Below are 57,427 nucleotides of genomic sequence, written 5' to 3'. Positions count from 1 at the left end.
TATTCGAGCTTCACGCCGTTCCGGCTGACGCGCCCCGAGAGCCTGTTCAACTTCATCGGCTTCCGCAATTATCAGCGCATCCTCACCGACTGGGTGTTCTGGGCTGCGTTCATCCGCACGGTGGTCTTCCTCACCATTGCGCTCAATCTGGAAATGCTGCTCGGCCTCGGCCTTGCCATGCTCGTCAACAAGGCGACGCACGGCCAGCGCGTGTTGCGCACGCTGATGATGTTCCCGATGATGTTCTCGCCGGTGCTTGTCGGCTTCCAGTTCAAGTTCATGTTCAATGACAATATCGGTCTGGTCAACAATGCGCTGCAGTCGCTGGGCCTGACCAATACCGCCATTCCGTGGCTCATCGACGGCAATCTGGCGCTGATCGCCATCCTGCTGGCGGAAGTGTGGATGTCCACCTCGGTCTTCGCGATCCTCATTCTGGGCGGTCTTCTGTCCATGCCGCAGGACCCGGTGGAAGCCGCGCGCGTCGATGGCTGCACACCGTGGCAGACCTTCCGCTATGTCATCTGGCCTTATCTGATGCCTTTCGCCTATATCGCGATGACCATCCGTTCGCTGGATGTGGCCCGCGCCTATGACATTGTGAAGATCATGACCGATGGCGGCCCGGCGCGCCGCACCGAACTGATCTGGACGCTGGTGGGTCGCACGGCCTATGCGGATGCGCAGATGGGCATGGCCAATGCCATGGCCTATGTCGCAATCCTGCTCTCGATCCTCTTCACCGTCCTGTTCTTCCGCAAACTTGCGTCCGCACGCACGCAGATTGGAGCGGAGTGGTAATCATGGCTACAACAACACTCAGCAACAGCCAGCATCGTCTGCTGCGCCGTTTCAAGAAAATCGCTTATCTGGTCGGTCTGTTTCTGGCGATGACCGTCATTTGCCTGCCCGGCCTGTGGATCGTGCTTTCGTCGCTGCGCCCGCCGGTCGAGATCATGGCAAAGCCGCCGGTCTGGATTCCGCAGGAAATCACGCTGGAAGCCTATCGCGCCATGTTCTCGGGCGCAGGTGCGGGCGGCATTCCGGTCTGGGATTATTTCCGCAATTCGCTCATCATCTCGATCACCTCGACCGTGATTGCGCTGATCATCGGCGTATCTGGCGGCTATGCCTTTGCCCGCTTCCGCTTCTGGGGCAAGTCGGCAACCTTCCTCGGCTTCATGCTGACGCGCTCGGTGCCGGGCATTGCGCTCTCGCTACCGCTCTTCATGGTGTTTTCCCGCGTCGGCATCATCGACACCCATTTCGGCCTCATCCTGACCTATGTGGCGCTGAATGTGCCATTCACGATCTGGCTGATCGACGGCTTCTTCCGTCAGGTGCCGAAGGACCTCGCCGAGGCGGCCCAGATCGACGGCTGCACGCGCTGGCAGGCCTTCTGGCAGGTGGAGTTTCCGCTGGCCGGTCCCGGCATCGCGACGGCAGGCATTTTTGCCTTCCTCACCTCGTGGAACGAATATGCGCTGGCTTCCCAGCTCACCCGTTCCGTCAATTCCAAGACCCTTCCTGTCGGTCTTCTCGATTACACCGCTGAATTCACCATCGACTGGCGCGGCATGTGCGCGCTGGCGGTCGTGATGATTATTCCGGCGCTGACCCTCACATTCATCGTTCAGAAGCACCTTGTTGCTGGTCTGACGTTCGGCGCGGTTAAAGGTTGATAGAACAATGGCTCAGCTTTCCATCAAAAATCTCGTCAAGCGTTACGGCAATGTCGGCGTGGTGCATGGCATCAATCTCGAAATCGCGGACAAGGAATTTGTTGCACTTGTCGGTCCGTCCGGCTGCGGCAAGTCCACGACGCTGCGCATGATCGCGGGTCTGGAATCCATTTCCGACGGCACACTGGAAATCGGCGGCAGGCAAGTCAACGATCTGCCGCCGCGTGACCGCAACATCTCGATGGTGTTCCAGTCCTACGCGCTTTATCCGCATATGTCGGTGCGCGAGAACATGGGCTTCTCGCTGAAGATCGCCAAGCAGCCGCAGGCGGAAATCGACCGTCGCGTCAATGAAGCCTCGGCCATTCTCGGCCTCGAAGCACTGATGGAGCGTCGCCCGGCGCAGCTTTCGGGCGGCCAGCGCCAGCGCGTCGCCATGGGCCGCGCCATCGTGCGTAATCCCGAAGTGTTCCTGTTCGACGAACCATTGTCGAACCTTGACGCCAAGCTGCGCACCCAGATGCGCACCGAAATCAAAAAGCTGCACGCCAAGGTGCAGTCCACGGTCGTCTATGTGACGCACGATCAGGTCGAAGCCATGACGCTTGCTGACCGTATCGTCATCATGCGCGATGGTCATATTGAACAGGCCGGAACCCCGGATGAAGTCTTCAAGCGCCCGGCCACGCAGTTCGTCGCCGGTTTCATCGGCTCCCCGCCGATGAATATGGGCGAGGCGACGGTGACGGGCGGCGATCTGGTCTTCGCCAATGGCGACCGCCTGCCGCTGCCTGCACAGTTCCATGGCAAGGCCAAGGATGGCACCAAGGTGACATTCGGTCTGCGCCCGGATGATGTCTTCCCGAAAGGTCACGGCATTTCCACGAGCGACGCTGTGCATGAAAAAGACATGCGCGTTTCGATCACCGAGCCGCTCGGCAATGAAACGCTGGTCTTCGTGGAATTCGCAGGCAAGGAGTGGGTGGCGCGCATGTTGAACCCGCGTCACCTGCAACCGGGCGAAACCATTACCATGCAACTCGATCTGTCGCAGGCGCATCTTTTCGATGCCGTAAGCGGCAAGACTTTGGCTATCTGACCATGGCACGTATTGAAAAAGTTGAACTGCGCATGGTTGACCTTCCGCCGAAGGTCAAGCGCACCGACGCGATCCAGAGCTTCGTCAGCCAGGAAACGCCGATTGTCACCATCACCGACAGCGACGGCGCGGTCGGCACCGGCTACAGCTATACGATCGGCACCGGCGGTTCGTCGGTCATGCGCCTGTTGAGCGACCATCTCGTGCCGCTCATCATCGGCGAGGATGCTGATTGCATCGAAGCCATCTGGCGCAAGCTGGAATTCGCAACCCATGCCACGACCATCGGCGCGATCACCGCGCTGGCGCTGGCTGCGGTCGATACCGCACTCTGGGATCTGCGCGCCAAGAAGCAGGGTCTGCCGCTGTGGAAGCTTGCGGGCGGGGCCAAGGAAAGCTGCCCGCTCTACACGACCGAAGGCGGCTGGCTGCATATCGAGAAGGAAGCGCTGGTCGAGGACGCGTTGCAGGCCAAGGCCAAGGGCTTCACCGGCTCCAAGGTCAAGATCGGCAAGCCGCACGGTTCTGAAGATTATGCGCGCCTGTCCGCCGTGCGTGCGGCGCTGGGCGACGGCTTCGAGATCATGACCGATTGCAATCAGGGTTTTACGGTTGATGAAGCCATTCGCCGTGCCGAGCGCCTGAAGGAGCTTGATCTGGCTTGGATCGAGGAACCGCTTCCGGCGGACGATCTCGACGGTCATATCCGCCTGACGCGCTCCACCCCGACGCCGATTGCGGTGGGCGAGTCCATCTATTCGATCCGCCATTTCCGCGAATATATGCAGAAGGGTGCTTGCTCCATCGTTCAGGTGGATGTGGCGCGCATTGGCGGCATCACGCCCTGGCTGAAAGTCGCCCATGCGGCGGAAACATTCGACATTCCAGTCTGTCCGCACTTCCTGATGGAACTGCATGTCAGCCTCGTTTGCGCGGTGCAGAACGGTCGCTATGTCGAATATATTCCGCAGCTCGACGACCTCACCACCAAGGGCATGGAAATTCGCGACGGTCGCGCCATTGCCCCGTCCGAGCCGGGTATCGGCATCGAATGGGATTGGGATGCAGTGCGTAGCCGTTCGATTTCTGAGTTTACCCGCGAGATCGTGAGGTCGTAATGGCACAAAGAATGGGCATGGTGATCGGGCTCAATGCGGAAAAGATCGCAGAATACAAGAAGCTGCACGCCGCCGTGTGGCCGGAAATTCTGGCTCTCATTACCGAGTGCAACATCACCAACTATACGATCTTTCTGAAAGAGCCGGAAAATCTCCTGTTCGGCACATGGGAATATGTCGGCACCGACTTTGAGGCCGACATGAAGAAGATGGCCGATAATCCGAAAAATCAGGAATGGTGGTCCTTCTGTATGCCATGCCAGAAGCCGCTCGAAACCCGCAAAGAGGGCGAGTGGTGGGCCATGATGGAAGAGGTGTTCCATCATGACTGAGGCTTTCGATCCGACGCAGTTGCGCCAGTGGTGGGCAAAGCCCACCAAGCCAAAACCCATCGTGATCTTTGGCGCGGGCAGCATTGTCGGCGACGCGCACCTGCCCGCCTACAAGAAGGGCGGCTTTCCGGTTGCCGGTATTTTCGATCCCAATCTGGACAAGGCGCGGGAGCTTGCCGACCAGTGGGGCGTCAAGGCTTTTGCCAGCGCCGAGGAAGCGATTGCCGTCGAAGGCGCGATCTTCGATCTGGCGACGCCGCCATCAGCCCATGCGAAAATCCTGTCGCAATTGCCGGAAGGTGCCGCTGTTCTAATCCAGAAGCCGATGGGCAGCGACCTCGCCGCCGCGACAGAAATTCTCAAAGTCTGCCGCGCGCGTAATCTGAAGGCGGCGGTGAATTTCCAGCTGCGTTTCGCTCCGATGATGCTCGCGCTTTATGACGCCGTCGATAAGGGCTTGCTGGGCGAAGTGGTGGATTTTGACGCCTGGCTGGCGCTTGCCACGCCATGGGGTCTGTGGCCTTTCCTGAAAGGTCTGCCACGCATCGAAATCGCCATGCACTCGATCCATTATCTGGATTTCGTCCGCGGTCTGCTGGGCGATCCTCTCGGCGTTCACGCCAAGACCATCGGCCATCCGAACCACGACGTAGCCCAGACGCGCACGGCTGCAATTCTGGATTATGGCGACCGCGTTCGCTGCGCGCTGTCGGTCAATCACGATCATGATTTCGGGCGCAAGTTTCAGGCCTGCGAGTTCCGTATCTGCGGGACCGAGGGCGCGGCCTATGTGAAACTGGGCGTCAATCTCGACTATCCGCGCGGCGAGCCGGACGAACTCTGGATCAAGCCCAAGGGCGGTGATGACTGGGTTTCCGTACCGCTTGAAGGGGCCTGGTTCCCGGACGCTTTCCTCAATCGCATGGCGCAGTTGCAGCGTTTCGCTTGCGGCGAGGATGCCGAACTCCTCGGCTCGGTCGAAGATGCCTGGCACACCATGGCGCTTGTCGAGGCCGCCTATCAATCGAGCGCCGCGCCCGCCACGCCGCTTGCTGCAAAACCGGAGGTCTGACCATGGCCGAGCAGAAAATATATTACGAAGATTATGAAATGAACCATGTGCGCCTCACCACGGGCCGCACGATTACAGAGACGGATTTCGTGGTCCATGCCGGGCATACGGGCGATTTCTTCCCGCATCACATGGATGCGGAATTCGCCAAGACCTTGCCCGGCGGCCAGCGCATCGCGCATGGCACCATGATTTTTGCCATTGGCGTCGGCCTCACGGCGACGTTGATCAACCCGGTTGCTTTTTCCTATGGTTATGATCGCTTGCGGTTTATTCGTCCGGTGCATATCGGAGATACGATCCGCACGCGGGTTACGATCAGTGCGAAGGAAGACGATCCGAAACGCGCCACTATGGGACGCGTGACGGAACGTTGCGAAGTGCTTAATCAGCGGGACGAAGTGGTGCTCGCTTGTGACCACATCCTGCTTGTCGAACGGAAGGCTTGAAAATGACGATACGCTTTGATGGAAAAACCGCGCTGGTGACAGCCGCAGCACAAGGCATTGGCCGCGCCAGCGCGCTGGCCTTCGCGGAAGCGGGTGCCAAGGTCTATGCGACCGACATCAACACCGATGCCCTCAAGGAAATCGAAGGCGTCAACGGTATCATCACCCGCAAGCTCAATGTGCTTGACGAGGCGGAAGTGAACGCACTTGTAGCCGAAATCGGTCAGGTGGACATCCTGTTCAACTGCGCAGGCGTCGTTCATGGCGGTTCCATCCTCGAAATGAAGGACGAAGACCTCGACTTCGCCGTCAATCTCAACGTCAAGGCAATGATCCGCACCATCCGCGCCGTGCTGCCGGGCATGCTGGAGCGCAAGGACGGCGCCATCGTCAACATGGCTTCCGTCGCATCGAGCGTGAAGGGCGTGCCGAACCGTTTCGCCTATGGCGTCACCAAGGCCGCCGTTATCGGTCTCACCAAGGCAGTCGCTGCCGATTATGTTGCCAAGGGCATCCGCTGCAACGCGATCTGCCCCGGCACGGTCGAAAGCCCGTCCTTGCAGGACCGTCTGCGTTCGCAGGGCGATTACGAAGAGCAGCGCGCGGCGTTCATCGCCCGCCAGCCGATTGGCCGCATCGGCCAGCCGGAAGAAATCGCTGATCTCGCCGTTTATCTCGCTGGTGCGACCTACACGACCGGACAAGCTTATAACATTGATGGCGGCTGGACTATCTAAGTTCGCCCCAGCTACCCCCAAAGGAGTAAACTCATGAAATTTCTTCGTTACGGTGAAGCCGGTCAGGAAAAGCCCGGCATTCTCGATGCCGATGGTGCGATCCGCGATCTTTCCGCCCATGTAAGCGACCTTTCCGGTGCGGCTCTTGCCCCCGACGCGCTGGCCAAGCTTGGCGCAGTCGACGTCAATTCGCTGCCGAAGGTTGAAGGCAATCCGCGCCTCGGCCCCTGCGTTGCAGGCACCGGCAAGTTCATCTGCATCGGCCTCAACTATGCCGACCACGCAGCCGAATCCGGCATGGCCGTGCCGCCTGAGCCGGTCATCTTCATGAAGGCCACCTCGGCCATCGTCGGCCCGAATGATGACGTTCTCATCCCGCGCGGCTCGGAAAAGACCGATTGGGAAGTCGAGCTCGGCATCGTCATCGGCAAGACCGCGAAATACGTTTCGGAAGAGGATGCGCTGGATTATGTCGCTGGCTACTGCACGCTGCATGACGTTTCCGAACGCGCATTCCAGATCGAACGCGCTGGTCAGTGGACCAAGGGCAAGTCCTGCGACACATTCGGCCCGACCGGCCCGTGGCTGGTGACGAAGGACGAAGTCGCTGACCCGCAGAACCTGAAAATGTGGCTCACCCTCAACGGTGAAACCATGCAGGACGGCTCGACCAAGACCATGGTTTACGGCGTTCGCTACCTCGTTTCCTATCTCTCGCAGTTCATGTCCCTGCAGCCGGGCGACATCATCTCCACCGGCACGCCTCCCGGCGTCGGCATGGGCATGAAGCCGCCGCGTTACCTCAAGGCTGGCGATGTCGTCGAACTCGGCATCGAAGGCCTCGGCACGCAGAAGCAGAACGTGCGCGCTGACATCTAGGCATTGTTTACGCATGGTCCCGAAACCGTTCCCATGTTTTGGGATCATGCCCTGATCACGGATATATCATGACGAAAATCACTGACCTGCGCGTCTTCGATCTGCGTTTCCCGACTTCGCAAAGTCTGGACGGCTCGGATGCCATGAACCCGGACCCGGATTATTCGGCGGCCTATGTCATCCTCGATACGGATGATGCCTCGCTGAAGGGCCACGGCCTTACCTTCACCATCGGACGCGGCAACGACATTTGCTGTCAGGCCATTCTCGCCATGCGTCATCTGGTCGTGGGTTCCTCGATGGATGATTTCCTCGCAGCCCCCGGCAAGTTCTGGCGTTACCTGACCGGCGACAGCCAGCTGCGCTGGATCGGCCCGGACAAGGGCGCGATGCATCTTGCCACCGGCGCTGTCGTCAACGCCTTCTGGGACCTGGCTGCAAAGCAGGCAGGCAAGCCGGTATGGCGGTTGGTCGCCGACATGTCGCCGGAAGAAATCGCCGACATCGTCGATTATCGCTATCTCACCGATGCGCTGACGCGTGACGAAGCCGTCGCGATCCTGCGCAAGGCGGAAGCTGGCAAGGCTGAGCGTATCGCCACGCTCGAGGCGGAAGGTTATGCCTGCTACACGACCTCTGCCGGCTGGCTCGGCTATGACGACGACAAACTGCGCCGTCTTTGCCAGGAAGCTATCGACGAGGGTTTCCACCACGTCAAGATGAAGGTCGGCCGCGATCTCGAAGACGATATCCGCCGCTTGACGATTGCGCGCGAAGTGATCGGTCCGGACCGCTATCTGATGATCGACGCCAATCAGGTCTGGGAAGTCGATCAGGCCATCGAATGGGTCAACAAGCTCGCTTTCTCCAAGCCGTTCTTCATTGAAGAACCGACCAGCCCGGACGATGTGGCAGGCCATCGCAAGATTCGTGAAGCCATTGGCGACGTGAAAGTCGCGACCGGCGAAATGTGCCAGAACCGCATCATGTTCAAGCAGTTCATCGCGGAAGGCGCCATCGACATCGTGCAGATCGATTCGTGCCGCATGGGCGGTCTGAACGAGGTACTGGCCGTGCTGCTGATGGCCGCCAAGTTTGGCAAGCCGGTCTGGCCGCATGCGGGCGGCGTTGGCCTGTGCGAATATGTGCAGCATCTGTCGATGATCGACTATGTGGCCGTTTCGGGCACCAAGGAAGGCCGTGTGATCGAATATGTCGATCATCTGCACGAGCATTTCATCGACCCGTGCGTGATCAAGAACGCGGCCTATATGCCGCCGTCGCTGCCGGGCTTCTCCATCGAGATGAAGCCGCAGTCGATTGCGGACTATACTTTCAAGGGTTGAGCCGGTTTCAATGCCTTAACGAACACGAAAACGCCGCGCTTTGAAGCGCGGCGTTTTCTTTTACAGAAAGCGGATCATCAGGGCGCCGGTAAGCAGGAGCACGGCGCCTGCGACACGTCCGGCGGTGATCTCTCGCACGGCGACGCCCATGAAGCCGATGCGGTCAGCAAGTAGACCGGCCATCAACTGCCCGGCCACGGCAAGGCCCATCACGGCTGCTGCGCCGATGCGCGGCGTCAGCAGGATCGATGCGGTGACATAGATACAGCCCAGCGCGCCGCCCGCGACGAACAGCCAGCCTGCGGGTACATTGAATGTGGGAAGGTTGCCGGTCGCCTTTGCGGTTATGGTCGAGACGATGGCGAGAATGACTGCACCTGCCAGAAATGAAATCGCAGCGGCAGTCGGTGGGGAGCCAAGTCCGCGCGCAAGAGCTGCATTGATCGGCGCCTGAATGGCGATGCAGGCACCCGAAAGAATGCCGAACAAGGTCCACAGCATGAAATATCCTCTCCTGAGTTTCCCATTTCTTCAAAGGCTGGACGCCAATGTTTCACCGGCGATCTCCGACCATCCGATGAAAAAACAACGGGTAAGAATGCGCTAAAATGCTATCGCACAAAGCCGTGACATTCGTGATCAATTTTCAGGGAAAATTTGCCAAATCAAAGAGATGAATGGTGCTGCGAGAGAGGATTGAACTCTCGACCTCTCCATTACCAATGGAGTGCTCTACCACTGAGCTACCGCAGCATTCTCTTGAGTGCGGCGGACTTCTGACACATCATTGCGCAAATCGCAAGCGACCAAATGCATTTCTTTTCACATAATGTGGAAATCTGCGTATAGCTGCGCTTCAAGCCGCTTTTCCGGCGCTTTTTCTCGTAGTAAACACGGCTCATGAGCGAAAAACCGATCAATCAGGAACGACAAAACCAGCTGGACCGCCAAAAAAAGCGGCTGGCCGATCAGCTGCGCGCGAATCTGATGCGCCGCAAGGAACAGTCACGCTCGCGACGCTCCGGCGAAGCGGATGAGCGCACCGACGGCATTGCCAGCGCCGGGAAAGAAGCGGGGCAAGAAAAGGAATAGGGCATCATCCGACCAAATAAGAGTTCGCTTTAGCTTGGAAAGCCTTTCTTGAAGAGAAACGTCGGCTAAGGTAAAAGCGCTTTTCTGTTCTCGGTTGCCATTGTCGTTCGAAAGCGATTCGCCTTCGAACGTAATTCCGCCGCAAGACTCGTCATTTGTCATGTACCGCCGCCGCGCCGTTCAGGCAGCAGCAACAGCACATCCCGAAAAGGGTGAACCGGTTTTCGGACAAGATGTGCTTGAAAACAAACAGTTGGAGTGTCGATCCGATTATCCCGATCGAAACGCGTTCCAACGGCTTCAAATCGATTACCGGGGAGAAGCCCCGGCCCAGAAGGGGAAACAGCATGGATCGCATCAAAATCGTCGGCGGTAATAAGCTGAATGGAATCATTCCGATCTCGGGCGCAAAAAATGCCGCTTTGCCCCTGATGATCGCTTCGCTCCTGACCGACGATACGCTGACGCTCGAAAACGTGCCGCATCTGGCCGATGTCGAGCAGCTGATCCGCATTCTGAGCAATCATGGCGTTGATTATTCGGTCAATGGCCGCCGCGAACACCAGAACGGCGCTTATTCCCGCACCATCCATTTCACAGCCCGCAATATCGTCGATACCACTGCGCCTTATGAGCTGGTCTCGAAAATGCGTGCAAGCTTCTGGGTGATCGGCCCGCTTCTGGCGCGTATGGGCGAAGCAACCGTATCGCTGCCGGGCGGTTGCGCTATTGGTACGCGCCCCGTCGATCTGCTGCTCGATTGCCTTCAGGCGCTGGGTGCCGAAATCGACATCGAAAACGGCTATGCCAAGGCGCGTGCGCCGAAGGGCGGTCTTGTCGGCGGGCGCTATCACTTCCCGAAAGTTTCGGTCGGCGCAACGCATGTCATGCTGATGGCCGCTGTTCTCGCCAAGGGCGAAACGATCATCGAAAACCCGGCACGTGAGCCTGAAGTCGTCAATCTTGCCGACTGCCTCAATGCAATGGGCGCGAAGATCACGGGTGCAGGCACCGGCACGATCCACGTGCAGGGCGTCACCAGCCTTTCCGGCGCGCGCGTTCGCGTCATTCCCGACCGTATCGAAACCGGCACCTATGCCATGGCTGTCGCCATGACCGGCGGTGACGTGCTGCTCGAAGGCGCACAGGAAAGCCTGCTCTCGTCGGCGCTCGATACGCTGCGTCAGGCCGGTGCGGAAATCACCGAGACCAATAGCGGCCTGCGCGTGGTGCGCAACGGCCACGGCATCCATCCGGTCGATGTCACCACCGATCCGTTCCCGGGTTTCCCGACCGACCTTCAGGCGCAGTTCATGGGCCTGATGACCAAGGCCAAGGGCACGTCGCACATCACCGAAACGATCTTTGAAAACCGCTTCATGCATGTGCAGGAACTGGCGCGTCTCGGCGCGAAGATTTCGCTGTCCGGCCAGACCGCGACCGTTGAAGGCGTGGAACGCCTCAAGGGCGCTCAGGTCATGGCGACCGATCTGCGCGCATCGGTATCGCTGGTTATTGCGGGCCTTGCCGCTGAAGGCGAAACCGTCGTCAACCGCGTCTATCATTTGGATCGCGGGTTCGAGCGTCTCGAAGAAAAGCTTTCGCGTTGCGGCGCGAATGTCGAACGCATCAGCGGATAATCGGCAAGTGGCCGGAGCTTAATCAAGCTCCGGCTTTTTCATTCTGGCACGCTGATTGATCACAGGCTTGAAAAGCCTGTCGATTTTTTTCTGCCGACATGCAAAGTTATTTGGCAAGGTTACTTCGTAAACCATCCATGTCGCCTATTTATATGCGATGTTGGGCGGTTGTTTTGAACATGACAGGAAATCGGTGCGGACCATGGATATGTTGAAGCTTGTGGCGTTGGATGAAGAGGATTTACAGGTCCTGTCCGCCCATCTTCAGGACGCGGTTCTCAAAGTTTCCGACCTCCAATATATTGCTAAGGAACAACGCTTCGTTCTGACGGCGAACCGCTTCGTCTGGGAAGAGGCGCGCCCGAAATTCCTGCGCAAGCCGCAATATCAGCGCCGCCGCGCCGCTCTGCATTTCAACCGCGTCACTGCGGCCAAGGCCACCGGTATCGACCGCCAGAAGCAGGATGATGTCCTGTCGCTGCTGACGATCGGTTTTGTCCCCGGCGAGGCGCCTGCGGGCACAATAGAACTGACATTCTCGGCAAATGCCGCTATCCGTCTTTCGGTGGAATGCATCGAAGCGCAGCTGACGGATCTGGGCGCGGCCTGGGAAACGGAATCGCTCCCGCGTCACGGCGTATGACAATGTAACTTCGATGCATCGCGTCTGCTGCCATGCGGGCGGTTGCTCTTATCTGGACTATTTAAAGGAATAAAAGCGTGGTCACGACGCTCAGACAAACCGATCCGAACTTCGAACAGCAATTCGCAGCCTTTCTGTCCGGCAAGCGCGAAGTTTCGGAAGACGTGGACCGCGCAGCCCGCGAAATCGTCGAGCGCGTGCGACGCGAAGGTGATGCGGCGCTGATCGACTATTCGCGCCGCTTCGACCGTATCGATCTGGAAAAGACCGGCATTGCGATCACGGAAGCTGAAATCGACGCGGCTTTTGAAGTTGCGCCGGCATCCACCGTCGAAGCGCTGAAACTGGCGCATGAGCGCATTGAAAGCCACCATGCGCGGCAACTGCCCAAGGATGACCGTTACACGGATGCGCTCGGCGTTGAGCTTGGTTCGCGCTGGACGGCAATCGAGGCGGTTGGCCTCTATGTGCCAGGCGGCACGGCCAGTTATCCAAGCTCGGTTCTGATGAATGCCGTGCCCGCCAAGGTGGCGGGCGTCGAGCGCATCGTCATGGTTGTTCCAGCACCCGACGGTATTCTCAATCCGCTGGTGCTGGTTGCAGCGCGTCTCGCAGGCGTCTCGGAAATCTACCGCGTCGGCGGGGCACAGGCCGTTGCCGCGCTTGCCTATGGCACGGAAACCATCAAGCCGGTTGCCAAGATCGTCGGCCCCGGTAATGCCTATGTCGCGGCTGCCAAGCGTATTGTTTTCGGTACGGTCGGCATCGACATGATCGCTGGTCCGTCGGAAGTTCTGGTGATTGCCGACAAGGACAACAATCCGGACTGGATCGCTGCCGATCTGCTTGCGCAGGCAGAGCATGACACTGCCGCACAATCCATCCTCGTGACCAATGACGAAGCGCTGGCCAAGGATGTGGAAGCGGCGGTTGAGCGTCAGTTGTTGACGCTACCGCGTGCTGAAACTGCCACGGCAAGCTGGCGCGATTTCGGCGCGGTCATTCTCGTGGAGGATTTCGAGGCGGCAATTCCGCTCGCCAACCGTATCGCTGCCGAACATCTGGAAATCGCCGTCGCCGACCCGGAAGCGCTGCTGCCGAAAATCCGCAATGCCGGTTCCATTTTTATCGGCGCGCACACGCCGGAAGTGATCGGCGATTATGTGGGCGGCTGCAATCACGTGCTGCCGACGGCGCGCTCGGCCCGCTTCTCGTCGGGCCTGAATGTGCTTGATTATATGAAGCGCACCTCGCTTTTGAAGCTTGGCCCGGACCAGTTGCGGGTTCTCGGCCCTGCTGCCATCGAAATCGCGCGCGCCGAAGGTCTTGACGCGCACGCCAAGTCAGTCGCCATCCGGCTCAATCTATGAGGCATCATGACCGCTGGCGTTCCCAATGCCCGTCTTGTTGATGTCGAGCTCGATGAATCCATCGGGCGGTCGACGCCTGACGTCGAGCATGAACGCGCGGTCGCGATTTTCGATCTGATCGAGGAGAATTCCTTTCACCCGATTGGCGACGAGACCGGCGGTCCCTACAGGCTGAAGCTGTCGCTGATGGAAACGCGGCTGATCTTTGCCATCAGCCGCGAAAGCGGGGACGATGTGGCGACGCATATATTGTCGCTGACCCCGCTGCGCCGTGTGGTGCGCGATTATTTCATGATTTGCGAAAGCTATTATCAGGCGATCCGCTCGGCCACACCAAGCAAGATCGAAGCCATCGATATGGGCAGGCGCGGACTGCATAATGAAGGGTCGCAAACCTTGCAGGCGCGGCTGAAGGGCAAGATCGAAGTCGATTTTGACACGGCGCGGCGGCTGTTCACGCTTGTCTGCGTGCTGCATTGGCGAGGTTGAGCCTGCATGGTCGCCGTTAATGTCGAAAGCGCGCAGGATGATGGAGAGGGCGATGTGGGCCCGAAACAGAAACTGCCGTCATCCCTGCTTTTCGTCTGCGGCAAGAACGCGATCCGCTCGCCGATAGCCGAACTTCTTGCAAGAAAGCTGCTGCCGCCCAATATATATGTGGCTTCCGCAGGTGTGAAACGGGGCGAACGCGATCCATTCGTGGATGCGGTGCTTTCGGAAGAGGGGCTTTCGCTCGACGACCGCCAGCCGCGGGGCATTGAAGAACTGGCCGACGGCTATTTCGATCTCATCGTAACGCTGACACCGCTTGCCCACCATACGGTGCTGGAACGCATGCGTGGCTTCTCCGTGGATGTGGAATATTGGCCGACACCAGACCCCACGCTGGTCACCGGCAGCCGCGAGCAGATCATGAATGCTTATCGCGATGTGCGGGATCGGTTGAAGACGCAGATTTTGCAGCGTTTCAGCCCGAAATAAGTTCACGGAATTCCGTTGTTCACAAATGCCGCCTAATCATATAGGTTCCGGCCAAATTTAGGATCAGAGTCCATTTTCGGACGCTTTTATCGAAGAAAGAAACAGGTATCGCATGGCGAAAGAAGAAGTCCTCGAATTTCCGGGTGTTGTTACGGAACTGCTGCCGAATGCAATGTTCCGCGTGAAGCTCGAAAACGAACATGAAATCATCGCTCATACGGCTGGCCGTATGCGCAAGAACCGCATCCGCGTTCTGGCTGGTGACAAGGTTCTGGTCGAAATGACCCCTTACGATCTGACCAAGGGTCGCATCACCTACCGCTTCAAGTAAGCTTATCACGCACGGGCAGCCGTTTCGGGGGTGTTCTTGACGACAGTTGCGCAACACAAGCTGGTTCTGGCTTCCGGGTCTCCTCGCAGGATCGAACTGCTGGGGCAGGCGGGTATCGAGCCGGATCATATCCAGCCTGCGGACATAGACGAGACGCCGCAGCGTGGCGAGCATCCCCGCTCGCTGGCGCGTCGTCTGTCGCGTGAAAAGGCTGAAGCGGCGCTGGCGCAGCTGAAAAGCGACGCCAATTTCGTCAAGCCCTTCCTGCTCGCGGCCGATACGGTCGTCGCGGTCGGGCGGCGCATTTTGCCCAAGGCGGAAACCGCCGATGAGGCGCGAGAATGTCTGCGTCTTCTGTCGGGCCGTACCCATAAGGTCTTTACGGGTGTCTGTCTCGTTTTGCCGAACGGCAATCTGCGCCAGACCCTGGTGGAAACACGCCTGCGCTTTGAGCGCCTGTCGCGCCAGCAGATCGACGCCTATCTCTCTTCCGGGGAATGGCGCGGCAAGGCTGGCGGCTACGCCATACAGGGCCTTGCAGGCAGTTTTGTCGTCAAGCTGGTCGGCTCCTACAGCAATGTGGTCGGCCTGCCGCTTCAGGAAACCGTAAGCCTGCTGGCTGACGGTGATTATCCGGTCTATGCCAACTGGAGCACCGGAAAAGTTTAAGGTTCAGCCATGAACGGCAAGAAGGACATATCCGCAGCAGCAGGCGCACGCGTGACGCCGCTGCGCCCGACACGACCTTGCCCGGAATGCGGCAAGCCTTCGGCGCGTGACAGCTATCCGTTCTGTTCGTCGCGCTGCAAAAGCATCGATCTCAATCGTTGGCTTTCGGGAAGCTATGTCATCCCCGGCAAGCCTCTGGGCGACGAGGATGAGGGCGAGAATTAGGGTTTTTGGCGCTTTTTCTGATGTGAAATCAAAACATTAGAGAAACTGTGAGAAAAGCGCATAAAAAATGCGATACGGTGCTGGACAGCGCGAAATTTAATGCTATAACCCACCCACTTCCGGCGGACACCAACACCGCCACAAGCAAGACCAAGTGCTTGCTACAGGATGCCCGGATAGCTCAGTTGGTAGAGCAGCGGATTGAAAATCCGCGTGTCGGTGGTTCGAATCCGCCTCCGGGCACCACTTCTTCTCCAAGAAAGAATGCTGCATTTTAAGCGACAATGTTTGCGTGTTGCCGCTTTTCACAGCGGTTGATTGCATGATCTCTTGCGCGGATTGCCGACAATTCGTTATGTGGGAGTGTCGTGCAGCCGATTGGGACGGCGTTTCATTCGGATGCACCTAAAGGAAGCCGTCAACGCCTGTCTGCTTCATTCCGACAGAAGCGCGTTGCGGGTCTCAGGAGGGGTTTGTCCATGCGTTGGCTGTTCGGTGCTGTTTTGATCCTGATGCCGTCTCTGGCCCATGCTGAAGCCGATCAGGACCGCATCTCCTATGTATGCGACCACGACAATGTCATCGATGTCTTCACCTCGACCGACGACCCCAACCATATCCGGTTGAGCGCTTTCAGCCGCGACCGTCTTCTTGAGAAGGTGCCCTCCAGCTCCGGCAGCAAATTTGCGGGCGAGGGCTATGAAATTGCATTCGAGACCTTGTCCAAAATCGCCATCACGTCGCAGGGTGTCACATATCAATGCGTTATGGATTCGGTGGAATAGGCGACGCCGCTTCACCGTCGCTGCATTTTGCAGAGACGACGCCGGCAATCCGTTTTGCAATGGAATAAGCAAAAAAGCGAAGTCAGACCTGTCGATCAGTCTGTCGTAAAATCTTCGCTAAATGCTTGAAAAGAAATGGCGCACCCGAAAGGATTCGAACCTCTGACCCCCAGATTCGTAGTCTGGTGCTCTATCCAGCTGAGCTACGGGTGCTTGCCTTGGTGCCGCTCGCTGCGGCGATGGGCGGTTGATAATCGGACCCATTGCTAAATGCAAGCGTCTTGTGAGAAAAAAATGCCGTTCTGTGAAGATTTCTTGTCAAAGCCCGGATTTCTGGGCTTTTTCACCGTTGTTTTCCCTGGGGTTTTTCCCCAGTCACACGGTTTCTTCGCGCCGCGCTTGTTCTCTTTCGCGCTGCGCAGGCAAATCAGGCAGGCGAATCTCGAAATGCGCGCCGATCGGGCGGTCTTCGCGAAGCTCGATACTGCCGCCATGGGCGCGGATAAGCTCCTGCGCGATGGCAAGGCCCAGTCCGGTGCCATCGCTGCGTGTTGAGCCCTTGAACGCTGTGAAGAGATTGTCGCGCGCCTTTTGCGGCAGGCCCGGCCCCGTATCCTCAACGCCGATGATCGCCGTGGTGCCGATTCGTCCAGATGAGAGCGTCAGGCGCTTCACTGCGGCGGCACCGCCGGTAGCGTCGCGCTCCATGGCCTGCACGGAATTGCGGCAAAGATTGCTCAGCACGCGGAACAGCTGCTCCGAATCGACATTCAGTTCGAAGTCGTCAGGAATGCGATTGTCGAACTCGATGCCGCTTTCGCTTTCCAGATTGAGGCTCTCCTGCACATCCGTGACGATGGCGTGCAGGTTGACACGGCGCGGCGTTGGCGGCGCTTCCTGCGAGCGCCCATAGGCGATGACGCTTTCCGAATAGCTGATGGCGCGGCTGAGTGTGCGGATCAGCTTCGGCGCGAAGCGCTTCACCATCGGGTCCTTGGCGTCAGACAGATGGTCCGACATCAATTGCGCGGAAGCCAGAATATTGCGCATGTCGTGATTGATCTTCGATACGGCGAGGCCGAGATCGGCCAGATGCTTCTGTTCCTTCAGCGTGCGTTGCAGATCGCTTTGGATGTGGGCAATCTGTCGTTGGGCAATGCCGAACTCGTCCTTGCGGTTTTCCGGCACGAGAATGAGCGCTGGATTGTCGGGTGTCGTTGCGAAATCGATCATGTTGCGATGCATGATGCGCACCGGGCGCAGCAGCATTTCATGGATGATGAGATAGATCAGGCTGGCGGCGATCACCGAAATAATCAGCGAAATGACGGCCACGTTACGGGCATAGAGCAACATGGCGCGGCGCATGGGCGCATCGGAGGTGACGATTTCAATCACGCGCCCCGGCGACGTGGTGGGCGAAACGGAACCGTAGATGCGCAATGTCCGGTCGCCACCGTGAAAAAGCGTGCTAAAGGCGTCCCAGATGGACGCCGCTTCGCTGACATTGTCGAGGTCGATGACCTGATCGATCTTGCCAGGCACTTCCGACATGGCGAGAAGGCGTGACGCGCCAGCTTCGCGCAGCGCAATCGCCTTGGTGCCGGTAACGAGCAGCACCTTGTCCTGAATGGCGCGCGGCACGTCCATATTGGCGCTTGCCGCCAGCACTTCGCTGACTGCGCCCACCGTATCGAGGCGCGATGTCAGCCAGCGCAGGCGCATATTGGCGATGGACGGCACGAAAATCAGAACTTCCGCTACCAGAACGGCGAGAACGATAAGCAGAAGCAATTTGCTGGAAAGGCGGTTCTGCCAGCGCAGCCGCGTAAATTGCGCCGGCGAGGTGCGATCCTCGGCGCTTCCGTCCGGCGCAGCGGTCTCTATCGGAGCAACGCCCGGAACTATGGTCTTTTCAACAACCGCCATAACCTGATTCCAAATAGACGGCGACTGGGGCTGTTGGCCGGTTCAGCGCGTCCGATATGTCTATGAGTCTCGATACTGCAATAAATATAGCTTCCTATATATGGTGGCGGGGGAGATTTCCAACAGGCTTTATTGTATCGATTTAAATGTGGTCGTCACTTGTTGGGTGCAAGGATTACCGAAATTTAATTCGACCTTCTTGGGAGGCGATGCAAAAAAGCAATATGGGGATGTGTTAGCTATTTCTCCATCGAATCCCTGTCATGGGCAGGCGGTAACCATCTTGCCGATAGGTTGTCGCGAATGGTCGGGCATTCGACGTGTCGTGCAAAAAAGTATATTTTTGAAAAGACAGGCCCGTCGGGCAGCGACGGGACGGGGCCTGCCGGAGAGCTGAATGAAATCGTGGAAGCAGATTGCACTCTGCCTGCTTATTGTTCTGGCCGCTGCGGGCGGCTGGTACGCCTACAAACAGAAGAACGCTGCGCCGGAAAACGCCGCCGCAGGCACTGACACGCCCCGCACTCAGCAATCCGCTGCCCGATCCGGCGCGAGGGCGCCGCTGGTCGTCGTCGAACCGGCCAGCGAGGAAACGATCAACAATCGCCTGACCGCCATTGGTTCTGCGCGTGCGCTCAGCACGGTTTCGATCACGCCTTATTCCAGCGGTTATATGAACAAGCTTTTCGTCAAGGCGGGCGACAGCGTCAAGGTTGGCGACCCGATTGCAGAACTCGATTCGGATACCGAGACAATTGCTGTCGCCAAGGCTCAAACGGCCCTGAAAGATGCCGAGACGACCCGGCAGCGTATTGAGCGGCTGCGCGCCACCAACACCGCAACCGGTGTTCAGGCGGTCGAAGCCGAGCTGGCTGTCGCCAATGCGCAGCTTGCGCTGAAGGACGCGCAGCTTGCCTTGAGCCGCCGCACGGTGCGCTCGCCGATTTCCGGCGTGGTCGGCATTCTGCCCGTCAATGCTGGCAACTATGTCACCGCGCAGACCTCCATTGCGCGCATTGACGACCGCTCGAAGATGCTGGTCGACATCTGGGTGCCCGAGCGTTTTGCGCCGCAGATCAAGGTTGGCCAGCCGCTGACGGCGGAAACGACGGCCTTTCCGGGGGAAACCCACAAGGGCGAAATCAACGCCGTGGACAATATGATCGATGAGGCGAGCCGCACGATGCATGTACGGGCCGAGGTCGATAATTCCGAAGATCGCCTGCGCGCCGGCATGTCGTTCTACGTCACCGTGCTTTTCCCCGGCAGCCGGTTTCCGTCGGTCGATCCGCTGGCGATCCAGTGGGGCGCGGACGGCTCTTATATCTGGCGCATCGAGCAGGGTTTGGCAAAAAAGGTCGCCGTGCGTGTCGTGCAGCGCAATGCGACGAGCATTCTTCTGGACGGTCCGGTCAAGCAGGGCGACATGATCGTCACGCAAGGGGTGCAGACCGTGCGCGATGAAGCGCCCGTGCGCGTGATGGACGAGCAGGGCACCGCCCGCGCCGAGCCTGCGCCCATAAAGCGCGTTGCCGGTTGAGGGCGCGCCGGTGAGCAACCATAAATCATCATCCGTCGAGCGGGGCGGTTCGACGGCGCTTTTCATTCGTCGTCCGGTCTTCGCCTTTGTCGTCAATGTTCTGATCGTTGTTGCGGGCCTTGCCGCTTTCACCGGCGTCGATATTCGTGAATTGCCCGATGTGGATCGTCCGGTGGTTACGATCAGCACGGATTTCAGCGGCGCGTCCGCCGAAACCATCGACCGCCAGCTGACGCAGGTTCTGGAAAACGCCGTTGCGCGTGTTTCCGGCGTCAAGTCGATTTCCTCCACCTCGTCTTTCGAGCGCAGCCGCGTGACGGTTGAGTTCAATGACGGTGTCGATCTCAACGTTGCCGCTGCCGATATGCGCGATGCGATTTCACGCGTCGCCAACACGGTGCCGGAAGAGGCCGATCCATCCCGCATCATCAAGGCGGATTCGAACGCCGATCCCGTGATGCGGCTGGCCGTGACGTCCGACACCATGTCGGTCGACGACATGACCGTGCTGATCGAAGATCAGATTCAGGATGTGCTGTCGGCAGTGCCGGGCGTGGCCGATGTGCAGATCAATGGCGACCGCGCCAAGATTTTTCGCATCGATATCAATCAGGCGCGCCTTGCAAGCTACGGCCTGACGCTGGCCGATGTCGCGACCGCGCTCAATTCCATGGGGCTGGACGCGCCAGCCGGATCGCTGCGCAGCTCCGATCAGGCCATCGTGGTGCGCGCGACGGCCAATCTGGAAAAGCCCGAAGATTTCGAGAATGTCTATATCAAGGGCCGTACACAGGTCCGAGATATCGCCACTGTCACGCTCGGCCCCGATGTGGAAAGTTCTGCCGTGCGTTCCAACGGCAAAATGGCAATCGGCCTTGGCATCGTGCGTCAGGCGCAGTCCAACACGCTCGATATTTCGCAAGGCGTGCGCGCCGCCGTTGCCAATCTTCAAACGACATTGCCGCCGGGCGTGAACATCGCCGTCACCAGCGATGATGCAAGCTTCATCAATGGCGCCATCCACGAAGTCGAGATTGCGCTGATCGCTTCGGTGATCATCGTGGTAGCGATCATCTTCATGTTTTTGTGGGATATTCGCGCCACGCTCATTCCGGCGCTCTCCATGCCGGTGGCGCTGATCGGCACCGTCGCAGCGATTTATCTTGCGGGCTTTTCCATCAACATCCTGACATTGCTGGCGCTGGTGCTTGCCACCGGCCTTGTGGTCGATGACGCCATCGTGGTGCTGGAAAATGTCGTGCGTCGACGCAATCAGGGCATGGGGCCGCGTGCTGCTGCCGTGTTGGGCACGCAGGAAGTGTTCTTTGCCGTCATCGCGACCACCCTGACACTTGCCGCCGTGTTTGTGCCGATTTCGTTTTTGCCGGGGCAGGCGGGCGGCCTGTTTCGTGAGTTCGGCTTCGTGCTGGCCATCGCTGTTTTGCTGTCGTCTGTCGTCGCGCTGACGCTGTGTCCGATGCTGGCCTCGCGCTTTCTGAAAGAGGGAAGCGGCGAGACTGAAGGCGCGCATGGACCGCTGTTCCTGCGCCGGATTGGCGGCGCGCTCGCCGGTTTCTATCGCAAGACGCTCCATGCCTGTCTGGCCGCGCCATGGGTGGTCGTGCTGGTGGCGCTGCTTTTCGGTGGCGCGTCGGTCGTGGTCTTTGGCACGATCCGTCAGGAACTGACGCCGTCGGAAGACCGCGCGGTGGCGCTGCTGCGCATCAATGGCCCGCAAGGCATCAGTGTTGATTTCCTGCAATCGCAGCTCAACAAGATCGAGGAAGCCATCCAGCCACTGCGCGACGATGGCGAGATTGTCACCACCTATGCCATTGCCGGTTCCGGCGGCTCCTCCAACAATGGTTTCATGGTGCTGACGCTCGCGCCATGGAAGGAGCGTCACCGCAGCCAGCAGGAGATCATGGCGGATATCACCAAGCGGGTGCAGAACATCACCGCCGTGCGCATTTTCTCGACGCAGCCGAACAGTCTTGGCATTCGCGGCGCGGGTAACGGACTGCAATTCGCCATTGTCGGCAGCGACTACGCCAAGCTTCAGCCTGCCGCGCAGGCCGTGGTTGCGGCGCTGGAAAAAGATCCGCGCTTCGTGCAGCCGCGCCTGTCGGTGGAGCCGACGCAGCCGCAGCTTTCCGTCGAGATCAACCGTGAGCGCGCCTCCGATCTTGGCATCGACATTACCGGCCTTGCCAATGCCGTGCAGTCGGTGCTGGACGGGCGCAAGATCGGCTCTGTCTATGTCGGCGACCGCAGCTTCGATGTGAAATTCGTGGCGACCACCAATCCGATCAACGATCCGACGGATTTGGAAAACATCTTCATGAAAGCGGCGGACGGTCGCTATGTGCCGATGTCGTCCATCGCAACCGTCGTTGAAAAGGCGGTGCCGCCGCAGCTCGACCGTGAAACGCGCCAGCGTTCGGTGGCCATCACCACAGGCCTGCGTGCGGATTTCGCGCTCGGCAATGCCTTCACGGCAGCGCAGGAAATCGCCGCACCGCTGCTGCCGCCGGGCAGCCATATCATTCCGCTGGCCGAAGCCTCGACGCTCAGCGAAACCTCCACCGGCCTTGCCATGGTATTCGGCTTTGCCATCATCATCATTCTGCTGGTGCTGGCCGCGCAGTTCGAAAGCTTTGTCAGCGCGCTGATCGTCATGGCGACGGTGCCGCTCGGTCTGGGCTGTGCGGTTGTCGCGATGATGCTGACCGGCACCAGCCTGAATGTCTATAGCCAAATCGGCCTTGTGCTGCTGGTCGGCATCATGGCCAAGAACGGCATTCTGATCGTCGAATTCGCCGATCAGCTGCGCGACAAGGGGCTGAGCGTGCGCGAGGCGGTCGAGGAAGCATCCAATATCCGCTTGCGTCCGGTCTGCATGACCATGATTTGCGCCGTGTTGGGTGGCGTGCCGCTGGTGCTGGCAAGCGGAGCGGGCGCGGAAGCCCGCGTGGCGCTCGGCTGGGTGATCGTCGGGGGTCTTGGCCTTGCAACCATTGCGACGCTTTATGTGACGCCGGTGGCCTATCTGCTGCTCGGACGCTTCACCAAGCCGAAGGTCGAGGAAGAAGCGCGTCTGCAACGCGAGCTTGTTCGGGCCGTGGCTCTGGAAGAGAAGCTGAAGTAAAAATACTGGCTACGCAAACAAAAACCCGGAAGCACGCTTCCGGGTTTTTTCATTGTGAGATGGCAATGATTATTTCTTCATCGCATCAGTGACCTTTGTGGTCCAGGCGCCTTCCGGCTTCTTGGTGATGACCGGATCGGAGCCGCCACCAAGCAGCGTTTCGACCGTGCGGTCGGCAGCGGCAACATCGAGCGTGCCGTCCGAGCCGTCGATCAGCTTGCCGATTTCCTTGACCATGCGCTCCTGAACTTCCTGCTTCTGCGCACCGGAAGAATCATTGTCGAGAATGATTTCGGCGGCTTCATCCGGGTGTTCGGACGCATATTGCCAGCCCTTCATCGAAGCGCGGACAAAGCGTGCCAGCTTGTCGACCATGGCTGGGTCATCGAGGCTCTTTTCGAGCACATAAAGCCCGTCTTCCAGCGTCGCGACGCCCTGTTCTTCATAGGGGAAGACGACGAGCTGGTCGGCAGGAATACCGGCATCAATAACCTGCCAATATTCATTATAGGTCATAGTGGAAATGCAGTCGGCCTGCTTCTGGATCAGCGGATCGACATTGAAGCCCTGCTTGAGAACTGTGACCCCATCCTTGCCGCCCGTGGTCGGGATTTTCAGATGGTTCATCCAGGACAGGAACGGATATTCATTGCCGCCGAACCAGACGCCCAGTGTGCGGCCCTTGAAATCTTCCGGCTTGGTGATGCCCGTTTCCTTGCGGCAGGTCAGCATCATGCCTGACTTCTTGAAAGGCTGCGCGATGTTGACCAGCGGCACGCCCTTTTCGCGGGTGGCGAGCGCCGACGGCATCCAGTCCACCACCACATCCGCACCGCCACCGGCGATCACCTGTGGCGGGGCCACGTCCGGACCGCCCGGCTTGATCTCGACGTCGAGCTTTTCTTCTTCGTAGAAACCCTTGTCCTTGGCCACGTAATAGCCTGCGAACTGGCCCTGCGTAACCCATTTGAGCTGCAAGGTCAGCTTGTCGGCGGCCATGGCGGTCGTGCTCATGAGTGCCAATGCAAGTCCGGCTGTTGCAAGGCCTATGGATAGTGCCTTCTTCATGCTTGGTTCTCCTCTGGTTGACGGTCCCGCCTTATGGTGGCGGATACCGGATCTGCTTACATCTGCGTCTTTCCGGCGAAAGCACTTCGCGCTTTCGCCGGAAAGGCTTCACCCCCGCCTGTAAGAAGGGTGCCAGAATGTCACTTTGCGCTCGATCAGCGCGATCAGCCCGTAAGAGAGCGATCCCGCCAGGGCGGCGACGAAAATTTCGGCCCAGACCATGTCCACATTCATGCGGCCGATCTCAGCCGAAATGCGGAAGCCCATGCCGACAATCGGCGTGCCGAAGAATTCGGCCACGATAGCGCCAATCAGCGCAAGCGTTGAGTTGATCTTCAGCGCGTTGAAGATGAAGGGCATGGCGGCGGGCAGGCGCAGCTTCACCAGCGTCTGCCAGTAATTGGAGCCATAGGTCTCCATCAGGTCGCGCTCCATCGATCCGGTGCTGGCAAGGCCTGCAACCGTATTCACCAGCATGGGGAAGAAGGTCATGATGATGACGACGGCAGCCTTCGACTCCCAGTCGAAACCGAACCACATCACCATGATTGGCGCGACGCCAACGATGGGCAGCGCCGCCGCCAGATTGCCGAGCGGCAACAGGCCCTTGCGCAGGAAAGGGATGCGGTCTGCGATGATGGCCGTGATGAAGCCCAGCCCGCAACCGGCGACATAGCCGATGATGACCGCCTTCATGAAGGTCTGGCGGAAATCCGCCCAGAGGATCGGCACGGAATCGACAATCCGCGCCCATATGGCGGAAGGTGCAGGCAGCAGCACCTGCGGTATGGCGAACAGCCGGACGGCTGCTTCCCACAGCACCAGCATGGCGATACCGAACAGGGCAGGGACCGCGATGTCGAGAAGTTTCTGGCCCTGCGGGGTGCGGGCCTTGAGGCTGGAAACCCAGCCCACAATCACCCACGACACCACAATGATGGCGATAACGGAGAGAATGCCGGTCATCATGCCGCCGCCCTTTCCGGCTTCGCGCCCATGCGGCTGTTGACGATGCGCGCTACCAGCCCGACCAGTGCGACCAGCACACCCGCCATCAATGCGGCGGCGATGAGCGCCGCCCAGATCTGCACCGTCTGCCCGTAATAAGAGCCAGCGAGCAAACGCGCGCCAAGTCCGGCCACGGCGCCGGTCGGCAATTCGCCGACGATTGCGCCAACGAGACTGATGGCAACGGCAATTTGCATCGATGTGAACAGGAACGGCATGGCCGCAGGCCATCGCAGCTTCCAGAACACCTGTGCGCGGGACGCATTATAGGTTCGCATGAGGTCGAGATGCATGACATCCGGCGACCGCAGCCCCTTCACCATACCAACGGCAACGGGGAAGAAGGAAAGATAGGTCGAAATGAAGGCTTTCGGTAGCAGGCCCGATATGCCGATGGCATTCAGAACAACGATAATCATTGGCGCAATGGCGAGGATCGGGATCGTCTGCGAGGTGATGATCCACGGCATCAGGCTCTTGTCAAGCGTGCGCGAATGGACGATGCCGACCGCAAGCGCGATGCCAAGAAGCGAACCCAGCGCGAAGCCCAGCAGCGTGGAGGACAGCGTGACCCATCCATGATAGACGAGGCTGCGCTTGGATGTGGGCTTGACGTCGAAAACGGTCTTCCAGATTTCCTGCGCCACCTGATGCGGTGCTGGCAGAACCGGGCGCTCCTGGTTCATCGTATTGGCGACGAGCGTGGAAAACGAAACCTCGGTCCCGGCGCGCTCTGCCTGATCGCGCTCGAATGGCGCATTGAGAAAAACGGCCAGCCCATACCAGAGCGCGACGAACACGGCGAGTACCGTCGTCACGGGAATGAATTTGTCGTGCAGGAAGGTCTTCATCTGCGGCCTCCTGCATATCGCACTTCAGTTGCACTCTTCGCCATGCCGGGCTGCAACGAGCAATTTCCTGCGCTCCGGTGCTCACGTACCCAAAAGTACGCTTCGCTCCGGTGCTCGAAAATCACTCGTTTCGCCACGGCCTGACGAATTTGCAACTGAAGTGATAGGCCGAAAGCTCTACTCATGAATATGCCCCAGCCGCAGGCCTTCGCGCACGCGATGGGCGATTTTCAGGAAAGCCTCCGATTCACGAATATCCAGCGTCCGATCCGGTCCGAGGTCGCAGTCGATGATTTCATGAATGCGGCCCGGACGCGGGCTCATCACCACGATCTTGGTGGAAAGAAACACGGCTTCCGGGATCGAGTGGGTCACGAAGATGACGGTTTTGCGCGTCGCGGCCCAGAGTTTCAGAAGCTGTTCGTTGAGGTGGTCGCGCACGATTTCATCGAGCGCGCCAAAGGGTTCGTCCATCAAAAGCATGTCGGGGTCAAACGACAGGGCGCGCGCGATGGAAGCGCGCTGCTGCATGCCGCCGGAAAGCTGCCATGGAAACTTCTTGCCAAAGCCGGTCAGATTGACGAGCGCGAGGTTCTTCTCGATCCGCGCCTGACGCTCCGCCCTGGAATAGCCCATGATTTCCAGCGGCAGGCTGATATTGTCCTCGATCGTGCGCCATGGAAACAGGGCTGCCGCCTGAAATACATAGCCGTAGGAGCGGTCGAGACGGGCATTGGCGGGCGTCATGCCGTTGACGCTCACCGAACCGGAGGTCGGCTGTTCGAGATCGGCGACCACACGCATCAGCGTGGTCTTGCCGCAACCCGAAGGACCGATAAAGGAAACGAACTCGCCGCGCTGGATCGCGAGGTTGATATTGGACAGCGCATGGACCGGCCCGTCATTGGTCTCGAACACCAGTGACAGATCCTTGATGTCGATTACCGTCTGCGCATTCTCCAAGCCCCTCTCCGGGGCCATGCTGTCATTCACATTCATGCGCGGTTCCCGAAGCTGAGCTAGAGCCATGTGTCAGACCCCTATCGGCATATGTTCTGCGCTGCGTTCCACCTTACGCGGAGCGACGATTTCCTTCCACTGCGACAGCGCCTTGTTCACCGCGCCGTTCGGCTCGCGTTCGATGAAGCGACCGTCGCCCGGCTCGGCGGTAACCTTGCCCTTGTTATAGGCAACGCGACCGCGAGAGAGCGTCACGACCGGCAGGCCCTTCAGCTCAAAACCTTCGAACACATTGTAGTCGATGGAGGAGTGCTGTGTCTTGGCCGAAACCTTTTTGGTGGCTTCCGGGTCCCAGATGACCAGATCGGCATCGGCCCCCGGCAGGACAGCACCCTTTTGCGGGTAGATGTTGAGGATCTTCGCAATATTGGTCGAAGTCACCGCCACGAATTCGTTCGGCGTCAGACGACCGGTGCGAACACCACGCGTCCACAAAACCGGAAGGCGCTCTTCCAGACCGCCGGTGCCGTTCGGAATTTTGGTGAAATTGCCGATGCCATAGCGCTTCTGCTCGGTGGTGAAGGCGCAGTGGTCGGTCGCCACGCATTGGAGGCTGCCCGCAGCAAGACCCGCCCACAGGCTATCCTGATTGACCTTGTCACGGAACGGCGGCGACATCACGCGGCGCGCCGCATAATCCCAGTCCTTGTTATGATATTCGCTTTCATCCAGCGTCAGATGCTGGATCAGCGGTTCGCCAAACACGCGCATACCCTTCTGTCGGGCGCGGCGGATTGCTTCGTGGCTCTGCTCGCAGGAAACATGCACGACATAAAGCGGTACGCCTGCCTGATCGGCGATCATGATGGCGCGGTTGGTGGCTTCGCCTTCCACTTCCGGCGGGCGGGAATAGGCATGGGCTTCCGGCCCGTTATTGCCTTCGGCCATCAGCTTGGCCTGCAAATGGGCGACAACATCGCCGTTCTCGGCATGAACGAGCGGCATGGCACCCAGTTCCGCGCAGCGCTGGAACGAGGCGAACATCTCGTCGTCATTCACCATCAGCGCGCCCTTATAGGCCATGAAATGCTTGAAGGTGTTGATGCCCCGCTTCACCACTTCGGCCATCTCGTTGAAGGTGCGCTCGTTCCAACCGGTAATCGCCATGTGGAACGAATAATCGGTGCGCGCCTTGCCCGCCTTCTGGAACCATTCCTGAAGCGCGTCGAGGAGGTTGCCTTCGGAATCCGGCAGCACGAAATCGACCACCATGGTCGTGCCGCCCGCAAGGGCCGCCGCCGTGCCAGTGTCGAAATCGTCGGACGAATAGGTGCCCATGAAGGGCATTTGCAGATGGGTATGCGGATCAATGCCGCCGGGCATGATATAACAGCCGCTTGCGTCGATAATTTCATCGCCGGTCAGATTGTCGCCAACGGCAGCAATCTTCTCGCCTTCGATGAGAACGTCGGCTTTAAAGGTGCGGTCGGCGGTGATGACGGTGCCGCCTTTGATGACCTTGGATGCTCCAGTCTTAGCCACTGTTCGTTCCCCTTTTTGGTTTTGTATGAACACAGGTGCTGTATTGGATGGCAGTGAAATCAGCTTACAATTTCAGCAGTCTCCAATACGGCATGCAGAAGCACGTCGGTTCCCGCCGACGCCCATTCCTTCGAAATTTCCTCATCCTCATTGTGGCTCAACCCGTCGACGCAGGGGCACATGACCATTGCCGTCGGTGCAACGCGATTGACCCAGCAGGCGTCGTGGCCAGCGCCGGAAACAAGATCGCGATGGCTGTAGCCAAGCCGTTCGGCGGCATTGCGGATGGCTTCCACACAGCCCTTGTCGAAGGTGACGGGATCAAAATGGCCAGCCACTTCGATTTCGATGCCGATGCCTAGTTCCTCGGCAATCTTCGGCGCTTCCTTTTCGAAACGCGCCTTCATGCCGTCCAGCACAACCTGATTGGGCGAGCGGAAATCCACCGTGAACACGACCGTGCCCGGCAGGACATTGCGCGAATTCGGCGAAACATCGATATGGCCGACGCCACCAACCGCATCCGGCTGATGCGCCATGGCGATTTCGTTGACGAGTTGCAGCATCTTGCCAAGGCCGAGGCTGGCATTCTTGCGCATCTTCATCGGCGTGGAACCGGTATGCGCTTCCTTGCCCGTCAGCGTCACTTGCAGCCACCACAGGCCCTGACCATGGCTCACAACGCCGATATCCTTGTTTTCAGCCTCAAGGATCGGCCCCTGTTCGATATGCAGTTCGAACATGGCGTGAATTTTCCGTTTGCCGACCGGCTCGTCGCCTTTCCAGCCGATGCGCTCCAGCTCATCGCCGAATTTTTTGCCCTTGGCGTCAGTGCGCTGATAGGCCCAGTCCTGATCCAGCACGCCTGCGAACACGCCCGAAGCCAGCATGGCAGGCGCGAAGCGGGTGCCTTCCTCATTGGTCCAGTTGGTGACCACGATGGGGCGCTTGGTGCGGATGTTCATGTCGTTCAGTGTGCGCATGACTTCGAGGCCGCCCAACACACCCAGAACGCCGTCATATTTGCCGCCGGTCGGCTGCGTGTCGAGATGGCTGCCCATATAGACGGGGTCGGCATCGGCGTCTTCGCCGGGGCGCAGGAAAAACATGTTGCCCATCGTGTCGACGGTCATCGACAGTCCAGCCTTTTCGCACCAGGACTGGAAAAGCTTGCGGCCTTCGCCGTCTTCATCGGTCAGCGTCTGACGGTTATTGCCGCCGCGCAGACCAGGGCCAATCTTGGCCATGTCCATCAGGCTGTCCCACAGGCGGTCGCCATTGACTCTGAGATTGCTGGTGAGCACCATGCGCTCGACCTCCTCATTGTATGGATGCGTTGGACGCCGCGCCAAATCTGCCTAAGGCTCGTATCCACTCGCTTATAAGTTCCCGCGACCCGGCTCTTTGGCCACAATATTCTTGCCTGAATTGCAAAAACTTGACTAGTTGGTCAAAATGCAGGCTAGAAGAGCGTTCGAAGACGGTCAAGCGCTTTTGAAAAATTCTACACTGCCGAAAGGTGTCAAATGGCCACAGCCCCTTCAGCACCCCCATCTGCGGACCCAACCGCGCCCGAAAAGACGGAAGGTGCGACGCGTATTCAGGGCATCAATCGCCGGCTCATTCTCGACGCGGCGCTGGAAGTGTTTTCAAACTATGGATTTCGCGGCTCGACCATCGACCAGATCGCCGAGAAGGCGGGCATGTCGAAGCCGAACCTGCTCTATTATTTTCCGCGCAAGCAGAACATCTATGTGACCGTTCTGGAAGACACGCTCGCCACATGGCTGGAGCCTTTCGAGAATATCGACCCGGAAGGCGATCCGCTCGATGAATTGCGCCGCTATATTGCGGTGAAGCTGGAAATATCGGCCAAAAAGCCAGAAGCCTCGCGCCTGTTTGCTAATGAAATCCTGCACGGCGCACCAGCCATTTCCGATTTTCTGAAAGGGCACCTGAAGCAGCTTGTCGATGAGAAGGCAGCGGTCATTCATCGGTGGATCGCCGAAAAGCGCATCGCGCCGGTTGATCCTTATCATCTGATTTTCACGATATGGGCGGTGACGCAGCATTATTCCGATTTCTCGGTGCAGGTTTCCGCCATTCTCGGTGACCGGACCCAGAAGCCCGGCTTTTACGACGAAACGGCAGCCGCTGTCAGCGCCATCATCCTTGACGGAATCCGCCCACGGGAAGAAGTTGCCGCATCATGAAAACGATTCGCATTTCAGCAGCCATCATTCGCGACGAGGCAGGCCGGTTCCTGCTCGTGCGCAAGCGCGGCAGCGCGATATTCTTCCAGCCCGGCGGCAAGATCGATGCGGACGAACAGCCGGAAATCGCGCTTATTCGCGAGATCGAGGAAGAACTTGGCATTCGCATCGACGCCAGCCAATTGCGCTATGCGGCGACGATGTCGGCCCCAGCCGCCAATGAGGTGGACGCCACCGTGGAAGCAGAGCTTTTCCATCTCACGCTGAAGGACGGTCAGGTGCCGGTGGCTTCCAGCGAGATCGAGGAACTGCTCTGGAACCCGCCCGGCGATTTGACGCGCCCGGTAGCCCTGCTATCGCAGAGCATCCAGGCGCGTTTCAAGGCATAGTTTTCGCAGCTTGGCGGCTCGGTATTATTCAGCCGCTTCCTTGACCGCCATCGGATTGTTCGGATGGGTGGTCCAGTTGGCGTAATCAGGCATGATCGGCGCCTTGGTGCGTGGATCGACGCCGCCGATCTGCTCCATGGTGATGCAGTTCTCGACCGGGCAAACATTGACGCAGAGATTGCAGCCGACGCATTCCTCGTCGATCACCTCGAAATGGCGCGCGCCATTGACGAGATTGGTGATCGCCTGATGCGAGGTGTCCTCGCAGGCGATGTGACAGCGACCGCATTTGATGCAAAGATCCTGATCAATGCGCGCCTTGGTGACATAGTTCAGGTTCAGATACTGCCAGTCGGAAACCTGCGGCACGGCCATGCCGCGGAAATCGTCGAGCGTTTCATAGCCCTTCGAATCCATCCAGTCCGACAGGCCGTCGATCATTTCCTGCACGACCTTGAACCCGTAGGTCATGGCCGCCGTGCAGACCTGCACCGTGCCGCAGCCGAGCGCGATGAACTCCGCCGCGTCGCGCCATGTCGTGATGCCGCCAATGCCTGAAATCGGCAGGCCGTGGGTTTCGGGATCACGAGCAATTTCCGCCACCATGTTGAGCGCGATGGGTTTGACCGCCGGGCCACAATAACCGCCATGGCTGCCGCGACCGTCAATGGAGGGCACCGGCGACATGCGGTCGAGATCGATCGAGACGATGGAGTTGATCGTGTTGATCAGCGACACGGCATCCGTACCCGCTGCATGCGCGCCGCGCGCGGGCTTTCGAATATCGGTGATATTGGGCGTCAGCTTGGTGATCACCGGCATGCGGCTATATTGCTTGCACCATTTGACGACCATGGCGACATATTCCGGCACCTGACCGACAGCGGCACCCATGCCGCGTTCGCTCATGCCATGCGGGCAGCCGAAGTTCAGCTCGATGCCATCCGCACCGGTTTCCTCGACCAGAGGCAGGATCGCCTTCCAGGCTTCCTCCTCGCAAGGCACCATGATCGAGGCGATCAGCGCGCGGTCCGGCCAGCGCATCTTGACCTCTTTCATCTCGCGCAGATTGACCTCCAGCGGACGGTCGGTGATCAGCTCGATATTGTTGAGGCCGAGCAGCCGCCGGTCTGCGCCATGGATCGCGCCATAGCGCGGGCCGTTGACGTTTACCACCGGTGGGCCTTCGGCACCCAGCGTCTTCCAGACAACGCCGCCCCAGCCCGCCTTGAAGGCGCGCTCGACATTATAGGCCTTGTCGGTCGGCGGGGCCGAAGCCAGCCAGAACGGATTGGGCGATTTGATTCCGAGAAAATTCGTTGAAAGATCAGCCATGTCCTGAACCTCCTCAGCCTTGCTCGTTGCCAAGCTGGGTCGTTGCCCAATGATCGGATGGGACGTTGCGGTCCCGCGAGGGAGCAGTCGTGTGGTGCGCGCCGCCGGAAAGCACGGCTTCCGCAAAGCCTTCCACGGCCTGCGGACGCCGCGTCAGCGTGGCATGGATCGATTCAGCGGCAATCTTGCCCGCCTCGACCGATGCGACCGTCAGGTCCTTGCCGCCTGCAACGCAGTCGCCCCCCGCCCATATGCCTTCAACCGTGGTTCGGCCTTCCGCATCTGCGCTGATCCGGCCCTTGGCCATGCCGATACCGGAGCCGCGCAGCGGTTCTGGATCGAATGTCTGGCCGATAGCCTTGAAGACCTGATCAGCTTCGAGCGTCAAATATTCGCCCATGCCGACCAGCTTGCCGTCCTGATTGCCGGTATATTCAAAGGTCACGGCATGGACGGTGCCGTCGCCGCTGCGTTCCAGCGCATGCGGTTGCAGCCAGTGCCGGATGACGACGCCATGGATCTGCGCCAGTTCCTGCTCGTAGGCGCTGGCATTCATGCTTTCCTGACCGCGCCGATAGACGACGGTAACATTTTCCGCGCCGAGCTTCCTGGTCTGGATGGCGACGTCGATGGCCGTCATGCCGCCGCCGATGACGACCACATTGCGCCCGACGGGGAGGGCGGAGAGGTCCTTGGCCTGACGCAGATTGGCGATGTAATCGACCGCGTCGAGCACATTGGGCGCATCTTCGCCCGGAAGGTCGAGACCGTTCACGCCCGGCAGGCCCATACCGAGGAACACCGCATCATGACCGGCTTTCAGCGCCTCGATGGTGATGTCCTGACCGAGCGTCTGGTTGTATTCGATCGCGATGCCGCCGATCGCCAGCACGAATTCCAGTTCGCGCTGGGCGAAATTATTCACCGTCTTGTAAGCGGCGATACCGTATTCGTTGAGACCGCCGCCTTTCGGGCGGGCTTCGAAGATAGTGACCTGATGGCCCTTCATGGCCAGACGATGCGCTGCCGAAAGACCGGCGGGACCAGCGCCCACCACGGCAATATGCTTGCCGGTTTCCGCTCCACGCTTGAAGGGCTGCTTGCCTTCGGCCATCAGAACATCGGTGGCATAGCGTTGCAGATTGCCGATCTTGACCGGCTTGCCCTCTGCCGTTTCGCGCACGCAGACTTCTTCGCAGAGCGTCTCCGTCGGGCAGACGCGGGCGCACATGCCGCCCAGAATGTTTTCGCTCAGGATTGTCTTGGCCGCACCGACCGGATTGCCCGCATTGATCTGCCGGATGAACAGCGGAATGTCGATGCCCGTCGGGCAGGCATTCATGCAGGGCGCGTCATAGCAGAAATAGCAGCGGTCGGATTCGACAATGGCTTCGTGCCGCGTCAGCGGCGGATGCAGATCGTCGAACACATGCGCATATTCACCGGCGGCAAGGCGCGCGCCGTGAATGTCAGGCGTGTGGCCCGTTTCTGCATCAATGGATGAACTGCCTGCGGATCCCCTCGTGGAAGGATTCATGGATCGCATCTCCCATTTTTATCTACAGTATTGGCCCAAAAGTCCGGATCGACCTTTGGAAATCACGATGCGTAGAAATGCTTCGGAGCGACCTTTGTGCGCCCTTGCGGACGCCTTGGTGCTCCATGCGACATGCGGGTTCCCTTTGCGCAATGCCGCTCATGTCCAGGCGGCGATCTTGATGTCGCTTGCTCCGGTTATGGGTAGGATGACAGATTTTCTCGGAAGGTCAAATTTTTTATCATCTGGTCAATTTATGAATCCAGACGTCAAGAAATAGGCGGCGCGAAGCACCGCATTTTAGGACGAAACCATGGTTTGAAATTATGCTGTTTTCGCAGAGGCTTCGGATGCAGCTTCGGCAATATTGGCGAAGAAGCGGTCGGCGACCTTGCGCGCGACCGAGCCGAGCAGCTTGGTGCCGAGCTGGGCAATCTTGCCGCCCGCATCGCCGCGAATGGCGTAAGACAGGATGGTTTCGTCGCCGTCTTCCTGCAAGGCCACATCGGTAACGCCATGCGCGAAACCGGCGATGGAGCCCTCGCCATGGCCGGAGATCGTATAGGAGGCGGGCGGGTTCATGTTGGACAGTTCCAGCACGCCATGGAACCGGACCTTGATAATGCCGAGATTGACTTTCAGCGCGGCGCGGATTTCGGTTGGCGACAGACGCTCGATATCCTCGCAGCCGGGAATGCAGTCTTTCAGCGTCTCGATGTCGTTCAGCGCATCCCAAACCGCCTGTCTTGGCGCTGCTATGCGTTCTTCACCTGTCAGGTCCATGCTTTGCTCCAAACGCGTGCTGCTATCAATGTAATTTGATTGATAAGATGTATATGGCAATCTATCCAAATAGGAAGTTTCGGTGATTTAATTGCCACAAACTTTCTTAAACTGCCCTAATATGCGGAATTAAATCGATTTGATTCGGGAGTAGCATCATGGCAAGAGACGCGACGAAGCTTGAAGCAACGGTCGCTAAGCTGAAAAAGCACTGGACGGAGAAAGCCCCGCACGACATGCGCGCGGCATTTCAATCCGATCCGGGCCGGTTCGAGCGTTATTCGCTGTCGCTGGACGATCTCTTGTTCGACTGGTCGAAATGTCGTGTCAATGACGAGACCATTGGGCTTCTGAAAGAGCTGGCGCTGGCCGCAGACGTGGAAGGCCGCCGCGCTGCCATGTTCGCAGGCGAACATATCAACAATACCGAAGACCGCGCCGTGCTGCATGTGGCCTTGCGCGACACATCGTCGAAGGAAGTGCTCGTTGACGGCCACAATGTGCTGCCGGATGTGAAGCAGGTTCTGGATCGCATGGCGGCCTTTGCTGACGGCATCCGTTCCGGCGCGCTAAAGGGTTCGACGGGCAAGAAGATCACCGATATCGTCAATATCGGCATTGGCGGTTCCGATCTCGGCCCGGTCATGGCGACGCTGGCGCTGGCGCCTTATCACGATGGTCCGCGCGCGCATTTCGTGTCCAACATCGATGGCGCACATATTGCCGACACGCTGGCTCCGCTCGATCCGGCGACGACGCTGATCATCATCGCCTCGAAGACCTTCACCACCATCGAAACCATGACCAATGCGCAGACGGCGCGCAAATGGATAGCCGATGCGCTGGGCGAGGCGGCGGTCGGCGCGCATTTCGCTGCCGTGTCGACGGCGCTCGACAAGGTTGCGGCCTTCGGCATTGCCGAAGAGCGCGTCTTCGGTTTCTGGGACTGGGTCGGCGGTCGCTATTCGGTATGGTCGGCGATTGGTCTGCCGGTGATGATCGCTGTCGGTCCCGAAAATTTCCGCAAGTTCCTCGCCGGTGCCCATGCCATGGATGTGCATTTCCGCGATGCGCCGATGGACAAGAACCTGCCCCTGTGGCTCGGCCTGATCGGCTACTGGCACCGGGCGATTTGCGGCTATGGCAGCCGCGCGATCATCCCCTACGATCAGCGCCTTTCGCGCCTTGCGGCCTATTTCCAGCAGCTCGACATGGAATCGAACGGCAAGAGTGTGACTGTGGACGGCAAGCCGGTTTCCGGCCCGACCGGTCCGGTTGTCTGGGGCGAGCCCGGCACCAACGGCCAGCACGCTTTCTTCCAGCTTCTGCATCAGGGCACCGATACGATCCCGCTGGAATTCATCGTGGCCGCCAAGGGGCACGAACCGGAACTCGATCATCAGCATGAAATGCTTTTGGCCAACTGCCTTGCGCAGTCGGAAGCACTTATGAAGGGTCGCACGCTCGATGAAGCCCGCGCCCAGTTGCAGGCGAAGAAGCTGCCGGAAAGTGAAGTTGAGCGGATCGCGCCGCACCGTGTTTTCTCCGGTAACCGCCCGTCGCTGACGCTGGTGCACGACAAGCTCGATCCTTATGCGCTGGGTCGCCTCGTCGCGCTTTATGAACACCGTGTGTTCGTGGAAGCGCAGATTTTCGGCATCAATGCCTTCGATCAGTGGGGCGTGGAACTCGGCAAGGAACTGGCCACCGAATTGCTGCCGGTGGTTTCCGGCAAGGAGACGGCAGGCACCCGCGACGCCTCCACGCAAGGTCTTGTCGCGCATCTGCACGCACGACGCAAAGCTTGACGGCATAATCCTGCGTAATAGAAATGATGTGGAGCCGGGTTTGTTGTACCAGACCCGGCTTCATTCGTATGAAAATGAAATGGGATGTGAAATGAAGACTGAGATCATCGAATTTGCGGGCGACGTACCGGGCAATGCCATCGAACTGCGTGTGCTGCGCTTTGCAGGCAAGGGTGGCGATGCGCCGACAGCCTATCTGCAATCCTCGCTGCATGGTTCGGAGCTGCCGGGTCAGGCCGCACTTCATTTTCTCATCCCGATGCTGAAAAAGGCTGGCGACGAAGGCCGCATTCTGGGCAACATCACCGTGGTGCCACAGGCCAATCCGGTGGGTTCCAACCAGTGGCTGGCCTATCAGCATCAGGGCCGTTTCGAGATGTTCTCGGCGGTGAACTTCAATCGCGCATTCCCGCTGCTGCCGGATTTCGATACCTCGGAACTGCCCGGTCCCGATGCGCCGGAAGCTTTGGCCAAGCGCCTCAAGGCGACGCTTCTCAAGCTCGCATTGCCGAACGATATCGTGCTTGACCTGCATTGCGACGACGAGAGCGAAAATTATGTCTATATCGCGGAGGAATTCGTGGAGGACATGAAGGATCTGGCGGTCGCGCTCAATTCCACAGCGATTCTTGCATGGGACACGACGGCGGATGCCGCCTTCGAGGAAGCCTGCGCGCATCCCGTTCTGCAACTGCCGAAAGACAAGCGCGATATGAAGCGCCGCGCCGTGACCACGGTGGAATTCCGCGGCCTGACCGATGTTTATGCTGATATGGGCAAGGGCGATGCGGAAGGCCTTTATAAGTTCCTCGTGCATCGCGGTGTCATCCGTGACGAGAGCGTCAAGCTCGACCTCGACTATAAGGGCATCGTATCGCCGCTCTCGAATGTGGAAATGATCCGCGCACCGCAAGGCGGCATGGTGTTCTTCCATGTCGAGCCGGGCGATCAGGTGGAAGCAGGCGCGAAGCTCGTCACGATTGTCACCGTGCCGGGCGAACCGGAACACGACATCGTCATGACCGCGCCGCAGGCCGGTCGCATCCTGACGCGCCGCTCGCTGCGTTATGTGCGCCGTGGCGACGATCTCCTGAAACTGCTCGGTGCCAAGCCGTCTTCCGTCAAGAAGCGTGCGGGCGCACTCGAAGCATGAGTGCGACGCCCTTTGCCGACCGCCTGAAAAACATCCGTGCCGTTCTTTTCGATAAGGACGGCACGCTGATCGATTTCGACCGCACATGGTTTTCGGTTTCGTGGACACTGGCGCAGCGTTCTGCCCAGCGTTTGGGAAAGGGCGACGAGCCGCATGCGCGCTCCCTGCTTGATGCCGGTGGCTATGACTGGACGGCAAAGCGTTTTCGCGCCAATTCGGTGATTGCTGCGGGAACGGTGGAAGACATCGTCTCGCTCTGGCATCCGGAACTGGACGACGCTGACCGGCGCAGCCTGATCGGCGAATATGACCGCTATGCGGTGGCGGAGGGCGCGCGTTCGGCGGTCGCCATCGAAGGCCTGCGCGAAACGCTGGAAGCGCTGCGCGCCTTGGGCTATCGGCTTGGCATTGCGACGAATGATTCCGAGGCGGGCGCCCATGCGACGGCCAGGGCGCTCGGCATCGAGGGCTTCTTTGACGTGATCATCGGCTATGACACGGCAGCGCGCCCAAAACCCTTTCCCGATCCATTGCTGCATTTCGCAGAGAAGCTTGGGCTTCAGCCGCGTGAAATCGCCATGGTAGGCGATAATCTGCATGACCTCGAAACAGCGCATGCGGCGGATGCAGGACTGGCCATCGGCGTCCTGTCGGGCAACAGCCCGCGTGACGCGCTTGAACCGCATGCCGATGTGGTGCTTCAGTCCATTGCCGGTCTGCCGCAACTGCTGAAAGCCACACCGTAAAGCTTTCCATTTTCTGATCTTTCGTTCAGAAGAATTCATCGCAGTGACCCTTGCGGAAGCGGGGTCCTGCGGTAGCATGGCCGGATTACAACCTCATCCGAGCTTATGTCCATGATCCTTATCGGCCAATATGATTCACCCTTCGTCCGACGTGTTGCAATCGCCATGCGCCTGTATGGCCTGCCATTCGAGCATTGGCCGTGGTCTACATTTGGCGACCGTGACCGACTGGCGGATTATAATCCGCTCAGCCGTGTGCCGACCTTGTTGCTCGACGATGGCGATGTGCTGATCGAAAGTGCGGCAATACTCGATTATCTCGATGAGATTGCCGAGGCGGGAAAACCGCTGATCGCTGGTCACGGCATTGAACGGCGTCAGGCGTTAAAGATTTGCGCGCTGGCCACGGGTCTTGCCGACAAGGCGGTGAGCCTTCTCTATGAGGGGCTTTTGCGCAAGGAACAGTCACCAGTCTGGGTGGAGCGGTGCGAAACACAGATCGGGCGTGTGCTCGACGTTCTGGAGCAGGACTTTTCCGCGCGCGGTTCGCCGTTCTGGTTCGGTAACGATATCGGGCACGCGGATATCGCGGTTGCCTGTGCGCTGCGGTTTGTTGGCGAGGCCCATGGGCATCTCTTCGACGCCGCGAAATATCCGGCGCTGGCGACACTCGCCGGGCGCTGCGAGGCGCTCGCACCTTTTCAGGAAATCGTGCAGCCGCTTGCCCCGCCATCGGCCTGATCTAGAGCATTTCCAGCAAAAGTGCGTAGCGCTTTAGCGTGGGTTAATGCGTAAAAACAAATAGATAGCGGTTGCCCGATTCCATTTTACCCGGGACCTCTCTAAAGAGAAAAGCCGGGGAGAAAACCCCGGCTGTTGATTTTTGCGATCAGTCGCGCAATTCGCGGCGCAGGATTTTACCCACATTGCTCTTCGGCAGGCTTTCGCGGAACTCGATTTCGCGCGGGCGCTTGTAATTGGTCAGCCGTTCGGCACAGAAGGCCTTGACCTCGTCTGCCGTCAGGTTCGGATCGCGGCGCACCACATAAAGCTTCACCACTTCGCCGGAATGCTCGTTGGGAACGCCGATGGCGGCTGATTCCACAATGCTCGGATGGCCTGCTGCGACTTCCTCGATCTCGTTCGGATAGACGTTGAAGCCGGAGACGAGGATCATGTCCTTCTTGCGGTCGACAATCTTCGTATAGCCGCGCTCGTCCATGAAGCCCATGTCGCCGGTGCGGAAAAATCCGTCCGGCATGATGGCGCGGGCGGTTTCGTCGGGACGGTTCCAGTAGCCTTTCATGACCTGCGGGCCGCGCACGCAGATTTCGCCGACTTCGCCGAGCGGAAGATCATTGCCGTCATCGTCGCGGATGGCAATTTCGGTCGAAGGCATCGGCAGGCCGATGGTGCCGCTGAATTCGGTCGCGTCCAGCGCGTTGGCGCTGGCGACCGGCGAGGTTTCCGACAGGCCATAGCCTTCGGTGATCAGGCAACCGGTCATGTCATGCCAGCGTTCGGCCACCGGGCGCTGCACGGCCATGCCGCCGCCAAGCGTCAGGATCATCGGCTTGAAATCCAGCGTCTGGAAATCGGGATTGTTCATCAGCCCGTTGAACAGCGTGTTGAGGCCGGGGAAGATATGGAACGGATATTTCTTCAGTTCCTTGACGAAGCCCGGAATGTCACGCGGATTGGGGATCAGGATGTTGCGCGCGCCAAGTTTCATGCCGTAAATCGCATTCACGGTCAGCGCGAAGATGTGATAGAGCGGCAGCGCGCAGACAAAGTTTAGCGCTTTCGGCCTACCCTTGATGCGGAAGGCCACCTCATTCCACAGTTCCATCTGCTCGACATTGGCGAGAATATTGCTGTGGGTGAGCATTGCCCCCTTGGAAATGCCGGTCGTGCCGCCGGTATATTGCAGAAAGGCGAGGTCCGAACCTTCGACGGGAACCGGATTGAACGACTTCGACCTGCCTTGCGCCAGAGCATCCTTGAAGCTGACATGGCCGGGAAGGTTCCAGGCCGGAACCATCTTCTTAACCTTGCGCACCACCAGGTTGACGATGTGGCCCTTGAGCCCCAGCATATCGCCCATGGAGGCCACGATGATGGTCGACAGCTTGACGGCGGGCAGGGTCTTTTCAACGGTCGCAGCGAAATTCTCCAGCACGATCAGCGCCTTGGCGCCGGAATCATTGAGCTGGTGTTCCAATTCGCGCGGCGTATAGAGCGGATTGACATTCACCACGACGAAGCCCGCGCGCAGGACGGCGGCGATCGCGATGGGATATTGCAGCACATTCGGCATCATGATGGCGACACGGTCGCCCTTGACCAGTCCGCGCGATTGCAGGAATGCGGCGAGCGCCCGCGCATTCTCGTCGAGCTCTTTAAAGGTCAGGTCCTTGCCCATGCAGGTGAAGGCAGGATTGCCGGGAAACTGAAGGCAGGCGGTGGCGATCATGTCACCAATGGACATGGCGCGGTTCAGCTCGAACTCATGCGGAACGCCAGCCGGATAGGATTGCAGCCAGTAGCGGTTCAACTGTCCGGGTGCAGGCTTGGCCTGCTGCGCCATGACGGTTTCGGTTGCAGATGCACTTTGCCCTGTCGCTTTTTTCGCCATTTTTTCTCCCCGGATCGCTCCGTCCGTTGCAGCTGGAGCGCCTGCGATCCCATCACCGGACCGGCGCTCTGATCGTTTGTTCGTGCACATCGCATCCGAAAGCCATTTCACAGTTTTCGGAATGTCTTCCAGCGGAACGTCATCCGCCCATCTCCCAAGCTGGCCCGTCCTCCCGGTCAGCTCCCTCCAGAATAATGTGGTCGAGTTTCCACTTCTTCGCAAGGCTTACATTGACGTAAACGTAAAATAATAAGCTGTCGAGTCTTCCTGAAAAACTTTAGCAAACACTGGATAATGGCCTGATCTCGGTGTCAGGGGATGCGGGCCGCGCTGGCGGAAATGCAAATTTTGAGAACCGGAGCGTAGCTTTACCGCGTCTGACCGATCTCAGTCGTTCCGGCGAAGCGACTGGATATGTGTCCTCACAGCCCTGCTGCCGCCCGCCACCAGATCGAAATTCTTTTCGCTGCGCAGCCATTCGTTCAGCAGTCCGCTGACAATGGCGAGCAGGATCGGAGCCGCGGTGCTGGCTGTCCATTCCGGCGACAGCTCGCCGCGCCGTTCCGCAACGTCCAGAAGTCCGGTGAAAAGCGACAGCACATTGTCGCGGGCTTCCTTGATGCGCTCCACCACCGGGGCCATTTCGCCCACATATTCGCAGCGCTGGTTGATGATGGTGAAAATGACCTGCTGGCGCTCATTCGTCACGAACAGTTCAAGCGCCGAAACAATGGATTGTTCGAGCACATTGAGCGGGTTCGGATGATTGACGCTCGCCGCCTGCAGCATGATCTCTTCTTGTGGAAAGCGCGCCTGTCCGATGATGGCCTGAAATATGTCCAGCTTGTCGTGAAAGTGGAAATAGATCGCGCCACGGGTCACGCCTGCATGGGACGCGATTTCCATCAGCGATGACTGATTAACTCCGCGTTCCAGAAACATCTGCTCGGCAGCGATCAGTATGGCTTCCCGCGTTTCGGCGGCTTCGGCTTTGGTTCGGCGCATATTTGTCTCAATCTGCCGGAAAAGACTGGATTTCCTTGCTTTTTCGGCTGTACCGTGGATAAATCATTCGTGATCTACCTTTGAGCTTATTGACTATAGCATCGCAAATCGTGTTTACAAACAGATATGTATGTTTAATTGGCCGCACCTCATGGGCACCACCGGGGCGACAGCAAGGGCAACACCCATCATGACCATCCATCGTTCTATCCGGCTTTTTGCGGCGGGAGCCGCTTTTCTTGTTTTTGCAGGGCAGCCTGTTTTTGCACAGGCACCCGCAGGCGCACCGCCTGCGCAGGTTTCTGTCGTGACGATCAGACCGCACGACGTGCCCGTTACCTATGAATATGCAGCGCGCATCAGCGCCTATCGTAACGTGCAGGTTCGCGCCCGCGTCGGCGGCATTCTCCTGCATCGCAACTTCGTCGAAGGCACCGAGGTGAAGGCCGGCGAAGTGCTGTTCGAAATCGATCCAGCGCCCTATCAGGCCGAGCTTGAAAAAGCGCAGGCTCAGGTTGCGCAGGCGCAGGCGCAGTATCAGCAGTCCATCCGCGATGCCGAGCGCGCCGAACAACTGGTTCAGCAGAAGGTGCAGAGCACGGCAGTCCGCGATACGGCCTTCGCGACCCGCGATCTGAACAAGGCCGCTGTCGCAGCCGCGCAGGCGCAGTTGCGCACCGCCGAACTCAATCTGAGCTATACCAAGGTGACCGCGCCGATCAGCGGCATTACCAGCCAGGAACAGGTGTCCGAGGGCAGCCTTATCGGCACCGACGCGACATCGAGCCTTTTGACCTCGATCACGCAGCTTGATCCGGTCTATGTGAACTTCTCGTTCACCGACACGGAAGCCGCTGAAATCCAGCGGCTGCGCGCCGAACGCGGCGCGACGGGCGAGGATGCCGACCGTCTCAAGATCAAGATCCTGTTCGGTGACGGACAGGCTTATGACCATGAAGGCACGATCGACTTCACCTCGTCGTCGCTCGATACGGAAACCGGAACGCTCGGCGCCCGCGCCGTGGTCCAGAACCCGGATCGCCGCCTGATCCCCGGTCAGTTCGTGCGCGCAGTCATTCTCGGCATTCAGGTGAAAGACGCCGTGACGATCCCGAAGGCTGCCCTGATGCAGGGTCCGCAGCTGCAATTCGTCTATGTCGTGAACAAGGACGATGTCGTGGAAGTGCGCCCGGTCACGGTCGCGCGTGAACTCGCCGACGAATGGCTGATTTCCGATGGCCTCAAGGAAGGCGACCGCATTGTGACCGAAGGCGTCATTAAAGCTCGTCCGGGTGGCAAGGTTGCGCCGACAGATGCTTCTGCGGTGGACGGAAAACAGGCCCCGGCTGAAGCTGGCAAGGAACAGGCGGCAGGCAACAAATGAACAAGTTTTTCGTAGATCGCCCAGTTTTCGCGGCGGTCATATCCATTATCCTTGTGCTTGCGGGTCTTATCTGTATCCGCATTTTGCCAGTCGCCCAATATCCGGAGCTGACGCCGCCGCAAGTGGTGGTCAGCGCAACCTATCCTGGCGCCAGTGCTGAAACGGTGATGCAGACGGTCGCCGCACCGCTGGAACAGCAAATCAATGGCGTCGAGAACATGCTTTACATGCAGTCCTCGAGCCTTGGCAGCGGCACCATGCAGCTGACCGTGACCTTTGCACTGGGCACGGATCCGGATCAGGCCACGATCAATGTCAACAACCGCGTACAGCGCGCGACATCGACGTTGCCGCAGGAGGTGCAGCGTCTCGGCGTGACGGTAAACAAGCGTTCCTCCTCTATTCTGGGCATGGTCGCTATGTTCGCCGAGGAAGGCCGCTACGACCGTACCTATGTGGGTAACTATGCGCTTTTGAACGTCATTGACGATCTGAAGCGTCTGTCGGGTGTGGGCGATGTGCAGCTGCTCGGCAATATCGATTATTCGATGCGTATCTGGCTGCGCCCGGACAAGCTCGCGCAGTATAATCTGACGCCATCCGACGTTCAGACCGCCATTCAGGAACAGAACGCGCAGTTTGCGGCAGGTCGCTTCGGCGATCAGCCTGATCCGCAGGCCGGTCCGTTCACCTATACGGCGACGACGCAGGGCCGTCTGCCGGATACAAAGGCCTTCGAAAACATCATTCTGCGGTCCAGTCCCAATGCGGCGACGCTGCGTCTGAAAGACGTGGCGCGCGTGGAACTTGGCACCGAAAGCTATCTCGTCGATAGTAATCTCAATGGAACGCCCGCCGTTCCGATTGCGATCTATCTGCAGCCGGGCGCCAACGCGCTCAACACGATGGAACTCATCCAGAACCGTATGGAGGAGCTGAAGGCCAGCTTCCCGGCGGGCATCAATTATTCCATCCCGTTCGACACGACCAAGTTCATTAAGGTTTCGGTCGAGGAAGTCATCCACACCTTCATCGAGGCTATTATCCTCGTTGTCCTCGTGGTGTTCATCTTCCTGCAGAACTGGCGCGCAACGCTTATTCCCGTTATCGCGGTGCCGATCTCGATCATCGGTACATTTGCGGGCATGTATGTGCTGGGCTTCTCGATCAACCTTCTGACCCTGTTCGGTCTGGTTCTTGCCATCGGTATCGTCGTGGACGACGCCATCGTGGTGCTTGAAAACGTCGAACGTATCATGACGACCGAGAAGCTCTCGCCGCGCAAGGCCGCCATCAAGGCCATGGGCGAAGTGACGGGGCCGGTCATCGCGATTGTTCTCGTGCTTTGCGCGGTGTTCATTCCGGTTGCCTTCATGGGCGGTCTTGTCGGCGAAATGTACAAGCAGTTTGCCGTCACCATCGCGATATCGGTAGTGTTGTCCGGTACTGTGGCGCTGACTCTGACGCCGGCGCTTTGCGCTCTGATCCTGAAGCCGGGACATCATGAGCCAATCCTGCCTTTCCGCATTTTCAATCGGTTCTTCGACCGGGTGACAGAAGGCTATGCGACGGGCGTTCGTTTCTTCCTGAAGCGCGCCGCAATCGGCCTTTTGATCTTTGCAGGCCTTCTGGGCAGCACCTACTTGCTGTTCCAGAAGGTTCCAAGTTCGCTCCTGCCGGATGAAGATCAGGGCTTCCTGTTCAGTGTCGCCATTCTGCCCCCGGCTGCTTCGCTGGAACGCACGACCGCGGTGCTTAATCAGGCGAGCGCGAATATCCGTAAGCATCCTGCTGTGGAAAATGTGTTCGAGGTGTCTGGCTTCGACCTCCTGTCGGGCGGTCTGAAGACCAGTGCCGGTACCATGTTCATCACGCTTAAGGACTGGAAGGAACGCACGACGCCGGATCTCGACGCGCGCAACCTGCCGGGCGCCATCATGGGCATGAATGCGGGGATCAAGGACGGCCTTGTGCTGGCCTTCAACCCGCCGCCGATCCTCGGCCTCAGCACGACCGGCGGTTTCGAACTTTATGTTCAGGACCGTACCGGCGGTGGTGTGGAATCGCTGACCAATGCCACGAAGCTGCTCACTGATGCAGCCGCCAAGCGGCCCGAGCTTGCAGGTGTACGCACGACATTCGATCCGAATGTTCCGCAATACGACATCCAGCTTGACCGCGAAAAGGCCAAGGCGATGGGCGTGCCGATCAACTCGGTGTTCACCGCCATGCAGGCGACCTTCGGCAGTGTCTATGTCAACGACTTCACGCTGTTTGGTCGTAACTATCAGGTCAATCTGCAATCCGAGGCGGAGTTCCGCCGCGATCCGAGCGATCTGAAACACGTGTTCGTGCGCGCCGACTCCGGCAGCATGATTCCGCTGAGCGCCCTTGTGACCGTCAAGCGCATCGTCGGTCCCGACCAGCTCGAACGTTTCAACGCGTTCAACGCTGCAAAGGTCACCGGCAATCCGGCGCCGGGCTACACCTCGGGCGACGCCATCAAGGCGATGCAGGAAGTGGCGGCGGAAGTGCTGCCGCAGGGCTTCCAGATCGCGTGGACGGGTTCCGCCTATCAGGAAGTCACGACCAGCGGCACCGGCACGCAGGCCATGATTTTCGGTCTGTTGATGGTGTTCCTCATCCTGGCTGCCCAGTATGAGCGCTGGAGCCTGCCGCTTGCCGTTATCACGGCGGTGCCTTTCGCGATCTTCGGCGCGCTTTTGGCCACCCATCTGCGCGGACTGACCAATGACGTCTATTTCCAGATCGGTCTGGTGACACTCATCGGTCTTGCGGCAAAGAATGCGATCCTGATCGTGGAATTTGCAGTGCTGGAACGCGAGACGGGCAAATCCGCCTTCGATGCGGCATTGTCTGCGGCACGCCTGCGTTTCCGCCCGATCGTGATGACCTCGCTGGCCTTCATTCTCGGCGTGGTGCCGCTGGCAATCAGCTCGGGCGCAGGCTCGGCCAGCCGTCACTCCATCGGTACGGGCGTTATCGGCGGCATGCTGGTTGCAACCTTCGTTGCGACGCTCTTCATCCCGATGTTCTACAGCATCATCGCGCGCAAGCCGCCGAAGAAGCCCGAGGACGAGGATGATGCAATCGAGCAGACGCCATCCCATGATGCGCCGAATGGCTCGGCCGGCGGTCTCTGACCGCTAGCCCTGAAACCAAAAAAGCAAAAGCCCCGCTATCCGGCGGGGCTTTTCATTTGCTCAAAATCTTGTTTCACGAACATCCTCACCGGGATGTCCCCAATGGTTTACAGATCACGCCACAGCAGCCCCGGTCTCCTCAAGCCGGGTGAATTGCGTTCTGACCCGAAAACCGCTCAGTGCAGCAGCGAGCCGATGCTCTGGAACAGTGCCCAGCCGAGAAACGCCGCCGGTACGGTCAATGCTGCCAGCATGATCCCCAGAAAGACATACGCCGCTTCATTCGGCGAGCGTTTGGTTTGTTCCGGAGTTTTGTGCCATTGTGCAGGAACGCCATCAAACATCGTATAAATCCTCCTTCTCCCCATGACAGATTAGGGATCAGGCGGTTGTTTCTTCAAGTCAAAATAAATCGATGTATTTAAACTTATCTTTGTGGTAAAAGCGGCGCGTAACTGCTTGATATCGGTCGCTTTATCGACCTTCTGGCGGCTGAAATTTCCCAAAAGTGCTTGATAGTAAACATTTTTACTTTATTACTGTAAGTATTGTTCTGTCGGAAGTTTCAAAAATTTGTGAAATCCGAAATCGTTGAGTCTTTACTCTGCGTCAAAATGGCACGCATGTTTGGCCCCCTTGTGGGGCGCGTGTGCAGCAAATGTCGTCGTTCGAAATGTGCATCTGGCGGTAGCCCGACCGGAAAGTGTCATTCGGCTGATTCAACCCGGGCTCAGTAAAAGCTTGTCGGGAAATAGCGCAGGTACAGCTCGGTCAGGATGCCCTTTTGCTGCAAGGCTTGCAGCGCATTGTTGATGGCGCTGGCGATGGCGGCGTTCTCGCTCGTCACGGCGATGCTGAGGCCGGTTCCCAGATATTGCGGCGCGAGATAGGGGCCATCGGTGAGGGCGCAGCAATTGCCGCTTTCGGCATCATTGAGCCAGAAGGACAGCGCCATGCCGTCGTCGAACACGCTATCGAGCTTGCCACCTTTCAGGTCGGCCAGCATGGCTGCGCGATCCGGATAGGGTTTTGCCAGCGCCTGTGGGAAATAGCTCTTGAGCAATTGCTCATGCGCGGTACCCGCAACAAGGCCAACCGATTTGCCGCGTGTTGCGAGCGAAGCGGGCTGGTTAAAACTCTTGCTCTTTTGCGTCGCGAAGCGGGCGGGCAGGCGCATATAGCTGCGCGAAAACACGAAATCCTTCCTCCGCGCTTCGGTGGGTTGCCAGCCGCCGATAATCGCCTCCGCATCACCTTTCATGACACGGTCTTCCAGCTCGTTCCAGGGGGCTGCTTCGATCTGGCAGATATCCTCGATGCTGAGCTGGCGGCAAAGCGCCTTGGCCAGATCGACATTATAGCCGGAGAGCTGCCCCTGATTGTTGAGCGTGTTGAACGGCGGAAAATCCACTGTGGTAATGAAACGCAGCCGCGTCAGCCTTTGCAGCGAAGGCAGGGGCAGGCGTTCCCTCTGGTTGAGGAAATCTGGAGCAGCCGGTGCCGTCTGCGCAAACGCGGTCGGGCTCGCCGCCAGCGCGCCAGCTAAAATCATCAAGCTTGAAAGACACCGTTTCATGGGCAGGCTTCCTATCAGCTTCGGCATAATTTCGCGTTAACGCGCAACTTGCAAGAGTTGCATAGTGACTGGCGCTTAAAATAATGGTTGCATTTTTATAATATGTTTTTAATTTAAAATTTCAATAAAAAGCGAAGAGAAAGGTATTAGTTCATAGTTATATTATACTATTATAAATCAATAAAATAAATATATCTGATTTATATTTGTCGAGCGTCGGGGGGCGTTATGAATAACGGATCGATTGGCTTCGATCTGGAGATATGCGGCGCCATATCTGCCAGATTGCAGCGGCGTGGAGTTACGCGATGTTCGCTTATCAGGGCTTATGGCGAAGCCGTGCGCAACGGGACCACATTCTGCGCCGAACTTGTTCAGCAGCCCGGCATGACGGAAATTGCGGTTTTCGAAGCGATTGCAGACTTGTTGGGGCTGGAGTTCACGCAGGCAATATTGCCGTCTCGCGTGTTCATGTCGGATGAAGAGGGCTTGCTGCGGCTCACCGATGTCGCGCAGGTCACGACCATCGGGCCGGATGGCACGACATATCTCTATATTGCGCCGGCGGAGCATCGGATCAGGAGCCTGCTTGAGCATGTGCGTGCAAATCCGTCGCTGCGCAGGCGTATCCGCATCTGCACGCCTACACTTCTCAGGCAGATCTTGCGACGGCGATACCGCGCGCGGCTGATTGAACGGGCGCGGCAGATGACGCCGCAAACCCTTTCGGCAGCCCGCGTCTTGCATAGTTGGCAAGCCTTCGTCATTGCGATGGCGCTTTATCTGCTGATCGCCGCCCTCATCAACTGGCCGCTCCAGACTTTTCTTGCCATCCATGTCCTGATGACGCTGTTCTTCTTCGGCTGCGTGCTGATCCGGCTGTTCGCGGTGACGAGCGGCGGGCGTCTGTGCTTTGTGGAACTCTTCCCGCTGAAGAAAAGTGAGTTGCCGGTCTATTCCGTGCTCGTGCCGCTTTATCGGGAAAAAGAGGTAATCGGCCAGCTGATTGCCGCGCTCAACGGGATCCACTGGCCACGCAGCAAGCTGGAAATCAAGCTCGTCTGCGAAGAAGACGATGTCGAAACCCGCGCCGCGATAGAGCGCCACACTCTGCCTGCGAATTTTGAGGTTATTCCTGTGCCATCCGGCGGGCCGCGCACCAAGCCGAATGCACTGAACTATGCATTGCAATTTGTGCGCGGCGAGATTGTTGCGGTGTTCGACGCCGAGGACCGCCCGCATCCCGACCAGTTACGCGAGGCATGGCAGGCTTTCCGGCGCGACGGCGGGCAGCTTGCCTGCGTGCAGGCGCCGCTGATCATCGGCAATTTCCGGCATAATCTTTTGACGCGCATGTTCGCCTTTGAATATGCGGCGCTGTTTCGCGGGCTTCTGCCATGGCTGGCCAGCCGGGGGTTGGTCATTCCGCTTGGCGGCACGTCCAATCATTTCCGCCGGTCCTGTCTCGAAGAGGTCGGCGGCTGGGATGCTTTCAACGTGACCGAAGATGCCGATCTTGGCATTCGTCTGGCGCGCTATGGCTACCGTATCGGCATAATCAGTCGAGGCACCATCGAGGATGCGCCTGAGGACTATGCCGTCTGGCGCAAGCAGCGCACGCGCTGGATCAAGGGCTGGATACAGACATGGCTGGTGCATGCCCGCGACCCTTACACGGCCTTGAACCAGCTTGGCGGCTGGCGCTTTGCGATCAACCAGATTTATACGCTTGGCATTATTGCTTCGGCGCTGCTGCATCCGTTCATGCTGGTGACGCTGATCGTCCTGGTCGTAAAGCTGCTCGCGCAGCCGCTGACGCCCGCCAGTCTCTGGCTGCTGGTACTGGATGTGGTGAATATTCTGCTGGCCTATCTCAGCTTCTATCTGCTCGGCGCAAAAACCATGGAGCCGACAGAACGCGGCGGTTATGCCTATCTGCCGGGAATACCGATTTATTGGGTGCTGATTTCGCTCTCGGCCTGGCGGGCGCTGTGGCAGCTGGTGCGCAAACCACATCTTTGGGAGAAAACGCCGCACAGGCCGAGTATTTTTTACTTGGATGCCGTCGACTGCGTGATGAATGCCGAACCGCGCCCGATAATGGACTGATCTTCCGGGCCGATGGCGTCGAGGTCTCGTCCGTCATAGGGGAGGGTCAAAAGGATACGCCGGATGGCGGCCAGTCGTGCGCGCCGCTTGTCGTTGGAGCGCACGATGGTCCATGGTGCATAGCCGCTGTCGGTGCGTTCCAGCATGGTGTGGAGTGCTGCGGAATAATCATCCCAGCGCGAAATACCGGCCACATCCATCGGCGAGAATTTCCAGCTCTTGAGCGGGCTGTGGCGGCGCTCGTGAAAGCGTTTCAGCTGCATTTCCTGCCCGATATCGAGCCAGAATTTGAACAGGTGAATGCCGTCCGTCACGATCATCCGTTCGAAATCGGGCGTTTCGGTGAGGAAGATTTCAAGCTGCGCAGGAGTGCAGAAGCCCATCACCGCTTCGACGCCAGCCCGGTTATACCAGGAGCGGTCGAAGGTGACGAATTCGCCCGCCGTAGGGAAATGCGCCACATAGCGCTGGAAATACCATTGCCCGCTTTCGGTGGGGGTGGGTTTTGGCAGGGCGACGTTGCGCGCGGTACGCGGGTTCATGAATTCGCGGATGGTGAAGATGGTGCCGCCCTTGCCAGCCGCATCGCGCCCTTCAAAGACGCTGATGACGCGTCCGCCGGTCGATTGCAGCCAGTATTGCAGTTTGACCAGCTCGATCTGCAGGCGTTCGAGCGTCGCCTCATATTCATCGCTCTTCATGCGGGATGAATAGGGATAGCCACCGGACTGCAGCGCCTGATCGTCAATCCAGTTGGGAAGCTTGGGATCGTTGATATCGAACTTGCGGGTTTCGCCGCCGATTTTCAGCTTCAGCGGCTTATCAATGGCTGGGATATCGCTTTTCTTGTCGTTCTTTTTGTTAGCTGTCTTCGAACTGTCACCCACGGCAATTCCCTTTCGTTTATATCAATCCATGATATGGGCAGATAAGAAGGTGCGTAAAGACGTCGCTGTGGATTTTGGGGCAGATCTTCGGCACGCCTGAGGGACAAAAATGAGTGAAGACAACCGCCATACCGAGGATGCCAAGACCGCCCAGACGGCGCAGGTTCAGGAATCGTCGATTTTTGCGCCGCTAGGCAGGGTAAAAGGCGTTCTCATCGTCAGCATGGTTCTGGCGGTCTGCGTCATGGCTCTGGAACTGCCATTCTGGTTCCGGGCTGCGCTTCTGGCTCTGGTGGTGCTGGGGGCGGTGTGGGTCGCGAATGAAGTCGGTAGTGGTGAACCCGAAGCGGCTCCGGTCAAGGACGAAGACCACAGCGAAATGGCCGGTGTTTCCGGCGAGCGGCTGGCCGATCTGCTTACTGATCCGATGATCGTTTTCGACCATGGCGGCACGGTGCTGTTCGCCAATGCGGCGGCGCTTGAAGCCTTTCAATCGCTGGAAAGCGGAACGGCGCTCTATCTGCGCTTCCGCGCCCCGGAAATGCATGCGCTCATTCAGGGCGTTATTGCCGATGGCGAGCCCCGCAGCATTGAATATTTCGAGCGTGTGCCAATCGACCGCTGGTACAAGGCCATGGTCAAGGCGCTGCCGGATATGGACGGGCGGCCGGAACTCTTCGTGCTCATCTTCCGCGATCAGAGCGAGACGCGCCGCATCGACCGCATGCGGTCCGATTTTATCGCCAATGCCAGCCATGAATTGCGCACGCCGCTCGCCTCCTTGCGCGGTTTCATCGAAACCTTGCAGGGTCCGGCGCGCAATGACGTTGCCGCCCGCGACCGCTTTCTCGATATCATGCAGAAGCAGGCCGAGCGTATGTCGCGTCTGATTGACGATCTCTTGTCTCTGTCCCGGCTGGAAATGCGGGCGCATCTGGCGGTCAATGAAAGCGTCGACCTGACGGCTGTTATCAACCATGTCACCGACACGCTGACCCCGCTTGCCGCCAATCTGGATGTGGTCATCGAACGCAATCTGCCGGATCGTCCGGTGCTGGTCACGGGTGCCCGCGACGAGTTGATACAGGTGTTCCAGAACCTTGTCGAAAATGCCTGCAAATATGGGCAGGGCGGCAAGAAAGTCATCGTCAAGCTGGAGACGGATGAAACCGGGAGCGCGCCGGAAGTCGTGGCTTCGGTGCAGGATTTCGGGCCGGGCATCTCTGCCGAACATCTGCCGCGTCTGACCGAGCGGTTCTACCGCATCGATGTGGAAACCAGCCGGGCGCAGAAGGGCACCGGGTTGGGGCTTGCCATCGTCAAGCATATTCTGGCCCGCCATCGCGGACGCCTCGTCGTCCGCTCGCAGCTTGGCGAAGGCTCCACCTTCATGGTGCGCCTGCCGAAGCGCGAGGGCTGAGCGTTCAGCGCGAGAACCGGCGCAGCAATTCCCATTTGAGCGGGCGAAGCCGCTGATAAAGACGGGTGGAGCGCAGCGATCGTAACAGTTGCTGGCTTGCCAGAGACAGTTTCCCGCGCGCTGTCCGGGCGGCAACATAATCGCGCAAGGGGATCGTGCGGTCTGCGAAATCCTGCTTCCACGGCTCATTGCCGAAGCCGAGATCGAAACAGGCGTAATTGTCGGTTTTCAGCGCTTCGATCAGGCGCAGGATCAGCACCTTGCCAGGCGAATATTTGTTCCAGACACCATCTTCGAAAGTGGTGATCATTGCACAATAATGCCCGTTGCGCGTGACGCTCCACATGGTGGCGACCACCTCGTCGTCCATGGTCAGGGCGGAGAAATGCAGGGCGTTGCGGGCGGCGAGCGGTTCCGTCACCAGCTCGAAGAACTGGCGCTTTTCGGGATGAGCGTCGAAGCCCGGCACGCGGGTTTCCACGAAGCGCCGCTGCTTCTGCCGCAACATGGCGTCGAGAATGGTGGCGCGTTCTTCCGGCGTGCGTGTGACGAGAAAGCGATAGCGGCCTGCCTGACGCAGCGCCTTGGCGCGCTTTTTCAAGGTGCGCAGGCCGCGGATCGATGCTTCGATATCGGGCTGTGCCCGGTCGAGCGTGATCCATTGCGTTGCCTCATCGCAATCGCGATTGGAAATATACCAGAACGGATTGGGGCGGCCCTCGACGGTTTCCGGCATCTTGTCGAAAGCCGCTATGTCGAAGGGCGGCAGAGCGGCGATAATGGATTGCAGCAGCGCCTCCGCACTTGCGGCATCCCATGTCTGCCCATGGTCGAAAAGGATCGGCGCATTGTAATCGGCCACACCGTCATCGGTGAAGGCGAGGACGCGCGCGCCATGTTGCTGCTGGATGTAAAGGGGGACAAAAAGGACCGGGCGCCGGTCCTGGTCGCGCACCTCGACCAGACAAAGCTGCGCCTTGCGGGCTTGGCCATAACTCGCTTCCCAGGCGCGCAAAAACGTTTTCGACTGAAAGACGAACAATGCGCTGCCGCTGCTGTCATTTGCGTCGGGCCAGTCTTCGGATATATCATCAACGCGACTGTGCACTTCTATTTGAAAATTGGCATTCGACATCAGTAGCCTTGAAATATCTGTTTGTTTTGCCGGTTGATAAGCTTATCCGCCAATATGCATTGCCGATTCGATATTGGCATAGCGGTGTTTAGTTTATTTGAAACTAAACGGAACTATGAAACTCTGGAAAACATCCAAGAAGTGTATGTGCTTCAAGCGATGACTGTCGATAACCAACCGGTAGCGGGCAAGGCGGGGTAATGTCAGTTTCGATCATCATCAAGACTTTGAATGAAGAACAGCGCATCGCCGCCGCGATTGAAAGCGCGCTTGCAGCCTTGCCGGACGAACAGGTCGAAGTCATCGTCTCCGATAGCGGTTCGACAGATCGCACGGTGGAGATTGCCAGCGCCTATCCGGTGCGTGTGGTGCAGATCGAAGCGCCTGCGCGGGCGAGCTGCGGTCTGGGGCCGCAACTGGGCTTTCAATATTCCACGCAACCTTTCGTCGGCCTGATTGACGGGGACATGATCATCGAACCGGATTTTTTTCCGGCAGCCCTGCAATATATGGCCGACCACCCCGAAGCCGGTGGCGTCACCGGCCATGTGGTGGACCAGATTCTGGAAAGCCTTGAATTTCAGCGGCGCGCCCGCAGGCATACGCCCGAAAAGCAGGCTGGTAACATCGACCGGATGAATGGCGGCGGGCTCTACCGTCGTGCCGCAATCGAACAGGCAGGCTATTTCTCCGACCGCAACCTGCATGGCCATGAGGAGTTTGACGCGGGCGTGCGCCTGCGCACCCATGGCTGGAAATTGCACCGTCTCGACCGGCCATTCGTGCAGCATTTCGGCTATTCGATGAATGCCTACAAGCTTCTGACACGCCGCTGGAAAAGCAAATATCTGCGCGGCACGGGCGAGGTGCTGCGCGCGGCAGTCGGGCAGCCGCACTGGAAGAACGTTATAAAGGAACTGCCGGAATTGCGGCTCTGGGGCGCTGTCTATGTCTGGTGGCTGGTGGTGCTCGCCGCACTTTTGCTGGGTTTCGTCACGCCTTGGGGGCCTGTCGCAGCCCTCGTTTTCGCGCTGTTGCCTTTCGTGCTGATGTCGATCCGCGAGCGCAGCGTTTCGCTTGGCGTCTACGCGGTTGTTGCGTGGATTTTTCACGCAGCCGCAATGCCGCTCGGCTTCTTCCAGTCGCGCCGAAAGCCGCAGGACTGGATCGAAAGCCGGGTTGTGAAAGAAATATCGAAAGAGCCTCTCAAAGAGACGACATGAGAAAGCCGCGCGCCGCTTTTCTAACCTGCCTTGCCGGTCTCGGCGCTTTGGCGTGCTGGCCGGTAACGGCTGGCGCGGAAGAGTGGATGCCGGTCACCGAAACCCGGCTGGAAATGGCACCGGGCAGCCCGCTGGACTTCTCGTCCTTTCTGCCCAACCCTGCGATCAATGAGCAAGGTCGCATCGTCGCCAATGCCGCCGGGCGTCTGGTCCGGGCTGCAAAGCCGGATGAGCCTCAGCGCCTGTTTTGTGCGTCGCTCTCCTGGCGATTGCCGTCAGCCGGGAAAATCGACCACGCCTTCATCGATCGCTATGTGCGGCAGCTGCGCCTCCATGGCTACAATATTGCGCGGCTGCATTTTCTCGACACCGATCTGATGCTGGGTCGGGATGGTGACTTCAACTTCGACCCACAGGCACTGGACCGCATCCGCTATCTGATGGCGGCGTTGAAACGCGAAGGCATCTACTGGACCATCGACGGGCTGACGGCGGAAAGCGGCGCGCTCGGCGGCAAGGATATCAACCGCTGGGGGCCGGAAGGCAATCTGAAACGCCGCATCTATGTGGACGACACCGCTTTCGAACACTGGCTGCGGTTTCAAAAGGAAGTCTATGCGACGGTCAATCCCTATACGGGGCTGGCCCCGCTGCACGATCCGGCGCTGGCGCTGATTGTTCCCTTCAATGAGAATGGCATTGAATTCACGAGTTTCCTGCATGGCAGGCCAGCGAGCGGGCCGTTTTGGCCAGGTTTTGCTCCGGCTTTCAATGCGTTTTTGAAAAAACGTTATACCGGCACGGCTGCATTGTCGCGCGCCTGGGGCGGGCTTGCCGCTGGCGAAAGCCTTGAAGCGGGAACGGTGCAACTGCCACAAAGCCGCTCCGGCGGCGGTCGGCGGCTGCACGATTTTCAGGCTTTCGCCGTCGAGCGGGAACAGGCGCTGGCCGCGCGCTTCGAGGCTGCCTATCGGGCGCTGGGTTATAAGGGGCTGATCGCACCCTATAATAACTGGTTCACGGTCCAGACCGCGCTGTCGCGCATGCCGCAACAAGTGGTCAGCGCCAATACCTATCACGACTGGACCGGCTCAATGGAACCGGGAACGACGATGAAGCAGAACAGTTCTATCGCTGAGGCTGCTTTCTATGTAAGCGAGCTTGCGGCGGGGCGCTGGATCGGGCGTCCGTTCTTTGTTACCGAATATGAACATCTGTTCTGGAACCGCTATCGCTACGAAGCCGGGCTGGTCTTTCCGGCCTATGCTGCCTTACAGGGTTGGGACGGTATTTGCCGCCACGGGCAGGGGCCGGTCACGCTCGGTTTCGACGAGGCGGAGCCGCTTCGCCAGCGCATTGTTCCCTATACATTTGCGGTCGATCCTGTGGCGCGGGCGGGGGAAACGCTGGCCTCGCTGTTGTTCCGGCGCGGCGATGTCAAAACGGCGCCTTTTACCGTTCCCTTCATGATGCAGGGCGAAACCAGCTTGGGAGATTCGCTTGAGGCGCGCGAGCCGGAAAGGCTGAAACCGCTGGCGCTGATCGGCGGTATCGGGCTTTTCGCCTCCGGTCTGCAATGGCCGGAAACCGTAACGCGGGGCATCGAGATCAATTATCGCAATGTCGCGCTGGATAATGTTCTGGGGCGTTTGAAACAGGCAGGCTTGCTTTCGCAGGACAATCCGACCGATCCCTATCGTGGCATCTTCGCCAGCGCGACCGGGGAACTCCTTCTGGAACGGGACCGCAGCCGCATGCGGGTGGTGACACCCCGCACCGAAGCGCTGGCCTTTGCCGATCTGAAGGACAGTCTGACGCTCGGGGTTGTGACACTTGGCAATGCCGAAGAGCGCGGCCTCGTTTCCGTGTCGGCGCTCGATGAACACCCCCTCGCGACCAGCGAAAAGATGCTGGTGATTTTTGCCACCGATGCGCGCAACACGGATATGCGTTTTCGCGACAGCGCGCAAAAGGTGATCGAGGATTGGGGGCGTCTGCCCGTTACACTGCTGCGCAACCGCGTCGATATCCGGCTTGCAGGCGCCGCATCGGTCTGGAAACTGTCCGCCATCGGCCTTGACGGCAAGCTTCATGCGCCCGTTGCGACCGGCGAGGGCATGGTGGAGTTTCGTCTCGATAACGGCGCCAGCGCCAACGGGCCGACGACATTCTTCCTGCTCGAACGCCGGTTCAGCCACTAAGCATTTCCGGTTAAAACGGAATCGTGGAGCCGATCTATCTATTTGTTTTTACGCATTATCCTGCGCAAAACCGCTTCGCACTTTTGCTGGAACTGCTCTAGCTAGAACCTCACTGGAAATCGGTGACAAGCCTGCTCCAGCTTTCTCCCGCGAGTCCGCCGACAAAGATATCGTTGTGGTCGAGGGCGTTCAGCACATCTGGATTGGCGGTCACCACACAGACATTGG

The 57,427-nt window shown here is 58.9% G+C and carries 52 protein-coding genes and 3 tRNA genes (2 of these 55 only partly in view); 35 read left to right on the top strand and 20 right to left on the bottom strand.

Annotated features, from left to right (window positions below):
* The 10 genes from FIC94_RS07130 to FIC94_RS07085 all read left to right on the top strand — a co-directional run.
* Positions 1-801: the 3' portion of a carbohydrate ABC transporter permease gene (locus FIC94_RS07130; protein WP_109368243.1), read on the top strand. The gene continues 93 nt to the left of window position 1, outside the view; 801 of the gene's 894 nt are visible here — the last part of the coding sequence; the start codon falls outside the window, past its left edge; it ends in the stop codon at positions 799-801.
* 2 nt (positions 802-803) lie between these two features.
* The gene (locus tag FIC94_RS07125) at positions 804-1,682 is read left to right on the top strand and encodes a carbohydrate ABC transporter permease (protein WP_109368244.1); all 879 of its coding nucleotides are present in this window, start codon (positions 804-806) and stop codon (positions 1,680-1,682) included.
* 7 nt (positions 1,683-1,689) lie between these two features.
* Positions 1,690-2,781 (top strand): ABC transporter ATP-binding protein, encoded by a 1,092-nt coding sequence (locus FIC94_RS07120; RefSeq protein ID WP_140024413.1) that lies wholly within the window; start codon positions 1,690-1,692, stop codon positions 2,779-2,781.
* Positions 2,782-2,783: 2 nt separating this feature from the next.
* Complete coding sequence (locus FIC94_RS07115; protein ID WP_109368246.1) at positions 2,784-3,899, top strand: mandelate racemase/muconate lactonizing enzyme family protein; 1,116 nt, start codon at positions 2,784-2,786, stop codon at positions 3,897-3,899.
* Positions 3,899-4,231, top strand: a complete 333-nt coding sequence (locus tag FIC94_RS07110) for an L-rhamnose mutarotase (protein ID WP_109368247.1) — start codon at positions 3,899-3,901, stop codon at positions 4,229-4,231. Before FIC94_RS07115 ends, FIC94_RS07110 begins: the two co-directional genes overlap by 1 nt.
* Positions 4,224-5,303 (top strand): Gfo/Idh/MocA family protein, encoded by a 1,080-nt coding sequence (locus FIC94_RS07105; protein WP_140024412.1) that lies wholly within the window; start codon positions 4,224-4,226, stop codon positions 5,301-5,303. Before FIC94_RS07110 ends, FIC94_RS07105 begins: the two co-directional genes overlap by 8 nt.
* A 2-nt stretch (positions 5,304-5,305) precedes the next feature.
* Positions 5,306-5,752, top strand: a complete 447-nt coding sequence (locus FIC94_RS07100; protein ID WP_078337859.1) for a MaoC/PaaZ C-terminal domain-containing protein — start codon at positions 5,306-5,308, stop codon at positions 5,750-5,752.
* A 2-nt stretch (positions 5,753-5,754) separates the two neighbouring features.
* Positions 5,755-6,489, top strand: a complete 735-nt coding sequence (locus FIC94_RS07095; RefSeq protein WP_121537202.1) for an SDR family oxidoreductase — start codon at positions 5,755-5,757, stop codon at positions 6,487-6,489.
* Between the two features lie 33 nt (positions 6,490-6,522).
* Positions 6,523-7,368 (top strand): fumarylacetoacetate hydrolase family protein, encoded by an 846-nt coding sequence (locus tag FIC94_RS07090; protein WP_140024411.1) that lies wholly within the window; start codon positions 6,523-6,525, stop codon positions 7,366-7,368.
* 68 nt (positions 7,369-7,436) lie between these two features.
* Complete coding sequence (locus FIC94_RS07085) at positions 7,437-8,714, top strand: L-fuconate dehydratase (RefSeq protein ID WP_140024410.1); 1,278 nt, start codon at positions 7,437-7,439, stop codon at positions 8,712-8,714.
* Between the two features lie 60 nt (positions 8,715-8,774).
* Here the strand turns inward: FIC94_RS07085 and FIC94_RS07080 are convergent, their stop codons facing one another.
* Positions 8,775-9,215, bottom strand: coding sequence for a DMT family transporter (locus FIC94_RS07080; RefSeq protein ID WP_109368252.1), 441 nt, complete (start codon positions 9,213-9,215; stop codon positions 8,775-8,777).
* Between the two features lie 177 nt (positions 9,216-9,392).
* Positions 9,393-9,467, bottom strand: a tRNA-Thr gene (locus FIC94_RS07075).
* A gap of 147 nt (positions 9,468-9,614) precedes the next feature.
* On the opposite strand from FIC94_RS07075, the gene FIC94_RS07070 reads away from it, so the two are divergent.
* From FIC94_RS07070 to FIC94_RS07020, 11 genes are all read left to right on the top strand, one after another.
* The gene (locus tag FIC94_RS07070; RefSeq protein ID WP_109368253.1) at positions 9,615-9,806 is read left to right on the top strand and encodes a hypothetical protein; all 192 of its coding nucleotides are present in this window, start codon (positions 9,615-9,617) and stop codon (positions 9,804-9,806) included.
* A 347-nt stretch (positions 9,807-10,153) separates the two neighbouring features.
* Complete coding sequence (gene murA, locus FIC94_RS07065) at positions 10,154-11,446, top strand: UDP-N-acetylglucosamine 1-carboxyvinyltransferase (RefSeq protein WP_109368255.1); 1,293 nt, start codon at positions 10,154-10,156, stop codon at positions 11,444-11,446.
* Positions 11,447-11,648: 202 nt separating this feature from the next.
* On the top strand, positions 11,649-12,089 hold the full coding sequence (locus FIC94_RS07060; protein ID WP_140024409.1) for a DUF2948 family protein: 441 nt from the start codon (positions 11,649-11,651) through the stop codon (positions 12,087-12,089).
* Positions 12,090-12,166: 77 nt separating this feature from the next.
* Entirely contained in the window at positions 12,167-13,459 is a 1,293-nt protein-coding gene (gene hisD, locus FIC94_RS07055) for a histidinol dehydrogenase (protein WP_140024408.1), read from the top strand.
* A 6-nt stretch (positions 13,460-13,465) separates the two neighbouring features.
* The gene (locus FIC94_RS07050) at positions 13,466-13,948 is read left to right on the top strand and encodes a UPF0262 family protein (protein ID WP_109368258.1); all 483 of its coding nucleotides are present in this window, start codon (positions 13,466-13,468) and stop codon (positions 13,946-13,948) included.
* A gap of 6 nt (positions 13,949-13,954) precedes the next feature.
* A complete protein-coding gene (locus FIC94_RS07045; RefSeq protein WP_235891965.1) occupies positions 13,955-14,440 on the top strand; it encodes an arsenate-mycothiol transferase ArsC in 486 nt (161 codons plus the stop codon).
* A gap of 112 nt (positions 14,441-14,552) precedes the next feature.
* Positions 14,553-14,771 (top strand): translation initiation factor IF-1, encoded by a 219-nt coding sequence (gene infA / locus FIC94_RS07040; protein WP_002965531.1) that lies wholly within the window; start codon positions 14,553-14,555, stop codon positions 14,769-14,771.
* A gap of 36 nt (positions 14,772-14,807) precedes the next feature.
* A complete protein-coding gene (locus tag FIC94_RS07035) occupies positions 14,808-15,440 on the top strand; it encodes a Maf-like protein (protein ID WP_140024407.1) in 633 nt (210 codons plus the stop codon).
* 9 nt (positions 15,441-15,449) lie between these two features.
* The gene (gene yacG, locus FIC94_RS07030) at positions 15,450-15,665 is read left to right on the top strand and encodes a DNA gyrase inhibitor YacG (protein WP_140024406.1); all 216 of its coding nucleotides are present in this window, start codon (positions 15,450-15,452) and stop codon (positions 15,663-15,665) included.
* Positions 15,666-15,835: 170 nt separating this feature from the next.
* Positions 15,836-15,911, top strand: a tRNA-Phe gene (locus tag FIC94_RS07025).
* Between the two features lie 233 nt (positions 15,912-16,144).
* Positions 16,145-16,450 carry a hypothetical protein gene (locus FIC94_RS07020; protein WP_109368260.1) on the top strand — a complete coding sequence of 102 codons (306 nt, stop codon included), beginning with the start codon at positions 16,145-16,147 and terminating at the stop codon, positions 16,448-16,450.
* A 136-nt stretch (positions 16,451-16,586) separates the two neighbouring features.
* Here FIC94_RS07020 and FIC94_RS07015 read toward each other — a convergent pair.
* Together FIC94_RS07015 and FIC94_RS07010 are read right to left on the bottom strand one after the other, a co-directional pair.
* A tRNA-Arg gene (locus FIC94_RS07015) sits at positions 16,587-16,663 on the bottom strand.
* A gap of 162 nt (positions 16,664-16,825) precedes the next feature.
* Complete coding sequence (locus tag FIC94_RS07010; protein WP_109368312.1) at positions 16,826-18,379, bottom strand: sensor histidine kinase; 1,554 nt, start codon at positions 18,377-18,379, stop codon at positions 16,826-16,828.
* Between the two features lie 397 nt (positions 18,380-18,776).
* Here FIC94_RS07010 and FIC94_RS07005 point away from each other — a divergent pair, with 397 nt between their 5' ends.
* Both FIC94_RS07005 and FIC94_RS07000 read left to right on the top strand, forming a co-directional pair.
* Entirely contained in the window at positions 18,777-19,919 is a 1,143-nt protein-coding gene (locus tag FIC94_RS07005) for an efflux RND transporter periplasmic adaptor subunit (protein WP_140024405.1), read from the top strand.
* A gap of 10 nt (positions 19,920-19,929) precedes the next feature.
* Positions 19,930-23,067 carry an efflux RND transporter permease subunit gene (locus FIC94_RS07000; RefSeq protein WP_140024404.1) on the top strand — a complete coding sequence of 1,046 codons (3,138 nt, stop codon included), beginning with the start codon at positions 19,930-19,932 and terminating at the stop codon, positions 23,065-23,067.
* Between the two features lie 69 nt (positions 23,068-23,136).
* On the opposite strand, the gene FIC94_RS06995 is transcribed toward FIC94_RS07000, so the two are convergent.
* The 6 genes from FIC94_RS06995 to FIC94_RS06970 form a co-directional block, all read right to left on the bottom strand.
* Positions 23,137-24,135: an ABC transporter substrate-binding protein gene (locus FIC94_RS06995; RefSeq protein WP_109368314.1), complete on the bottom strand. Its 999-nt coding sequence runs from the start codon at positions 24,133-24,135 to the stop codon at positions 23,137-23,139.
* Between the two features lie 108 nt (positions 24,136-24,243).
* Positions 24,244-25,104 carry an ABC transporter permease gene (locus FIC94_RS06990; protein WP_109368315.1) on the bottom strand — a complete coding sequence of 287 codons (861 nt, stop codon included), beginning with the start codon at positions 25,102-25,104 and terminating at the stop codon, positions 24,244-24,246.
* Positions 25,101-25,994 (bottom strand): ABC transporter permease, encoded by an 894-nt coding sequence (locus FIC94_RS06985; RefSeq protein WP_140024403.1) that lies wholly within the window; start codon positions 25,992-25,994, stop codon positions 25,101-25,103. The genes FIC94_RS06990 and FIC94_RS06985 overlap by 4 nt, the downstream gene beginning before the upstream one ends.
* Before the next feature lie 177 nt (positions 25,995-26,171).
* On the bottom strand, positions 26,172-27,023 hold the full coding sequence (locus FIC94_RS06980; RefSeq protein ID WP_371830896.1) for an ABC transporter ATP-binding protein: 852 nt from the start codon (positions 27,021-27,023) through the stop codon (positions 26,172-26,174).
* Positions 27,024-27,026: 3 nt separating this feature from the next.
* Complete coding sequence (gene hydA / locus FIC94_RS06975) at positions 27,027-28,496, bottom strand: dihydropyrimidinase (protein WP_140024402.1); 1,470 nt, start codon at positions 28,494-28,496, stop codon at positions 27,027-27,029.
* Between the two features lie 59 nt (positions 28,497-28,555).
* On the bottom strand, positions 28,556-29,803 hold the full coding sequence (locus FIC94_RS06970) for a Zn-dependent hydrolase (protein WP_140024401.1): 1,248 nt from the start codon (positions 29,801-29,803) through the stop codon (positions 28,556-28,558).
* 219 nt (positions 29,804-30,022) lie between these two features.
* On the opposite strand from FIC94_RS06970, the gene FIC94_RS06965 reads away from it, so the two are divergent.
* Positions 30,023-30,709, top strand: a complete 687-nt coding sequence (locus tag FIC94_RS06965) for a TetR family transcriptional regulator C-terminal domain-containing protein (RefSeq protein ID WP_109368320.1) — start codon at positions 30,023-30,025, stop codon at positions 30,707-30,709.
* The gene (locus tag FIC94_RS06960) at positions 30,706-31,098 is read left to right on the top strand and encodes an NUDIX hydrolase (protein ID WP_140024400.1); all 393 of its coding nucleotides are present in this window, start codon (positions 30,706-30,708) and stop codon (positions 31,096-31,098) included. Before FIC94_RS06965 ends, FIC94_RS06960 begins: the two co-directional genes overlap by 4 nt.
* Before the next feature lie 24 nt (positions 31,099-31,122).
* On the opposite strand, the gene preA is transcribed toward FIC94_RS06960, so the two are convergent.
* From preA to FIC94_RS06945, 3 genes are all read right to left on the bottom strand, one after another.
* The gene (gene preA / locus FIC94_RS06955) at positions 31,123-32,433 is read right to left on the bottom strand and encodes an NAD-dependent dihydropyrimidine dehydrogenase subunit PreA (protein WP_140024399.1); all 1,311 of its coding nucleotides are present in this window, start codon (positions 32,431-32,433) and stop codon (positions 31,123-31,125) included.
* Positions 32,434-32,446: 13 nt separating this feature from the next.
* Positions 32,447-33,970: an NAD(P)-dependent oxidoreductase gene (locus FIC94_RS06950; RefSeq protein WP_371830895.1), complete on the bottom strand. Its 1,524-nt coding sequence runs from the start codon at positions 33,968-33,970 to the stop codon at positions 32,447-32,449.
* Between the two features lie 324 nt (positions 33,971-34,294).
* Positions 34,295-34,753 (bottom strand): SRPBCC family protein, encoded by a 459-nt coding sequence (locus FIC94_RS06945; protein WP_140024397.1) that lies wholly within the window; start codon positions 34,751-34,753, stop codon positions 34,295-34,297.
* A gap of 158 nt (positions 34,754-34,911) precedes the next feature.
* Between FIC94_RS06945 and pgi the strand changes: the two genes are divergently transcribed.
* The 4 genes from pgi (at position 34,912) to FIC94_RS06925 (ending at position 39,201) form a co-directional block, all read left to right on the top strand.
* Entirely contained in the window at positions 34,912-36,561 is a 1,650-nt protein-coding gene (pgi, locus tag FIC94_RS06940; RefSeq protein ID WP_109368325.1) for a glucose-6-phosphate isomerase, read from the top strand.
* 91 nt (positions 36,562-36,652) lie between these two features.
* Positions 36,653-37,714 carry a succinylglutamate desuccinylase/aspartoacylase family protein gene (locus tag FIC94_RS06935; protein ID WP_140024396.1) on the top strand — a complete coding sequence of 354 codons (1,062 nt, stop codon included), beginning with the start codon at positions 36,653-36,655 and terminating at the stop codon, positions 37,712-37,714.
* Positions 37,711-38,460 carry an HAD family hydrolase gene (locus FIC94_RS06930; protein WP_140024395.1) on the top strand — a complete coding sequence of 250 codons (750 nt, stop codon included), beginning with the start codon at positions 37,711-37,713 and terminating at the stop codon, positions 38,458-38,460. The genes FIC94_RS06935 and FIC94_RS06930 overlap by 4 nt, the downstream gene beginning before the upstream one ends.
* Before the next feature lie 111 nt (positions 38,461-38,571).
* The gene (locus tag FIC94_RS06925) at positions 38,572-39,201 is read left to right on the top strand and encodes a glutathione S-transferase family protein (protein WP_140024545.1); all 630 of its coding nucleotides are present in this window, start codon (positions 38,572-38,574) and stop codon (positions 39,199-39,201) included.
* 148 nt (positions 39,202-39,349) lie between these two features.
* Here FIC94_RS06925 and FIC94_RS06920 read toward each other — a convergent pair whose 3' ends face one another.
* On the bottom strand, positions 39,350-41,095 hold the full coding sequence (locus tag FIC94_RS06920; protein ID WP_140024394.1) for a long-chain fatty acid--CoA ligase: 1,746 nt from the start codon (positions 41,093-41,095) through the stop codon (positions 39,350-39,352).
* 387 nt (positions 41,096-41,482) lie between these two features.
* On the bottom strand, positions 41,483-42,100 hold the full coding sequence (locus FIC94_RS06915; RefSeq protein WP_109368329.1) for a TetR family transcriptional regulator: 618 nt from the start codon (positions 42,098-42,100) through the stop codon (positions 41,483-41,485).
* A gap of 190 nt (positions 42,101-42,290) precedes the next feature.
* Here FIC94_RS06915 and FIC94_RS06910 point away from each other — a divergent pair, with 190 nt between their 5' ends.
* Both FIC94_RS06910 and FIC94_RS06905 read left to right on the top strand, forming a co-directional pair.
* Complete coding sequence (locus FIC94_RS06910; protein ID WP_140024393.1) at positions 42,291-43,484, top strand: efflux RND transporter periplasmic adaptor subunit; 1,194 nt, start codon at positions 42,291-42,293, stop codon at positions 43,482-43,484.
* Positions 43,481-46,648 carry an efflux RND transporter permease subunit gene (locus tag FIC94_RS06905; protein ID WP_140024392.1) on the top strand — a complete coding sequence of 1,056 codons (3,168 nt, stop codon included), beginning with the start codon at positions 43,481-43,483 and terminating at the stop codon, positions 46,646-46,648. The genes FIC94_RS06910 and FIC94_RS06905 overlap by 4 nt, the downstream gene beginning before the upstream one ends.
* A gap of 176 nt (positions 46,649-46,824) precedes the next feature.
* On the opposite strand, the gene FIC94_RS22385 is transcribed toward FIC94_RS06905, so the two are convergent.
* Positions 46,825-46,992: a hypothetical protein gene (locus FIC94_RS22385; RefSeq protein WP_167836049.1), complete on the bottom strand. Its 168-nt coding sequence runs from the start codon at positions 46,990-46,992 to the stop codon at positions 46,825-46,827.
* Positions 46,993-47,378: 386 nt separating this feature from the next.
* Positions 47,379-48,224: a transporter substrate-binding domain-containing protein gene (locus FIC94_RS06900; protein WP_140024391.1), complete on the bottom strand. Its 846-nt coding sequence runs from the start codon at positions 48,222-48,224 to the stop codon at positions 47,379-47,381.
* Between the two features lie 228 nt (positions 48,225-48,452).
* Between FIC94_RS06900 and FIC94_RS06895 the strand changes: the two genes are divergently transcribed.
* Positions 48,453-50,333, top strand: a complete 1,881-nt coding sequence (locus FIC94_RS06895) for a glycosyltransferase (protein ID WP_140024390.1) — start codon at positions 48,453-48,455, stop codon at positions 50,331-50,333.
* On the opposite strand, the gene ppk2 is transcribed toward FIC94_RS06895, so the two are convergent.
* Positions 50,276-51,220: a polyphosphate kinase 2 gene (gene ppk2, locus FIC94_RS06890; protein WP_109368334.1), complete on the bottom strand. Its 945-nt coding sequence runs from the start codon at positions 51,218-51,220 to the stop codon at positions 50,276-50,278. The genes FIC94_RS06895 and ppk2 overlap by 58 nt on opposite strands.
* 109 nt (positions 51,221-51,329) lie before the next feature.
* Here ppk2 and FIC94_RS06885 point away from each other — a divergent pair, with 109 nt between their 5' ends.
* Entirely contained in the window at positions 51,330-52,640 is a 1,311-nt protein-coding gene (locus FIC94_RS06885) for an ATP-binding protein (protein ID WP_140024389.1), read from the top strand.
* A gap of 4 nt (positions 52,641-52,644) precedes the next feature.
* On the opposite strand, the gene FIC94_RS06880 is transcribed toward FIC94_RS06885, so the two are convergent.
* Positions 52,645-53,655: a GNAT family N-acetyltransferase gene (locus FIC94_RS06880; RefSeq protein ID WP_235891964.1), complete on the bottom strand. Its 1,011-nt coding sequence runs from the start codon at positions 53,653-53,655 to the stop codon at positions 52,645-52,647.
* 320 nt (positions 53,656-53,975) lie between these two features.
* Here FIC94_RS06880 and FIC94_RS06875 point away from each other — a divergent pair, with 320 nt between their 5' ends.
* Together FIC94_RS06875 and FIC94_RS06870 are read left to right on the top strand one after the other, a co-directional pair.
* Positions 53,976-54,998: a glycosyltransferase family 2 protein gene (locus FIC94_RS06875; protein WP_140024387.1), complete on the top strand. Its 1,023-nt coding sequence runs from the start codon at positions 53,976-53,978 to the stop codon at positions 54,996-54,998.
* The gene (locus FIC94_RS06870; RefSeq protein WP_235891963.1) at positions 54,995-57,199 is read left to right on the top strand and encodes a glycoside hydrolase; all 2,205 of its coding nucleotides are present in this window, start codon (positions 54,995-54,997) and stop codon (positions 57,197-57,199) included. The genes FIC94_RS06875 and FIC94_RS06870 overlap by 4 nt, the downstream gene beginning before the upstream one ends.
* Positions 57,200-57,308: 109 nt before the next feature.
* Here the strand turns inward: FIC94_RS06870 and FIC94_RS06865 are convergent, their stop codons facing one another.
* A protein-coding gene (locus FIC94_RS06865; protein ID WP_140024386.1) for a hypothetical protein crosses the window boundary here: on the bottom strand, positions 57,309-57,427 show its final stretch. It continues 949 nt past the right edge of the window; the window shows 119 of its 1,068 coding nt (coding positions 950-1,068); the start codon falls outside the window, past its right edge; it ends in the stop codon at positions 57,309-57,311.

It is taken from the genome of Ochrobactrum teleogrylli (assembly GCF_006376685.1).
GTDB classification, from domain to species: Bacteria; Pseudomonadota; Alphaproteobacteria; order Rhizobiales; family Rhizobiaceae; genus Brucella; species Brucella teleogrylli.
The sequence above is the reverse complement of the archived record's forward strand: the minus strand, read 5'-3'. Positions and strand labels throughout refer to the sequence as shown.

Bases quoted from the DNA above. Each gene is read 5' to 3' on its own strand.
- FIC94_RS07125 (WP_109368244.1), top strand. From the start codon at position 804: ATGGCTACAACAACACTCAGCAACAGCCAGCATCGTCTGCTGCGCCGT.
- FIC94_RS07120 (WP_140024413.1), top strand. From the start codon at position 1,690: ATGGCTCAGCTTTCCATCAAAAATCTCGTCAAGCGTTACGGCAATGTC.
- FIC94_RS07115 (WP_109368246.1), top strand. From the start codon at position 2,784: ATGGCACGTATTGAAAAAGTTGAACTGCGCATGGTTGACCTTCCGCCG.
- FIC94_RS07110 (WP_109368247.1), top strand. From the start codon at position 3,899: ATGGCACAAAGAATGGGCATGGTGATCGGGCTCAATGCGGAAAAGATC.
- FIC94_RS07105 (WP_140024412.1), top strand. From the start codon at position 4,224: ATGACTGAGGCTTTCGATCCGACGCAGTTGCGCCAGTGGTGGGCAAAG.
- FIC94_RS07100 (WP_078337859.1), top strand. From the start codon at position 5,306: ATGGCCGAGCAGAAAATATATTACGAAGATTATGAAATGAACCATGTG.
- FIC94_RS07095 (WP_121537202.1), top strand. From the start codon at position 5,755: ATGACGATACGCTTTGATGGAAAAACCGCGCTGGTGACAGCCGCAGCA.
- FIC94_RS07090 (WP_140024411.1), top strand. From the start codon at position 6,523: ATGAAATTTCTTCGTTACGGTGAAGCCGGTCAGGAAAAGCCCGGCATT.
- FIC94_RS07085 (WP_140024410.1), top strand. From the start codon at position 7,437: ATGACGAAAATCACTGACCTGCGCGTCTTCGATCTGCGTTTCCCGACT.
- FIC94_RS07080 (WP_109368252.1), bottom strand. From the start codon at position 9,215: ATGCTGTGGACCTTGTTCGGCATTCTTTCGGGTGCCTGCATCGCCATT.
- FIC94_RS07070 (WP_109368253.1), top strand. From the start codon at position 9,615: ATGAGCGAAAAACCGATCAATCAGGAACGACAAAACCAGCTGGACCGC.
- murA (WP_109368255.1), top strand. From the start codon at position 10,154: ATGGATCGCATCAAAATCGTCGGCGGTAATAAGCTGAATGGAATCATT.
- FIC94_RS07060 (WP_140024409.1), top strand. From the start codon at position 11,649: ATGGATATGTTGAAGCTTGTGGCGTTGGATGAAGAGGATTTACAGGTC.
- FIC94_RS07050 (WP_109368258.1), top strand. From the start codon at position 13,466: ATGACCGCTGGCGTTCCCAATGCCCGTCTTGTTGATGTCGAGCTCGAT.
- FIC94_RS07045 (WP_235891965.1), top strand. From the start codon at position 13,955: ATGGTCGCCGTTAATGTCGAAAGCGCGCAGGATGATGGAGAGGGCGAT.
- infA (WP_002965531.1), top strand. From the start codon at position 14,553: ATGGCGAAAGAAGAAGTCCTCGAATTTCCGGGTGTTGTTACGGAACTG.
- yacG (WP_140024406.1), top strand. From the start codon at position 15,450: ATGAACGGCAAGAAGGACATATCCGCAGCAGCAGGCGCACGCGTGACG.
- FIC94_RS07020 (WP_109368260.1), top strand. From the start codon at position 16,145: ATGCGTTGGCTGTTCGGTGCTGTTTTGATCCTGATGCCGTCTCTGGCC.
- FIC94_RS07010 (WP_109368312.1), bottom strand. From the start codon at position 18,379: ATGGCGGTTGTTGAAAAGACCATAGTTCCGGGCGTTGCTCCGATAGAG.
- FIC94_RS07005 (WP_140024405.1), top strand. From the start codon at position 18,777: ATGAAATCGTGGAAGCAGATTGCACTCTGCCTGCTTATTGTTCTGGCC.
- FIC94_RS06995 (WP_109368314.1), bottom strand. From the start codon at position 24,135: ATGAAGAAGGCACTATCCATAGGCCTTGCAACAGCCGGACTTGCATTG.
- FIC94_RS06990 (WP_109368315.1), bottom strand. From the start codon at position 25,104: ATGATGACCGGCATTCTCTCCGTTATCGCCATCATTGTGGTGTCGTGG.
- FIC94_RS06985 (WP_140024403.1), bottom strand. From the start codon at position 25,994: ATGAAGACCTTCCTGCACGACAAATTCATTCCCGTGACGACGGTACTC.
- FIC94_RS06980 (WP_371830896.1), bottom strand. From the start codon at position 27,023: ATGGCTCTAGCTCAGCTTCGGGAACCGCGCATGAATGTGAATGACAGC.
- FIC94_RS06970 (WP_140024401.1), bottom strand. From the start codon at position 29,803: ATGGTGCTCACCAGCAATCTCAGAGTCAATGGCGACCGCCTGTGGGAC.
- FIC94_RS06965 (WP_109368320.1), top strand. From the start codon at position 30,023: ATGGCCACAGCCCCTTCAGCACCCCCATCTGCGGACCCAACCGCGCCC.
- FIC94_RS06960 (WP_140024400.1), top strand. From the start codon at position 30,706: ATGAAAACGATTCGCATTTCAGCAGCCATCATTCGCGACGAGGCAGGC.
- preA (WP_140024399.1), bottom strand. From the start codon at position 32,433: ATGGCTGATCTTTCAACGAATTTTCTCGGAATCAAATCGCCCAATCCG.
- FIC94_RS06950 (WP_371830895.1), bottom strand. From the start codon at position 33,970: ATGAATCCTTCCACGAGGGGATCCGCAGGCAGTTCATCCATTGATGCA.
- FIC94_RS06945 (WP_140024397.1), bottom strand. From the start codon at position 34,753: ATGGACCTGACAGGTGAAGAACGCATAGCAGCGCCAAGACAGGCGGTT.
- pgi (WP_109368325.1), top strand. From the start codon at position 34,912: ATGGCAAGAGACGCGACGAAGCTTGAAGCAACGGTCGCTAAGCTGAAA.
- FIC94_RS06935 (WP_140024396.1), top strand. From the start codon at position 36,653: ATGAAGACTGAGATCATCGAATTTGCGGGCGACGTACCGGGCAATGCC.
- FIC94_RS06930 (WP_140024395.1), top strand. From the start codon at position 37,711: ATGAGTGCGACGCCCTTTGCCGACCGCCTGAAAAACATCCGTGCCGTT.
- FIC94_RS06925 (WP_140024545.1), top strand. From the start codon at position 38,572: ATGATCCTTATCGGCCAATATGATTCACCCTTCGTCCGACGTGTTGCA.
- FIC94_RS06920 (WP_140024394.1), bottom strand. From the start codon at position 41,095: ATGGCGAAAAAAGCGACAGGGCAAAGTGCATCTGCAACCGAAACCGTC.
- FIC94_RS06915 (WP_109368329.1), bottom strand. From the start codon at position 42,100: ATGCGCCGAACCAAAGCCGAAGCCGCCGAAACGCGGGAAGCCATACTG.
- FIC94_RS06910 (WP_140024393.1), top strand. From the start codon at position 42,291: ATGACCATCCATCGTTCTATCCGGCTTTTTGCGGCGGGAGCCGCTTTT.
- FIC94_RS06905 (WP_140024392.1), top strand. From the start codon at position 43,481: ATGAACAAGTTTTTCGTAGATCGCCCAGTTTTCGCGGCGGTCATATCC.
- FIC94_RS22385 (WP_167836049.1), bottom strand. From the start codon at position 46,992: ATGTTTGATGGCGTTCCTGCACAATGGCACAAAACTCCGGAACAAACC.
- FIC94_RS06900 (WP_140024391.1), bottom strand. From the start codon at position 48,224: ATGAAACGGTGTCTTTCAAGCTTGATGATTTTAGCTGGCGCGCTGGCG.
- FIC94_RS06895 (WP_140024390.1), top strand. From the start codon at position 48,453: ATGAATAACGGATCGATTGGCTTCGATCTGGAGATATGCGGCGCCATA.
- FIC94_RS06885 (WP_140024389.1), top strand. From the start codon at position 51,330: ATGAGTGAAGACAACCGCCATACCGAGGATGCCAAGACCGCCCAGACG.
- FIC94_RS06875 (WP_140024387.1), top strand. From the start codon at position 53,976: ATGTCAGTTTCGATCATCATCAAGACTTTGAATGAAGAACAGCGCATC.
- FIC94_RS06870 (WP_235891963.1), top strand. From the start codon at position 54,995: ATGAGAAAGCCGCGCGCCGCTTTTCTAACCTGCCTTGCCGGTCTCGGC.